Annotated in this window: 47 protein-coding genes, 3 tRNA genes and 1 riboswitch (2 of these 51 cut by a window edge); of the genes, 36 read left to right on the forward strand and 14 right to left on the reverse strand. The window is 50.1% G+C overall.

Annotated features, from left to right (window positions below; translation table 11 throughout):
- A protein-coding gene (gene mutM, locus Q0X97_RS07700; protein WP_302066759.1) for a bifunctional DNA-formamidopyrimidine glycosylase/DNA-(apurinic or apyrimidinic site) lyase crosses the window boundary here: on the reverse strand, window positions 1–821 show its 5' portion. 7 nt of this gene lie to the left of the window's left edge; the window shows 821 of its 828 coding nt (coding positions 1–821); it begins with the start codon at window positions 819–821; the stop codon falls past the left edge of the window.
- A gap of 245 nt (window positions 822–1,066) precedes the next feature.
- Here mutM and rpsO point away from each other — a divergent pair, with 245 nt between their 5' ends.
- From rpsO to Q0X97_RS07720, 4 genes are all read left to right on the forward strand, one after another.
- Window positions 1,067–1,336, forward strand: a complete 270-nt coding sequence (rpsO, locus tag Q0X97_RS07705) for a 30S ribosomal protein S15 (protein WP_302066760.1) — start codon at window positions 1,067–1,069, stop codon at window positions 1,334–1,336.
- Window positions 1,337–1,429: 93 nt separating this feature from the next.
- Complete coding sequence (locus Q0X97_RS07710; RefSeq protein ID WP_302066761.1) at window positions 1,430–1,963, forward strand: glutathione peroxidase; 534 nt, start codon at window positions 1,430–1,432, stop codon at window positions 1,961–1,963.
- Window positions 1,964–2,340: 377 nt separating this feature from the next.
- Window positions 2,341–4,956 (forward strand): bifunctional acetaldehyde-CoA/alcohol dehydrogenase, encoded by a 2,616-nt coding sequence (gene adhE / locus Q0X97_RS07715; RefSeq protein ID WP_302066762.1) that lies wholly within the window; start codon window positions 2,341–2,343, stop codon window positions 4,954–4,956.
- 301 nt (window positions 4,957–5,257) lie between these two features.
- The gene (locus Q0X97_RS07720) at window positions 5,258–5,416 is read left to right on the forward strand and encodes a hypothetical protein (RefSeq protein WP_158087726.1); all 159 of its coding nucleotides are present in this window, start codon (window positions 5,258–5,260) and stop codon (window positions 5,414–5,416) included.
- A 59-nt stretch (window positions 5,417–5,475) separates the two neighbouring features.
- Here the strand turns inward: Q0X97_RS07720 and rbsK are convergent, their stop codons facing one another.
- Window positions 5,476–6,378: a ribokinase gene (rbsK, locus tag Q0X97_RS07725; protein ID WP_302066763.1), complete on the reverse strand. Its 903-nt coding sequence runs from the start codon at window positions 6,376–6,378 to the stop codon at window positions 5,476–5,478.
- A 162-nt stretch (window positions 6,379–6,540) separates the two neighbouring features.
- A complete protein-coding gene (locus tag Q0X97_RS07730) occupies window positions 6,541–8,523 on the reverse strand; it encodes a DNA topoisomerase IV subunit B (RefSeq protein ID WP_302066764.1) in 1,983 nt (660 codons plus the stop codon).
- A 758-nt stretch (window positions 8,524–9,281) separates the two neighbouring features.
- On the opposite strand from Q0X97_RS07730, the gene Q0X97_RS07735 reads away from it, so the two are divergent.
- Window positions 9,282–11,627: a C25 family cysteine peptidase gene (locus Q0X97_RS07735; protein WP_302066765.1), complete on the forward strand. Its 2,346-nt coding sequence runs from the start codon at window positions 9,282–9,284 to the stop codon at window positions 11,625–11,627.
- 227 nt (window positions 11,628–11,854) lie between these two features.
- On the opposite strand, the gene Q0X97_RS07740 is transcribed toward Q0X97_RS07735, so the two are convergent.
- The 3 genes from Q0X97_RS07740 to Q0X97_RS07750 form a co-directional block, all read right to left on the reverse strand.
- Window positions 11,855–12,454: a glutathione S-transferase family protein gene (locus Q0X97_RS07740; protein ID WP_302066766.1), complete on the reverse strand. Its 600-nt coding sequence runs from the start codon at window positions 12,452–12,454 to the stop codon at window positions 11,855–11,857.
- 82 nt (window positions 12,455–12,536) lie between these two features.
- Entirely contained in the window at window positions 12,537–13,241 is a 705-nt protein-coding gene (locus Q0X97_RS07745) for a YafY family protein (RefSeq protein WP_302066767.1), read from the reverse strand.
- A 91-nt stretch (window positions 13,242–13,332) separates the two neighbouring features.
- Window positions 13,333–13,869, reverse strand: a complete 537-nt coding sequence (locus Q0X97_RS07750; protein WP_085390199.1) for an RNA pyrophosphohydrolase — start codon at window positions 13,867–13,869, stop codon at window positions 13,333–13,335.
- 307 nt (window positions 13,870–14,176) lie between these two features.
- On the opposite strand from Q0X97_RS07750, the gene Q0X97_RS07755 reads away from it, so the two are divergent.
- Complete coding sequence (locus Q0X97_RS07755; protein WP_302066768.1) at window positions 14,177–15,346, forward strand: polyamine ABC transporter substrate-binding protein; 1,170 nt, start codon at window positions 14,177–14,179, stop codon at window positions 15,344–15,346.
- 181 nt (window positions 15,347–15,527) lie between these two features.
- Here Q0X97_RS07755 and Q0X97_RS07760 read toward each other — a convergent pair whose 3' ends face one another.
- Window positions 15,528–16,133, reverse strand: a complete 606-nt coding sequence (locus Q0X97_RS07760) for a CoA pyrophosphatase (protein WP_302066769.1) — start codon at window positions 16,131–16,133, stop codon at window positions 15,528–15,530.
- Between the two features lie 197 nt (window positions 16,134–16,330).
- On the opposite strand from Q0X97_RS07760, the gene Q0X97_RS07765 reads away from it, so the two are divergent.
- The 6 genes from Q0X97_RS07765 to Q0X97_RS07790 all read left to right on the forward strand — a co-directional run bounded on the left by Q0X97_RS07765 (window position 16,331) and on the right by Q0X97_RS07790 (window position 21,866).
- Window positions 16,331–18,190, forward strand: coding sequence for a tetratricopeptide repeat protein (locus Q0X97_RS07765; RefSeq protein ID WP_302066770.1), 1,860 nt, complete (start codon window positions 16,331–16,333; stop codon window positions 18,188–18,190).
- A gap of 207 nt (window positions 18,191–18,397) precedes the next feature.
- Window positions 18,398–18,985, forward strand: coding sequence for a lipoprotein insertase outer membrane protein LolB (gene lolB, locus Q0X97_RS07770; RefSeq protein ID WP_302066812.1), 588 nt, complete (start codon window positions 18,398–18,400; stop codon window positions 18,983–18,985).
- 12 nt (window positions 18,986–18,997) lie between these two features.
- Window positions 18,998–19,849 (forward strand): 4-(cytidine 5'-diphospho)-2-C-methyl-D-erythritol kinase, encoded by an 852-nt coding sequence (gene ispE / locus Q0X97_RS07775; protein WP_302066771.1) that lies wholly within the window; start codon window positions 18,998–19,000, stop codon window positions 19,847–19,849.
- A 12-nt stretch (window positions 19,850–19,861) separates the two neighbouring features.
- Window positions 19,862–19,937: transfer RNA gene (locus Q0X97_RS07780), tRNA-Gln, on the forward strand.
- Window positions 19,938–20,240: 303 nt separating this feature from the next.
- Window positions 20,241–21,227: a ribose-phosphate pyrophosphokinase gene (locus Q0X97_RS07785; RefSeq protein ID WP_107879702.1), complete on the forward strand. Its 987-nt coding sequence runs from the start codon at window positions 20,241–20,243 to the stop codon at window positions 21,225–21,227.
- A gap of 66 nt (window positions 21,228–21,293) precedes the next feature.
- A complete protein-coding gene (locus Q0X97_RS07790) occupies window positions 21,294–21,866 on the forward strand; it encodes a 50S ribosomal protein L25/general stress protein Ctc (protein ID WP_302066772.1) in 573 nt (190 codons plus the stop codon).
- Between the two features lie 140 nt (window positions 21,867–22,006).
- Here Q0X97_RS07790 and Q0X97_RS07795 read toward each other — a convergent pair whose 3' ends face one another.
- Entirely contained in the window at window positions 22,007–23,311 is a 1,305-nt protein-coding gene (locus Q0X97_RS07795; protein WP_302066773.1) for a replication-associated recombination protein A, read from the reverse strand.
- A gap of 203 nt (window positions 23,312–23,514) precedes the next feature.
- Between Q0X97_RS07795 and Q0X97_RS07800 the strand changes: the two genes are divergently transcribed.
- The 7 genes from Q0X97_RS07800 to Q0X97_RS07830 all read left to right on the forward strand — a co-directional run bounded on the left by Q0X97_RS07800 (window position 23,515) and on the right by Q0X97_RS07830 (window position 31,394).
- The gene (locus tag Q0X97_RS07800) at window positions 23,515–23,877 is read left to right on the forward strand and encodes a hypothetical protein (RefSeq protein WP_302066774.1); all 363 of its coding nucleotides are present in this window, start codon (window positions 23,515–23,517) and stop codon (window positions 23,875–23,877) included.
- A 292-nt stretch (window positions 23,878–24,169) separates the two neighbouring features.
- A complete protein-coding gene (gene thrC, locus Q0X97_RS07805) occupies window positions 24,170–25,582 on the forward strand; it encodes a threonine synthase (protein ID WP_302066775.1) in 1,413 nt (470 codons plus the stop codon).
- Between the two features lie 38 nt (window positions 25,583–25,620).
- Window positions 25,621–26,391 (forward strand): hypothetical protein, encoded by a 771-nt coding sequence (locus Q0X97_RS07810; protein WP_302066776.1) that lies wholly within the window; start codon window positions 25,621–25,623, stop codon window positions 26,389–26,391.
- Between the two features lie 200 nt (window positions 26,392–26,591).
- The gene (msbA, locus tag Q0X97_RS07815; protein WP_302066777.1) at window positions 26,592–28,391 is read left to right on the forward strand and encodes a lipid A export permease/ATP-binding protein MsbA; all 1,800 of its coding nucleotides are present in this window, start codon (window positions 26,592–26,594) and stop codon (window positions 28,389–28,391) included.
- 81 nt (window positions 28,392–28,472) lie between these two features.
- Window positions 28,473–29,249 (forward strand): ferredoxin--NADP reductase, encoded by a 777-nt coding sequence (locus tag Q0X97_RS07820; RefSeq protein WP_302066778.1) that lies wholly within the window; start codon window positions 28,473–28,475, stop codon window positions 29,247–29,249.
- Between the two features lie 86 nt (window positions 29,250–29,335).
- Window positions 29,336–30,103: a TatD family hydrolase gene (locus Q0X97_RS07825; RefSeq protein ID WP_302066779.1), complete on the forward strand. Its 768-nt coding sequence runs from the start codon at window positions 29,336–29,338 to the stop codon at window positions 30,101–30,103.
- Window positions 30,104–30,233: 130 nt separating this feature from the next.
- A complete protein-coding gene (locus Q0X97_RS07830; protein WP_302066780.1) occupies window positions 30,234–31,394 on the forward strand; it encodes an FAD-dependent monooxygenase in 1,161 nt (386 codons plus the stop codon).
- A gap of 110 nt (window positions 31,395–31,504) precedes the next feature.
- Here the strand turns inward: Q0X97_RS07830 and Q0X97_RS07835 are convergent, their stop codons facing one another.
- A complete protein-coding gene (locus tag Q0X97_RS07835) occupies window positions 31,505–32,731 on the reverse strand; it encodes a D-alanyl-D-alanine carboxypeptidase family protein (protein WP_302066781.1) in 1,227 nt (408 codons plus the stop codon).
- Between the two features lie 450 nt (window positions 32,732–33,181).
- Between Q0X97_RS07835 and ilvA the strand changes: the two genes are divergently transcribed.
- Window positions 33,182–34,705 carry a threonine ammonia-lyase, biosynthetic gene (ilvA, locus tag Q0X97_RS07840; protein WP_302066813.1) on the forward strand — a complete coding sequence of 508 codons (1,524 nt, stop codon included), beginning with the start codon at window positions 33,182–33,184 and terminating at the stop codon, window positions 34,703–34,705.
- Between the two features lie 73 nt (window positions 34,706–34,778).
- On the opposite strand, the gene tgt is transcribed toward ilvA, so the two are convergent.
- Window positions 34,779–35,891, reverse strand: a complete 1,113-nt coding sequence (gene tgt, locus Q0X97_RS07845) for a tRNA guanosine(34) transglycosylase Tgt (RefSeq protein WP_302066782.1) — start codon at window positions 35,889–35,891, stop codon at window positions 34,779–34,781.
- 126 nt (window positions 35,892–36,017) lie between these two features.
- Between tgt and Q0X97_RS07850 the strand changes: the two genes are divergently transcribed.
- The 11 genes from Q0X97_RS07850 to prfA all read left to right on the forward strand — a co-directional run bounded on the left by Q0X97_RS07850 (window position 36,018) and on the right by prfA (window position 45,186).
- Window positions 36,018–36,094 (forward strand) — tRNA-Val (locus Q0X97_RS07850).
- A 74-nt stretch (window positions 36,095–36,168) separates the two neighbouring features.
- Complete coding sequence (gene thrS / locus Q0X97_RS07855; protein ID WP_302066783.1) at window positions 36,169–38,082, forward strand: threonine--tRNA ligase; 1,914 nt, start codon at window positions 36,169–36,171, stop codon at window positions 38,080–38,082.
- A gap of 14 nt (window positions 38,083–38,096) precedes the next feature.
- A complete protein-coding gene (gene infC / locus Q0X97_RS07860) occupies window positions 38,097–38,621 on the forward strand; it encodes a translation initiation factor IF-3 (RefSeq protein WP_085390216.1) in 525 nt (174 codons plus the stop codon).
- Window positions 38,622–38,768: 147 nt separating this feature from the next.
- Entirely contained in the window at window positions 38,769–38,966 is a 198-nt protein-coding gene (gene rpmI / locus Q0X97_RS07865) for a 50S ribosomal protein L35 (protein ID WP_004284178.1), read from the forward strand.
- Window positions 38,967–38,977: 11 nt separating this feature from the next.
- Window positions 38,978–39,334, forward strand: a complete 357-nt coding sequence (gene rplT / locus Q0X97_RS07870) for a 50S ribosomal protein L20 (RefSeq protein ID WP_085390217.1) — start codon at window positions 38,978–38,980, stop codon at window positions 39,332–39,334.
- Between the two features lie 357 nt (window positions 39,335–39,691).
- Entirely contained in the window at window positions 39,692–40,678 is a 987-nt protein-coding gene (pheS, locus tag Q0X97_RS07875; RefSeq protein ID WP_302066784.1) for a phenylalanine--tRNA ligase subunit alpha, read from the forward strand.
- Between the two features lie 115 nt (window positions 40,679–40,793).
- Window positions 40,794–43,157: a phenylalanine--tRNA ligase subunit beta gene (gene pheT, locus Q0X97_RS07880; protein WP_302066785.1), complete on the forward strand. Its 2,364-nt coding sequence runs from the start codon at window positions 40,794–40,796 to the stop codon at window positions 43,155–43,157.
- Window positions 43,158–43,231: 74 nt separating this feature from the next.
- Window positions 43,232–43,534 carry an integration host factor subunit alpha gene (locus Q0X97_RS07885; protein ID WP_054598949.1) on the forward strand — a complete coding sequence of 101 codons (303 nt, stop codon included), beginning with the start codon at window positions 43,232–43,234 and terminating at the stop codon, window positions 43,532–43,534.
- A complete protein-coding gene (locus Q0X97_RS07890) occupies window positions 43,518–43,850 on the forward strand; it encodes a hypothetical protein (protein ID WP_085390219.1) in 333 nt (110 codons plus the stop codon). The genes Q0X97_RS07885 and Q0X97_RS07890 overlap by 17 nt, the downstream gene beginning before the upstream one ends.
- A 35-nt stretch (window positions 43,851–43,885) precedes the next feature.
- A tRNA-Pro gene (locus Q0X97_RS07895) sits at window positions 43,886–43,962 on the forward strand.
- Between the two features lie 147 nt (window positions 43,963–44,109).
- On the forward strand, window positions 44,110–45,186 hold the full coding sequence (prfA, locus tag Q0X97_RS07900) for a peptide chain release factor 1 (protein WP_302066786.1): 1,077 nt from the start codon (window positions 44,110–44,112) through the stop codon (window positions 45,184–45,186).
- Window positions 45,187–45,278: 92 nt separating this feature from the next.
- On the opposite strand, the gene thiC is transcribed toward prfA, so the two are convergent.
- From thiC to Q0X97_RS07915, 3 genes are all read right to left on the reverse strand, one after another.
- Window positions 45,279–47,153, reverse strand: coding sequence for a phosphomethylpyrimidine synthase ThiC (gene thiC, locus Q0X97_RS07905; RefSeq protein WP_302067702.1), 1,875 nt, complete (start codon window positions 47,151–47,153; stop codon window positions 45,279–45,281).
- Window positions 47,154–47,242: 89 nt separating this feature from the next.
- Window positions 47,243–47,341, reverse strand: a riboswitch (TPP riboswitch).
- A gap of 73 nt (window positions 47,342–47,414) precedes the next feature.
- Window positions 47,415–48,668 carry a glutamyl-tRNA reductase gene (gene hemA, locus Q0X97_RS07910; RefSeq protein WP_302066788.1) on the reverse strand — a complete coding sequence of 418 codons (1,254 nt, stop codon included), beginning with the start codon at window positions 48,666–48,668 and terminating at the stop codon, window positions 47,415–47,417.
- A 178-nt stretch (window positions 48,669–48,846) separates the two neighbouring features.
- The gene (locus Q0X97_RS07915) at window positions 48,847–49,884 is read right to left on the reverse strand and encodes a sensor histidine kinase (protein ID WP_302066789.1); all 1,038 of its coding nucleotides are present in this window, start codon (window positions 49,882–49,884) and stop codon (window positions 48,847–48,849) included.
- Window positions 49,885–49,938: 54 nt separating this feature from the next.
- On the opposite strand from Q0X97_RS07915, the gene argH reads away from it, so the two are divergent.
- Window positions 49,939–51,318 (forward strand): argininosuccinate lyase, encoded by a 1,380-nt coding sequence (gene argH, locus Q0X97_RS07920; RefSeq protein ID WP_302066790.1) that lies wholly within the window; start codon window positions 49,939–49,941, stop codon window positions 51,316–51,318.
- Window positions 51,319–51,626: 308 nt separating this feature from the next.
- Window positions 51,627–52,145 carry a DUF2478 domain-containing protein gene (locus Q0X97_RS07925; RefSeq protein WP_302066791.1) on the forward strand — a complete coding sequence of 173 codons (519 nt, stop codon included), beginning with the start codon at window positions 51,627–51,629 and terminating at the stop codon, window positions 52,143–52,145.
- Window positions 52,146–52,228: 83 nt separating this feature from the next.
- On the opposite strand, the gene serC is transcribed toward Q0X97_RS07925, so the two are convergent.
- Window positions 52,229–53,335: a phosphoserine transaminase gene (gene serC, locus Q0X97_RS07930; protein WP_302066792.1), complete on the reverse strand. Its 1,107-nt coding sequence runs from the start codon at window positions 53,333–53,335 to the stop codon at window positions 52,229–52,231.
- A gap of 501 nt (window positions 53,336–53,836) precedes the next feature.
- Here serC and rimP point away from each other — a divergent pair.
- The 3 genes in view from rimP to infB are tightly spaced (at most 38 nt apart) and all read left to right on the forward strand, a layout consistent with a single transcriptional unit that may run on beyond the window.
- Entirely contained in the window at window positions 53,837–54,268 is a 432-nt protein-coding gene (gene rimP / locus Q0X97_RS07935) for a ribosome maturation factor RimP (RefSeq protein WP_302066793.1), read from the forward strand.
- Window positions 54,269–54,306: 38 nt separating this feature from the next.
- Window positions 54,307–55,803 (forward strand): transcription termination factor NusA, encoded by a 1,497-nt coding sequence (gene nusA, locus Q0X97_RS07940; protein ID WP_302066794.1) that lies wholly within the window; start codon window positions 54,307–54,309, stop codon window positions 55,801–55,803.
- 12 nt (window positions 55,804–55,815) lie between these two features.
- Window positions 55,816–57,671 carry the 5' portion of a translation initiation factor IF-2 gene (infB, locus tag Q0X97_RS07945; protein WP_302066795.1) on the forward strand. Its footprint extends 955 nt past the window's final position, so only the first 1,856 of its 2,811 coding nucleotides appear in the window; its start codon is at window positions 55,816–55,818; the stop codon falls past the right edge of the window.

Genomic DNA, 57,671 nt, shown 5'->3' on the forward strand with positions numbered 1-57,671 from the left:
TGGCAGTGGCTGCAATAGAATGTGCCGCGCTGCCCAAGGGTTTCTTTCTGAATCGGTTTGCCGCATTGTATGCACGGTTCGTTGTGTCGGCCGTATACGGTGTATTCCTGCTGGAAATAACCGCTTTGGCCGTTGCTGTCGACAAAGTCGCGCAGGGTGCTGCCGCCGGTGGCAATGGCGCGGTTTAAGACGGCCTGTATCGTTTCCACCAACTTTACGCATTCTTGCTTGGTGATTTTGTTGGCGGGGCGTTTGGGGGAAATGCCGGCTTTGAACAGGCTTTCGTTAGCGTAAATATTGCCGATGCCGACCACCACGGCATTGTCCATCAAAGCGAGTTTGACGGCACGTTTCTGCGTGTGCAGTTTCGAGTATAGATAAGCCGCATCGAATTGCGATTCGAACGGCTCCGGACCGAGAGCGGCAAGCAGCGGGTGGTGTTCGGCCGCTCCGGCAAACCATAAAACCATCCCGAAGCGGCGCGGATCGTGATAGCGCAGCACGGTGCCGTTATCAAAAACAATATCGACGTGGTCGTGTTTGCCGATTTCGTCAATGGCGGGGTTGCCGGCGGTAAGGATACGCAGGCTGCCCGACATTCCCAAGTGGATCAGCAGCACGCCTGTGTCGAAACGGATCAGCAGGTATTTGGCGCGGCGGGAGCAGCTCAAAACCTTTTGTTTGTGGAGTATTCCGTTTAAATCGGGCGTAACGGGAAAGCGCAGTTTGGGTTGGCGCACAACCGCACGGTTGACGGTTTGGCCGCTGATGTGCGGGCTGATGCCGCGCAGTACGGTTTCGACTTCAGGTAGTTCGGGCATGACATTCTCGCAGACAGAAAATAAAAATATGGCGGGTAAATTATGGTTTCAGACGGCCCGGTCAGGCTAGGGAAACAGTTTACAACAACTGTTTGCCGGTTTCCGATAAAACCGTGCAAACTTCGATAAGCTGTGGCATAATTCGGCACTCGTTGTAAAACGAATTCAGGAGTTTGCGCGGGTTACGGCTCGGCAAACTTGTCCGAACCGCAAGGTTCATTTTATTTATTTGGAGTTTATGCATTATGGCATTGACCGTAGAACAAAAAGCACAAATTGTTAAAGATTTCCAACGCAAAGAAGGCGATACCGGTTCTTCTGAAGTGCAAGTTGCTTTGTTGACTTTCCGTATCAACGACCTGACCCCCCACTTCAAAGTAAACCCTAAAGACCACCACAGCCGTCGCGGTTTGCTGAAAATGGTAAGCCAACGCCGCCGCCTGCTGGGTTACTTGCGCCGCACCAAACCGGATACTTACCGCGAGTTGATTACCCGTTTGGGCTTGCGTAAATAATCTGATCATCTTAAACGCCGTTCGCCGAGAGCGGCGTTTTTCTTTGGCATGAGGCCGTCTGAAAAAATACGGTAAGCAGTAACAGGAAAGAAGATGAACCTTTACGATTTCAACGTGAAAGATGCACAAGGTGGTGTTACGGCGTTGTCGGACTATCGGGGCAAAGTGCTGCTGATTGTGAATACGGCCACCCGCTGCGGGCTGACACCGCAATATGAGGCTTTGCAGCAACTTTACGGCCGCTATTCGGAGCGGGGATTGGAAATTCTCGATTTCCCGTGCAACCAGTTTCGGAATCAGGCACCGGAAAGCGGCGGGGAAATTGTGCAAATATGCCGGACCAAGTTCGGCACGCAGTTTAAGACTTTCGACAAAATAGAAGTAAACGGGGCAAACGCCCATCCGCTTTATGTCTATTTGAAGTCGCAACAGCCGAACGACCGAAGCGGACACAAGATAAAGGATTGGCTGTTGAAGCTGGCGGCTGCCGGTATGGGGCATGAGGATGCCGATATCAAATGGAATTTCACAAAATTCTTGGTAAATCGCGAGGGTGCGGTAGTGGGGCGGTTTGCTCCCACCGTAACACCGTTGGAGATTGAAAAAGAAATTCTGGCTTTGTTATAAGCATTTTGCGGAAGCATCAGGCCGTCTGAAAAGATTATTTGGGTGTTCCCTATCTTTTCAGACGGCCTGATGTTTTTATAGATTTGTAATTTTTTTACCAGATATGTACGGATATGAAGGAGAAGTAGGTATGTTGAAATTAAATAACCGGTTAGGCGGCAATGAGGAAAACCGACGGTTTTATATTTTTATGTTTTTGATTAACACATTGTCTTTTCAAAGTTTATAGATTAATTTGCAGGCGGGTAAATGTTGTCGAAAACAGTTTGGCGAAGCAAGGCTTTATGATTTAGGTCAATATGTTTTGTAGTAATATTACTTATACTGTCAGGTAAGTAAGATTTTTTTATTTTGTACCCACTATCAGGAGACACCACATGAACGCATCTGCCGATACCGCCGTAAGCCCAGCAGTGGCCGAGGTAAACAGCTTGGTTGAAAGAGGTTTGGTTGCGCTGGAGGCTTTCCGTCAGTTAAATCAAGAACAAATCGATTATATCGTTGCCAAAGCGTCGATTGCGGCGCTGGCCAAACACGGTGAGCTTGCCATGCATGCGGTGGAAGAAACCGGCCGCGGAATATTTGAAGACAAAGCCACTAAAAACCTGTTTGCCTGCGAAAACGTAGTGCGCCGCCTGCGCGATCTCAAAACCGTGGGCGTGGTTAGTGAAAACGATGTAACCGGCATTACCGAAATCGCCGATCCGGTGGGTGTGGTGTGCGGTATCGTGCCGACCACCAATCCTACTTCCACCACTATTTTCAAGGCCTTGATTGCGTTGAAAACCCGTAATCCGGTCGTATTCTCTTTCCACCCTTCCGCCCAACAATGTTCAGCACATGCGGCGCAAATCGTGCGTGATGCGGCTGTGGCGGCGGGTGCGCCTGAAAACTGTATCCAATGGATTGAAAAACCGTCGATGGAAGGCACCAGCGCCTTGATGAAGCACCCCGGCATCGCCACCATTTTGGCCACCGGCGGCAATGCGATGGTGGAAGCTGCTTATTCGTGCGGCAAGCCTGCGCTCGGTGTGGGAGCGGGCAACGTGCCGGCTTATGTGGAAAAATCCGCCGATATCAAGCAGGCGGCGCACGATATCGTGATGTCGAAAGCGTTTGATAACGGTATGATTTGTGCCAGCGAACAGGCGGTAATCGCCGATAAGGAAATTTACGACGAGCTGGTTGCCGAGATGAAGTCTTACGGCGTTTATGTTGTCAACAAAAAAGAAAAAGCGCTGTTGGAAGACTTTATTTTCGGTGTGAAAGCCGACAGTAAAAATTGCAGCTTGGCCAAATTGAACTCCGCCGTGGTGGGCAAATCCGCTGCATGGATTGCTGAGCAAGCCGGTTTCAGCGTGCCTGAAAAAACCAATATCCTGATGGCGGAATGCCGCGAAGTGGGCCCTAAAGAACCGCTCACCCGCGAAAAACTTTCTCCCGTGCTGGCTCTTTTGAAAGCAACCAGTACCGAAGAAGGCTTGAAACTTTCCGAGCAAATGGTGGAATTCGACGGTTTGGGCCACTCTGCCGCCATTCACACGGCCGACAGGGATTTGGTTAAAGAATTCGGCGCGCGTGTGAAAGCCATCCGCGTTATTTGGAATTCTCCTTCGACTTTCGGCGGCATCGGCGACGTGTACAACGCTTTCCTGCCTTCTTTGACGCTCGGTTGCGGCTCTTACGGCAAAAACTCGGTCGGCAACAACGTCAGCGCCGTCAATCTGTTGAACATCAAAAAAATAGGCCGTCGGAGAAACAACATGCAATGGTTTAAAGTGCCCGCCAAAATTTATTTTGAACGCGACTCCATCCAATATCTGCAAGATATGAAAGAGTGCGAAAAAGTGATGATCGTTACCGACCGCTCTATGGTGGATTTGGGCTTTGTCGATAAAGTAACCCATCAATTGCACTTGCGTAAAAACAAAGTAACCGTACAGTTGTTTACCGATGTCGAGCCCGATCCCAGCGTGCAAACCGTATACAAAGGCACCGATCTGATGCGCAGCTTCCAGCCCGATACCATTATCGCACTGGGCGGCGGTTCGGCTATGGACGCGGCCAAAGCCATGTGGCTGTTTTACGAGCAGCCCCAAGTCGAATTTGAAGATTTGGTGCAAAAATTCATGGACATCCGCAAACGTGCCTTCCGCTTCCCCGAATTGGGCCGTAAAGCCAAATTCATCGGTATTCCGACAACTTCGGGCACCGGTTCGGAAGTTACTCCGTTTACCGTAATCAGCGACGGCGACAAAAAATACCCGATTGCCGACTACTCGCTCACTCCGACCATTGCGATCGTAGACCCCGCATTTACCATGACCGTGCCCGCGCACGTTACCGCCGACACTGGTTTGGACGTATTGACCCACGCCGTAGAAGCCTATGTTTCCGTGTTGGCCAACGACTTTACCGACGGTTTGGCATTGCAGGCCATCAAGCTGGTGTTCGAATTCTTGGAGCGTTCGTACAAATACGGTGCCAAAGACCCCGAAGCCCGCGAGCGCATGCACAATGCCTCGACCATTGCGGGTATGGCTTTTGCCAACGCGTTCTTGGGGATGAACCACTCGCTGGCGCACAAAGTCGGCGGCAAATTCCACACGCCGCACGGTCGTACCAACGCGATTCTGATGCCGCACGTGATCCGTTACAACGGTACGCGTCCGCAAAAAACCGCCACTTGGCCGAAATACAACCACTACAAAGCCGACGTGAAATACCAAGAAATCGCCCGTACCCTCGGCTTGCCTTGCAGCACTCCGGCCGAAGGCGTGGAATCTTTCGCTAAAGCCTGCGACGAGTTGGCACGCAAAGTGGGCATCAATATGTCGTTTAAAGAACAAGGTATTGATGAGAAAGCCTTTATGGCTGCCCGCAAAGAGTTGGCGATGATGGCTTACGAAGACCAATGCTCTCCGGCCAACCCGCGCCTGCCGATGGTGGCCGATATGGAAGAAATCTTGACTAAGGCTTATTACGGGGAATAAGCCGCACCGGGTAAGTTGTTGGGAGGAGAAGAGGCCGTCTGAAAATATTTTCAGACGGCTTTTTTTTTGTGTGTCGGAGATAGGGTGGGATTCCCGTAACCGATACGAGGGAGTCGATATTGCAGGGAATGCCAATGCACGCTGCTGCGGCTGCGTTGCCGTATGCCGGTATCGGATACGTGCCGCAAATACGGAACCTTCGGTAAAAGTAACGGTCGTTACCGGATGGATCTGTGTTCGGGTGGCTTCGGTTTTTCAATGCCTGAACCGTTCTGCTTTTATTTTTCAAAAAGGATGCTTAATGAAAAAAGGATACTATCTCAAACTTTCCATCGCTTTCTTGGTGCTTTCGGTGGTGAATTTTCTGTTGTCTCCCAAGCAGGATGGCATTCCCTTTATCAGCATTTTCTTCATTATCGCGGCGGTAGTGGCTTTCTTTATCCACCGCAAAAAAGGCTGATTGGCAAAAGGCCGTCTGAAAAGTTTCAGACGGCCTTCTTAACAATGGCAAAGGCAGGATTATTCCTGTTGCGCCAAAAACGCTTCCAATTCCGCCAAAGTGGGCATGCCGCCTTGTGCACCGGCTTTGGTTACCGACAAGGCTGCGGCGGCGCAGGCTTTGCGCACGGCGGTTGCCATTCCTTCATGGATGAAGACGGCAAATGCACCGTTAAAGGTATCGCCTGCACCGGTGGTGTCGACGGGGGTAACTTTAAAGCTCGGTTGTCTGTGCAACGTGCCGTTATCGTCGTTGTAGACCACGCCTTCGCTGCCGCGCGTCATCAGCACGGGGCGGCCCGCCTGTCGGATTAAGGTTTCGACCGGCGTGTCTTCCGGCAGCCCCAAGCTGATGGCGAGTTCGTAGGCGTTGGGAGTGAGCAGCGTAACCAATTCGAGCAGTCCGGCGGGCAGTTTTTGGGCGGGGGCGGGGTTGAGCACGAACGGCTTGCCGTGTTTGCGGGCGAGCTTGGCGGCGGTAATCACGCACTCCATCGGAATTTCAAGCTGGCTCAAAACTACATCGGATTCGGCAATGCGGGCTTCGCAGGCTTCGATGTCGGCAGGCGTGATGCCGAAGTTCGCGCCGGAAACCACGATGATGTGGTTGTCGCCCTCGGCCACGGTAATGTTGGCCATGCCGGTGGGCAGGTGGGGCAGGGTTTTGACGTGTGCGGTATCAACGCCTTCCTGCTTGAGATGGGCGAGCAGTTCGCTGCCGAAGCCGTCGTTGCCGACTGCGCCTATCATGCACACGTCCGCCCCCAAACGCGCGGCGGCCACGGCTTGGTTGGCCCCTTTGCCGCCCATGAAGCGGTTGAACGACGTGCCCAAAAGCGTTTCGCCCTGTTTGGGGAAGCGGGGCGAGCCGGTAACCAAGTCCATGTTGATGCTGCCGACGACGGTGATTTTTGTAGGATTCATATTGCTTCCTCGATTGGTTGGGGCCGTCTGAAAAGTTATCTGTTGCTGCGGCAGCGTCGTGCTTTTGCTGCCGTATGTTTCAGACGGCCTTTGATAAAGGTTGGCAGGTAAAAGCCGTAATACGTTTCAGACGGCCTCTTGTACCAACAAGGCCGTCTGAAATCAAATGTCTACTTCCGCCGTATCGCCCTCGGCTTCCATCCACGCGCGGCGGCTGGCGGCTTCGCCTTTGCCCATCAATTTGACAAAGATGCTGTGGGTTTGTTCGTGCGCTGTTTCGGGAATCTGCACCTGTAACAGGCGGCGGGTGTCGGGGTGCATGGTGGTGTCTTTGAGCTGGTCGGGATTCATCTCGCCCAAGCCTTTGAAGCGGCTGATGGAATAGGCGGTTTCTTTCACATCTTCTTTTTGCAGTCGCTCTAGAATGCCGTCCAACTCGCCCTGATCGAGTGCGTAGAATTTGCGCGCGGGTTTGCTTTTGCCTTGCGCGTTGACGTCCACGCGGAACAGCGGCGGCTGGGCAACATAAATATGGCCGTCTGAAACCAGTTTGGGGAAGTGGCGGTAAAACAAGGTGAGCAGCAGCACTTGGATGTGTGAGCCGTCTACATCGGCATCGGAGAGGATGGCAATTTTGCCGTAACGCAGGCCGCTTAAATCGGGGGTGTCGTTCGCGCCGTGCGGGTCAACGCCGATGGCGACGGCGATGTCGTGGATTTCGGCATTGCCGAACAGTTGGTCTTGATGCACTTCAAAGCTGTTCAACACTTTGCCGCGCAAGGGCAAAATGGCTTGGGTGGCTTTGTCGCGCGCGAGTTTGGCCGAACCGCCTGCCGAATCGCCCTCCACTAAGAAGAGTTCGTTTTCGCGGATGTCTTCGCTTTCGCAATCGGTGAGCTTGCCGGGCAGCACGGCCACGCCGCTGCCTTTTTTCTTTTCGATTTTCTTCACCGAACGCATCCGCGCCTGCGCCTGTTTGATGGCGAGTTCGGCGATTTTTTTACCGGCTTCGACGTTTTGATTGAGCCACAATTCCAGCGGGTCGCCCGACACGGCGGCCACGAGTTTGAGCGCGTCGCGGTTAGTAAGTTTGTCTTTGGTTTGGCCTTGGAATTGCGGGTCGAGCACGCGGGCGGACAATACGAATGCCACGCGGCTGAACACGTCGTCGCTCTGCACTTTCACGCCGCGCGGCAGCAGGTTGTGGTGGTTGATGAAGTTGTTCACCGCTTGGAACACCGCCTGCCGCAAGCCTGCTTCGTGCGTGCCGCCGAGCGGGGTGGGAATCAGGTTCACATAGCTTTCGCTGTTGCACGAACCTTCTTCCAGCCAAGTGAGCGCAAACGCCGCACCTTCGCCCGTGCTGAAATCGCTGTCGTGGCCGTCTGAAATATAGTTTTCCGAAGCGAACACCGGCACGGCTTCCTGCGCCTCGCTGATTAAGTCGAGCAGATAGCTTTTGAGGCCGTTGGGGTAATGCCATGTCTGCACGTGCGGCTCGGGCTGGCCTTTGACGGGGCGGGTGAGCGACACGGTAACGCCCGGCAGCAGCACGGCTTTGGCGCGCAACAGGCGCTCAAGCTCGGCGATGCTGTATTGCGGGCTTTCAAAATATTTGCCGTCCGGCCACACGCGCACTTCGGTGCCGCTGTCTTTCACCGCGCATTTGCCGACTTCGGCCAGCGGCTCCACCACCGCACCGCCCGCAAACACGATGCGGTGGATTTTGCCTTCGCGCTTCACGGTAACTTCGAGGCGTTTGGAAAGCGCGTTGGTTACCGACACGCCCACCCCGTGCAGGCCGCCTGAAAAGGCATACGCGCTGCCGCCGTCTTTCTTGTTGAACTTACCGCCCGCATGAAGCTGCGTGAACACCAGCTCCACCACCGGCAAACCTTCCACCGGATGCAGCCCCACCGGAATGCCGCGCCCGTTGTCGCGCACGGAAAGCGAGCCGTCTTCATGGATTTCGACTTTGATTGCATCGGCAAAACCGCCGAGTGCTTCGTCGGCGGCGTTGTCGATCACTTCTTGGCAGATGTGGGTGGGGCTGTCGGTGCGGGTGTACATGCCCGGCCGTTCTTTTACCGGCTCCAAGCCTTTGAGGACGGTGATACTGGATTCGCTGTATTGGGGTGTGGTCATGAGGGTTACGCAGTCAAATGTTTAAGCGGTTTCAGACGGCCTCTTGCGGCAGGCCGTCTGAAAAATAAGAAAATCTTGCAGTCGGGCGGGATTTTAACATGATTTAAACGGGGTTTCAGACGGCCTTAGCAAGCAAATATCCAAACTATTCGGCATCAATACACATCAGGCCGTCTGAAAATCAAAAACACTTTCAGACGGCCTGAAAGCATTTAGTTCCATTCCCATTTCAAGGCAAAAAAACTCTTCAAAAGTTCTGAATAGATGACCATTTTTGAGAACGCCCGCCCAGCCCTGACTTATATAAAAATTGTCTTATATCAACTTTTGTACTCAATTTTCAGATCAAGGAGAAAAACAAAATCAATCCTTATTGACACAGGCCGATCAAGATTGTAATGTAAATATATCTCATAAGTTATTATTTATAAAGTATTATTTATGATTATAACATTTAATAAATACATCATTTATGAGATGCTGCCCACAGTAACTCATACGTTTGTGCCATAAGGTTTTAAACCTTAAACAAGCACAACAGCTGTAGGGCACGGTGCCGGTTTGTATGTTTTGTTGTAACTGTTGTATGGAAAGCCAATGTCTTGTGCATTTCGGCGGCAAGTGCTTACAACTGTATCGATGTTTGATGCTTGGCTTTACGGAGTCGCCCCATTTTAAATAGTAAGGTTGCCTCCTAAAACAAGTGAGCTTTGCCGACAAAACTAAATCTACCCCACTGTATGAAAAGGAGAGTAAACATGAGCGAGAAAAAATGGCTTAGCTTTCAGAGTACCTCTGAAGTCAATGAACCGCCTAAAATCGAAGTTAACAAAGCAGTCACATCCTCTGCCGCTCCTAGAGCACGCAGTCTGCATGATGTAGAGCAACATAAGGCTGTAACGGTTCGATATACCATTTCAGGCGCATGGGAAGGTACGGTCGCAGACTTTAAGCGGTTGGAGATACCCGAAACTACATTCATAGACGTAGAGGGAGCCCCCTCCGTACCCAAAGACGGTATCTTCGTGGCTGTACCTATGGATGCCGAGGATGTGCAAGTCCGCGTTGTTGAAAAGTCCACAACCACCATCGATCGCGAGCTTGAAATTGCCCCCGCTCCCAAACAGTTTATTGAAACAGAGTTTAAGGAAGTGTATGAACCTGATCCGTCTATATACGGGTCGGACGAGCCTTATCCCGGACGCGATTTCGACTTTTTGGGCTTAAAGACTGTTGCCGGTGTAAAAGTCGCCCATATCCTTGTTTACTTGGGGCAATACCGGCCTATATCTAAAAGCATGGAAGTCGTTCAGTCCATCGTTCTTGAAGTTTCTTACCATACGCCGCACGATACCGACAGCATTTCTGGCAAAAAGCGTAGCGCCCGCAAACTTGGTCGCAAACCGCGTGAAATGCCCGAAACCGATCTCATTTTAGGTTTAGATCTGCTGGACGACCAAGCCGATTATTCATCAATCATTGAAGATTTTGAAGGGCTGGATCGAGAATTTATTGAAAAACTGGAAGCCGAAGCAGAGTTGCCGCCAGATGAACTTGATAAAGCTTCATACCCGGAAGCAACGGAAGACGAAGTTTTGATTACGTCGGCTCCAGTAGAACGCAGTCTAACCGCAAGGAGGCCGACAGCTTTTCCTCGCCCCAAACTGAAGATAGCCGGGCTCATCGCTGAGTATGTGATTATTACAACCCGGGCTCTTGAAAATGCAGTCGAACCATTGCGGAGAGCAAAAACAGGATGGCCATATTACGTCAAAGTTGCGCTGACTGAAGATATTCAGAAAGAGTTTCCACACTCCGGTTCGGATTTAAAAGAATCAATCAAAGCATTTATTACATGGGCAACCAACAACTGGTGGATTCCTCCCCGCTTTGTCGTCTTGGCGGGTGATACAGATATTATCCCTATGCACACTTATATAAGTCGGACGGAGCCTACAGAGACTTACACCTCTGATCATTATTACACTGATATTTCCGATGATCTTGTACCTGAATTGGCACTCTCGCGTATTCCTACTTCTGATCCTGCTATCCTTAAACAAGTCTGTAGACACCTCACCGGATACGCAAATCGCCGTAGGGGAGATTGGGGCGGCTGGCAGAATCGGGTGATGTTGTGTTCTCACGAAGATTCTGTATACAGAGACAACTGCGACGAAATCTACGATCGAATCCATCATCGCTACAATACTATCAAGCGATATGCCACAGACACTTCTAGGCAAGATGTGATCAATACGATGAACAACGGAGTTGTGATGGCACTTTATCGTGGGCACGGCAGCGAAACGGCGTGGCTTTCCAGCAACGGGCTCCGCTGTGAAGATGTTGAGCAGCTTTCCAACGGATGTTTTCCTCCTTTCGTGCTGAACGTATGTTGCTGGAACGGTGCGGTGGACTTCAATCATCTCGAAACCATTACGGAGACATTTATCCGCAGGCGTAAAGCAATTAGCGTCTTAGCAGCTTCCCGCCCTTCGTACACCTATGCTAATAATAATTTCGCCAGATATTTATTAGATGCAGTGATGAAAGGCAATTGCATAACCCCGGCTGCCATTGTTCGCTATGCCAAAACTATGATGATACGAAACCACCCTGATTCTACCACTCATATAGACAACATGCTGATGTACAACCTTTTCGGCGAGCTTACCGCTCATGTAGCCAGCAATGCCGAATGGTTGAGGGGTCGTTGGGAATTCCTCTACGACAAATGGAAAGGCACCCTGAAAGTAGACAGAATTTGGAACTACCGTGTAGAAACCTCCCCTTCTGGTCAACAGGCACCTGTTTGGAGTATTTCTGGTCAGTATGTTAATAGAAACCACAGCTACTCCTTCGAGGGAACTCTGGGAGGATTCTCTCCTGCCCAACCGGGTGTAAGTTCCGTGCGAAGCGATCACAAATTCGAATTCCGGATTAAGTTCTCATCTTCCTACTACAAGCGGTTTGTGGGATACGTTGATACTTGCAAACTGACCCGCATTTCGGGATCAGGCTGGGAGTTTAGTTATCCATTCGGATGGACTGCTCAAAGGAAAAAAAGGAGAAAGAAAAAAGGAAAACGCAAAGCAGCTTGAATCCTTTGACTGCCGCAAGTGAGAAATCACGATAATAAAGTAAACCGCCCTGAATAATTAGATATATTTGAATCATTCAAACGGCGGCGAGAAACTGAGTTCTGCATGACGCAGGGCTCAGTTTTTTTACTCACAACCATGCGGCTTAGATATCGCAAAATTTTTTACCAAAAACTGGCCTTTTTTCAGACGGCCTCACGCTGTTATGACAAACACTGTTTTACCAATCAACCATTCCATTCCGCAGCACGCACCGCCGCGGGTCGTTGGGCATGGCGGTTGATATAGCTTGTGAACACGGGATCGGCGGGCAGCGCGCCGGTGTGGTTGACCGTCCAATCCAGCAAACCGGTGTAGTAAAGGTCGAGTGCGGTAAAGTGGTTGCTGACCATATATTCGCGGCCGTCGAGGTGTTGGCGCAAAGTGTTTATGGCGGTGTTTAAGTCGCCGTAGCCGATGGCGCGGCGGATGTTTTCGTCGCTTTCCAAACCGCGCATTTTGTCCACGCCGGCATATTCGAGATGAACGGCAAACAAGAGCCAGCGGTAATATTGCCCGCGGTCTTCACTGCCGGCGGCGGGAATCAGATTTTTTTCGGGAAACTGCTCGGCAAGGTAGGTAACGATGGCGGCCGATTCGGTCAGCACTTGGCCGCGGTGTTTTAAGGCAGGCACTTTGCCCATCGGATTGACGGCGAGATAGTCGGGGGATTTGACGCTGTCGTAAGACAACACCACGGTATCGTAATCGGCGCCGCATTCTTCAAGCATCCACAAAACCATGCCGCCGCGTGATTGGGGTACGGTGTAGAGGGTAAAGTCTTTCATGTCGTTCTCCAAGTATCGGGAAAGGTAGGAAGATTTTACGGGCGGCGCGTGTCAGTTTTTGTCAGCAGGGTTTCAGACGGCCTCAAAAATCGAACGGGTGCAGGTCGATGCCTTCCCTGCGCCGCCACTCGTCCAACAAAAGCATGCGCGGGGTGGGATAAATGTCGCCGATCACGGCTTTGCCGATGCGGTCGGAGCGGAAATGGCGGAAATCCTGCCGCAGTTCGCACCAAGCTGACACCAGCCGCGCGTCGTCGAAATAACCGATGGAAAACGGCCACACGGTGCGGCGGCTCGGGCGGTTTTTGGCATCGGTGTAGTCGAATTCGAGTTTGCGGTTGCTGCGGATAGCGGCGCGAATGGTGTTGAGAACATGCTGCTCGTGTTCGCCGTATTCCGTATGATCGCGAACGGGGAACAAGGCTTGGCTGTCCAACAAATCCGCCATGTTTTCCGGCAGCACGGCCTGCACTTTCGCCAACACCGATTTGGCATCTTGCGCCAATGCGTTGTCGGTATAAGCCAGCACCCAACGCATGCCTAGCACGAGGGCTTCGATTTCGTTGGCGTTGAACGAAAGCGGCGGCAGCAGAAAATCTTTGTGGAGAATAAAACCGACACCCGCCTCGCCGCGTATATCCGCGCCCTGACGGCACAGGGTTTCGATGTCGCGGTACACGGTGCGCACGCTCACGGAAAGCGTTTCCGCCAGTGTGTCGGCGGTAACGGGGAGGCGGTGGTTGCGCAGCAGTTGCAACAGGTTGAGCAGGCGTTCGGAGCGGGTCATGGCAGAGCGTTATGTTTGTGGCAGGTTTTAATCAATGAGGCCGTCTGAAAATAAAAAACGCTTTCAGACGGCCTGAAAGCGTTCGGAGGGATTATTTGAGTTCCAGTTGGCGGCGGGTAAATTCTTCCAGCGTTTCCAAACCGCGCAAAAAGCGGGAAAGCTCGCTCAATGCGCCTTCGTACACGCCGCGTTTGAAATCAATCACTTCGTCTATCGGTGCCCAATATTGATGCCAACGCCAGCCGTCGAATTCGGGGTGGCTGGTCGCACGCAGATGCACATCGCTTTCGCGGCCCACCAAGCGCAGCAGATACCAGATTTGCTTCTGCCCGCGGTACGAACCGCGCCATTCCCGCCGCACCCAATGGGTAGGCACGTCGTAACGCAGCCAATCACGCGTGCGGCCGAGAATTTTGACGTGGTGCGGCAGCAGGCCGACTTCTTCCAGAAGCTCCCGATACATGGCGGTTTCGGGGCTTTCGCCCGGCTTGATGCCGCCTTGCGGAAACTGCCAAGAATGCTCGCGCACGCGCTTGCCCCAAAATACTTCGTTGCGGTCGTTGGTTAAGATAATACCGACATTGGGGCGATATCCTTCTCTATCCAGCATTTCGTGTCGCCCTTGCATAAAATTCAATCGTGGGATTTTCCCATAAATGCAGGCGGTTTGACAAATTTGCAGGCCGTCTGAAGCCTTTTTTTCCACGCTTGGCGGGGCCATCTGAAAAAATTTGTTGTTTATGATGAAAAACCTATCGGAATTTGTGTTAAAAAATGTTTGTTTTTACTTGGTAAAGTATTGCATCTCAAAGGATTTTGCCGTTTAATTCGCCCTGTCGCCAAATGCTTGGTGCTTGCTGCATGCAGCTTCATTGCCGCTGCATGATTGGTATTTTTTTGTACTCGTTCCGGTACGTTTTTTGAAGGATAAGAAGATGAAAAAAACTTGGTTGGTTTCTGCTGTGGCAGGCCTGTTTTTAGTGGCGTGCGGCGGTTCGGGAAACACCGATACGCAAAAAACTGCGGAAAACACGGAGGCAAGCAGCGGGCAGCAACAAACGGCGGCTGCTCCGGCAACGGGTAATCTGAATATTTACAACTGGTCGGATTATGTTGATCCGGCAACCGTGAGCGAGTTTGAAAAAACCAATAAAATCAAGGTTCGATACGATTATTACGACAGCAACGAAACGCTGGAAGCCAAAGTGCTTACCGGTAAATCGGGCTACGATTTGGTTGCTCCTTCGATTGCCAACGTCGGCCGTCAGATTAAAGCGGGCGCTTATCAGGAAATCGATAAAAGCATGATTGCCAACTACGGCAATATCGATCCCGATCTGTTGAAAATGATGGAGCAGGTTGATCCGGGCAACAAATATGCCGTGCCGTATTTCTGGGGTATTAATACGTTGGCCATCAATAAAGACCAAGTGGCCAAAGCCTTGGGCTCGGACCAACTGCCCGAAAACGAATGGGATTTGGTGTTTAATCCCGAATATACCGCCAAATTGAAATCATGCGGCATCAGCTTCCTCGACAGCCCCACCGAGCAAATTCCGTTGGCGTTGAACTACATCGGCAAAGATCCCAACAGCGAAACCGCCGATGATTTGAAAGCGGCTGTGGACATGATGAAAAAAGTCCGTTCCGATGTAAAACGTTTCAGCTCTTCGGGTTATATCGACGATATGGCGGCGGGTAATCTTTGCGTGGCGGTCGGTTACGGCGGCGATTTGAATATTGCCAAAAACCGCGCTAAAGATTCCAAAAACGGTGTGGACATAGAAGTGCTTACTCCGAAAAGCGGCGTAGGCATCTGGATCGACTCGTTTATGATTCCGAAAGGCGCGCAAAATGTTGCCAATGCGCACCGATACATCAGCTACACGCTTGATCCGCAAGTGGCAGCGAAAAACGGCAATTTCGTTACTTACGCGCCTGCCAGCAAGCCCGCCCGCGATTTGATGGAGCAGCAGTATGCCGGCGACAACTCGATTTTCCCGAGCGACGAAGTGAAGGCTAAAAGTTTTGTGGTTCTGCCGAAATCGCCCAATGCAGTGAAATTGAGCGTACGTTTATGGCAGGGTTTGAAAGCAGGCCAATAAGCATCAGCGAACCGACAGGCCGTCTGAAAAGGCGGCTTGGCATAAAAAGCACCGTAGTGATATGGTGCTTTTTTGTTTCAGACGGCCTCTGTTTTGTTTTTATGGCAAACAGGCCGTCTGAAAAGTATCGGGAAACTTTTTCAGACGGCCTGTTTGATGCGCCGCATTATCCAATATGTTTTCAAGGGGAAAAGCGCAGATGCTGTTCGTAGCGTTCGGCCAAATCATACAAAATCGTGGCCGTCAGCCCCCAGATGTCGTAGTGCAGATAGGGCAGGGCGGGCGTGTTCAGGATTTGGCCGTTGTAATGGAATTCCCGGCTTTGGTAATTGTTTTTATCGAGGGCGAAGGAGAGCGGCACGTAGAAAATTTCGGCCACTTCGTCGGTATTGGCTTGCGTGGGCGGGTTGTCCGCACTAAGGGCGGGCACGGGAAAAACGGCGTAACCCGAAGGCGTGTAATAGGGTTCGAAAGGCGGGAAAGTTTGCCATTGTGCCGAGGCGATGCCGGTTTCTTCGGCCGTTTCCCGCAGGGCGGTACAGATAGGGTTGTTGTCTTGCGGGTCGCACCGTCCGCCCGCCAACGCAATTTGCCCCGTGTGGTGGCGCAGGGTGTCGGAACGGCGCGTCAGTAAGATTTCCCATCGGCAGGAGCGGCAAACCACGGCCAGCAGCACGGCCGCCCGAAGCGGTCGGGCGGCGGCAAACAGACGGTTGCGGTTGCTGCCCATGGCGGCGGGGTAGCGTGCGGCTTCCTGAAAGAAGCGGCTGAGTTCGTCGTAGTTCATGATGTGTCGGCCCGGTGCGGAATAAGTTTTCAGACGGCCTCGTTTTATCGGGTGTTGTGTTACATTTACGCCCTTGCCGATATGACTAATGCAAATAATCAACAAAGCGGCGGGCTTGTGATAAAGTATCGCACATTCGGTTACAGGCCGTCTGAAAAGTTTGCGGCCGTAACTTTTGAAGATTCGAGGAAATGTTTATGTTTTTTGGTAAAACCCGTATCCATGCCGCAGTTTGGGCGGTAATGATGCTGTTTGCCGGCAATAGTTATGCCGCCAATGAAGCACCTAAGCAGATGCCGCAAAAAGTGCGTGCCGCTACGGTAAAAAAGAGTTTTTATTCTTTGGAAGAGCATGAGCAGGAATATGCGCGCCGGACAAAGATTGTCGAGCGCGCAAACGAACTGTTTACACTGCTGAGCGGGGAAATGGCTTTGCAGAAAGGCGAAGCAGGATCGGCATTGGCAACTTATGTGATTATGCTGAACCGTACCAAAAAACCCGAAATTGCCGAGCGTGCGATGGAAATGGCCATTTCCCTGCATGCTTACGAACAGGCCGAACAGATTTATCAAATTTGGCGGGAAATCGAACCTGTGCCGGGCAATGCCCAAAAACGCATGGGGTGGGCGCTCGATTTGGTGCTGGGTAACACCGAAAAAACCGCAGACGGCCTGCAAGACGTGCTCAAAACCGCCGATGATGTCCACGCCCGCCGGGTGTTCCTGCTATTGGCGCAGATGAGCATTCTGCATGCCGATCTTGCTGGAAAAGCAGGCAAGGCGGTGCACCGTGCCGCTAAAAAATATCCCGAAATGCCGGAAGCGGCGATTGCCGATTTGATTTTCAGCGCCCAAAACGGTAAAGACAGAAATGCCGTTGCCGCTTTGCAGAAATTGTCGAAACTGGATGCCGAAATCCTGCCGCCTACCGAGGCTACATTACGTTTGGTGGCGCAACGCAACCCGCAGATTTTGAGCCGTTTCTTTACCGAAACCGATACCAGCAACCTTTCTCCCGTATGGCAGGAGATGGAAATCAGCAGTCTGATTGCAGACAACCAGCCCGATAAAGCATATGCGCGTTTGCAAGCCTTGCTGAATCAGAATCCGAATGCCGATTTGTATATTCAGGCGGCCATTTTGTCAGTAACGCGCGAGGAAAACCTTTCGGTAACCGGCAACTATCTCGACAAAGCCTATCGTACCGGCACCAGCGAGCAAAAGAGCAGGGCGGCGGTTATCGGTGCCATGCGCTATGCCGATGCCAAACAGTACAAACAAGCTAAAGTATGGGCGGATAAAATCGTCTCTCCCGACTATGTGTTCGACAAAGCGGTATTGCGCGCCTCTATTGAAGCCGAAACCGGCAACGGCCGCACGGCACTTGCAGAAGCCCGCCGTGCCCAACGCCTGCCCGAACAGCAGGGCCGCTTCTTCAACAGCAGCGATTTGCAGCGGGTTTACCTGTTTGCTTTGGCCAAACACAGCAATCCCCAAGAAGCCTTGGCCGAATTGAACGCGCTGGCCGCCAAAGCCCGCAGACAGCCCGACGGTGCGGAGCGGTTGCCTGATATTCTTTACCAACGCGGCATGGTGTATGTCGATCAGTTGAAACAGCCCGAAAAAGCCATAGCCGATTTCCGCCATTATCTGCGTTTGAACCCGAACAGCGCCGCAGGTATGAATGCGCTCGGTTACACATTGCTTACCTTGCCGCAGTCCGATAAAGAAGAAGCATTCAGGCTGATTCAGGCGGCCTATCAGCAAGAGCCGGAATCCGCAGCCATCAATGACAGCATAGGCTGGGCATATTATCTGAAAGGCGATGCCCAAGCCGCACTGCCTTATCTGCAATATGCGTTCGAGCAGTATCCCGATCCTGAAGTGGCCGCACATTTGGGCGAAGTGTGGTGGGCGCTTGGCGAGCGGGAAAAGGCTAAAAACGTATGGAAGGAAGGTTTGAAGAAAGAAGGCGATAAAGCCGCCTTGAAACGCACCTTGCAACGTTTGGGCGTGAAACTGCCTGCTCCGGCCAAGAAAGCGAAAAAGAAGAAGTAAAGCTTAACTTGTCAGGCCGTCTGAACAGCTTCTACCGTTTTCAGACGGCCTTCTCCAAAATTACGGCTTATTCGGATGCCGCCGAACTTATCCCCCTTCCGACAGGTCAAGTTTGAATGTACCGACAAAAACAGGCCGTCTGAAACCGGCTTGAAAGCCTTTCAGACGGCCTTTCCTTATCATTCAAATCCACATACAGGTAACAGCATGAAACTCGATGTTTCTAAAATTTCATTGTGTGTCGCCGTATTGCTCGCAGCTTGTGCACAACCGCACATGCCGCCGCAAGAAAGCTGGCGCGCACAAACCGATATCGCCGACTTCGCCGCAGACGGCCGTTTGGCAGTAAAAGTTAACGAAAAAGGCTCTTATGCCAATTTTGACTGGACTTACCAGAATCAAGTGCAAACCATCAACGTAAACACCCCTCTGGGCAATACCCTCGGCCAACTTTGTCAGGACAGCCGCGGTGTGCTGGCCGTCGACAGCAAAGGCAAAGTCTATCAAGCCGGTACCGCGCAAGAGCTAAGCGAACGTTTACTCGGCTACTCGCTTCCCGTGCAATACCTGCATGTGTGGGCAAACGGCCAGTGGGTCAAAAACGCCCCTTACCAACTTCTTTCAGACGGCCGCCTGCAACAATTCGAGTGGACGATTTCACGTACCCTGAAGTCAGACGGATCGCCCCGCACTTTACTATTGGAAAGTTCCAAGCTGACTTTACGGCTGGTATTTGACCAAATGTCTCCCGCAAAAGACGGTAATGCACCCAAACAATGTGCTGCACGCGGATAACGGATAATTGCCATGAGTATCCATATTCCACAGCATGCACAAGCTTTTCTCGCGCCGGCCAAATTGAATTTGGATTTACGGATTACCGGCAGGCGCAGCGACGATTATCACAATCTGGAAAGTATTTTCTGCCTGATCGGTTTGTACGACACTATCTATCTGGCCGTGCGCACCGATGGAAAAATCGTCCTGCATACCCCGCTTGCCGGCGTAGAGCCCGAAAATGATTTGGCCTATCGTGCCGCTGCCGCTTTGCAAGTCCATTCAGACGGCCTGAGCGGTGTAGATATTTGGATGGAAAAACGCATTCCTATGGGCGGAGGATTGGGAGGAGGCAGTTCCGATGCCGCAACCGTATTGCTGGCATTGAACCGTTTATGGCATTGCGGGCTGACAAAACCACAATTAATCGATATCAGCGTGAAACTCGGCGCGGATGTTCCTTTTTTTATCTTCGGAAAAAACGCGTTTGCCAAAGGCATCGGCGAGCAATTGCAAGAAATTTCCGTTCCCCTTCAATGGTATGTTATCGTCAAGCCTCCCGTGCATGTCAGCACGGCAGTGATTTTTTCACACGAACGCTTGACACGGGATTCCGAACCCAGCATAATGCCGACTTTCCAAACGCTGCAACCATTCAGAAATGATATGCAGACAGTCGTTTTTCAGGAATATCCTGAAGTTTTACAGGCTTATCAAATACTTCAGCAATATGGAAATCCTTTAATGACAGGCTCAGGCGCCTGCTTGTTTTTAAGGTTCGACACTGAAGAAGAAGCCGAGTCTGTATACCGGCAAGTTTCAAACATATATGAAACATATTGTGTGGAAGGTTTAAACCGACACCCTTTGTTTGATATATAAGGTTGAAAGTGTTGGGGAGTCGTCAAGCGGTTAAGACACTGGATTTTGATTCCAGCATGCGAAGGTTCGAATCCTTCCTCCCCAGCCAGTTAAAAAGCGTGTAAGTTACCTTGCACGCTTTTTACGTTGTTATTCAAAGCGCCGAAGATTTGTTCCGGTAGTGGCGGATAATCCGATCATTTTACAGTTGCTATGAGTTGCCATGCCGGCTCATATTGTTTATGGTCGGTATCTTGTATAATTACTTGGTTTATCGTCAATAAAGCTGCTTTAAGGCTTTGAATGGCGGAATAGGGCGCGTATAATGGCGGTTCCTTAAAAATGGTCACTGGCGAAAGGAAGCATGATGTTTTCTGAGCGGAACCCTAACATAAACCCAGGTGATGAAGATATGGCTGCATACGACAGTTTGATGGTGTTTACCGGTAACGCCAACCCCGAGTTGGCGCAAAGAGTTGTTAAACACTTGGATATTTCTTTAGGCAATGCTTCTGTAGGCAAATTTTCAGATGGCGAAGTGGCCATTGAACTTTTGGAAAATGTGCGCGGACGCGACGTGTTCATCCTGCAACCGACCTGTGCACCTACCAATGACAATTTGATGGAAGTGTTGACGATGGCCGATGCGTTGAAACGTGCTTCCGCCGGCCGTATTACTGCTGCCATCCCTTATTTCGGTTATGCCCGCCAAGACCGCCGTCCTCGTTCCGTGCGTGTGCCGATTTCAGCCAAACTTGTTGCGAATATGCTGTATTCGGCAGGTATTGACCGCGTATTGACCGTTGATCTGCATGCCGACCAAATTCAAGGTTTCTTTGATATTCCGGTGGACAATATTTACGCGACACCGATTTTGATTAATGACATTCAACGCCAGCGTATTGAAAACCTGACTGTTGTCAGCCCCGATATCGGCGGTGTGGTGCGTGCCCGTGCCGTGGCTAAAATGCTGAATGTGGATTTGGCTATTATTGATAAACGCCGCCCTAAAGCCAATGTAGCCGAAGTAATGAATATTATCGGTGATATTCAAGACCGTACTTGCTTGATCGTCGACGATATGATCGATACGGCGAACACTTTATGTAAAGCTGCTTCCGCTTTGAAAGAGCGCGGTGCATCAAGAGTTTTGGCTTATGCCACTCATCCGGTATTCTCGGGTGAAGCAGTGTCGCGTATTGCTTCTTCGGATATTGACCAAGTTGTGGTTACCGATACGATTCCGTTATCAGATGCCGCACGTCAGTGCGAACGTATCCGTCAGGTTACGATTGCCGGATTGTTGGCCGAAACGGTGCGCCGTATCAGTAACGAAGAATCTGTTTCATATCTTTTCAATGAAGATGTGTTGACAACCGGCAGTGTATTTCTGCCATAACCCTTATCGTTTGAAGCTGGTCGCGGTGGAAAACGATTATTTTGTTTAATTTTGGAGTATTTTAATATGTCATACGAAATTCAAGCTACGCTTCGTGATGCACAGGGCACTGGTGCGAGCCGCCGCCTGCGTCGTGAAGGTAAAACCCCTGCCGTTCTGTACGGTGAAAACCAAGAGCCGGTAGCGATTGCCGTAGACCACAAAACCGTGTACTACGCACTGGAAAAAGAATCTTTCCATACTGCGTTGATTAAATTGACTTTGGACGGCAAAACCCAAGAAGTTATCGTGCGTGATTTCCAAATGCACCCGTTCCGTCAAGAAGTTCAACATATCGATTTCCAAGTTGTTGATGCTACCAAACCTTTGAAAATCCGTGTTCCTTTACATATCATTAATGCGGAAACTTCTCAAGCGGTTAAATTACAAGGCGGTCGTGTTTCTTTGTTGAACACTACTGTTGAAGTGGTCGCTCTGCCTAAAGATATCCCTGCTGCTTTGGAATTGGATTGCGCTTCCGTTGTGGCCGGTGATATTCTGCACTTGTCAGACATCAAATTCCCTGAAGGCGTGCAAAGTGTTGCTCTGAAACGTAATGCAAACTTGGCTGTTGCTACCGTAACCGGTAAAAAACGCTAATGAGCTAAAAGTAAAAAAATCCCACTGTAAATACAGTGGGATTTTTTTTACTTAGTATCGTTGTTTTCAAACGGCCTAATCTTTCAGACGGCCTAATCAATGAGTTGAAAAAGATCGATTTGCGGCAGTTATTTCAACATTCACTTGTTTGAATCTTCATCCAGTTTTTTCAGCCAAGCCAGTTTTTCACTGATTTTAATTTCCAATCCCCGCGGTGCAGGTTGGTAAAAATCAGGTTCAGGCAAACCGTCGGGCATATAAGTTTCTCCTGCGGCATAGGCGTTAGGTTCATCATGGGCATAACGGTATTCGCGCCCGTATCCTAATTCTTTCATGAGCTTGGTCGGAGCATTGCGTAAATGCACGGGTACTTCATCGCTGGCATTTTTTTTCACAAATTCACGCATTTGGTTATAGGCTTTGTACCCCGCGTTGGATTTTGCAGCCGCAGCCAGATACAACACGGCTTGCGCAAGGGCAAGTTCGCCTTCGGGGGAACCTAAGCGTTCATAAGTAGCGGCGGCCTCGTTGGCGATTTGCATGGCACGCGGGTCGGCTAAACCGATGTCTTCCCAAGCCATGCGCACAATGCGGCGGGCAAGATAGCGCGGGTCGGCTCCTCCGTCGAGCATGCGGCAAAACCAGTATAGCGAAGCATTGGGATGGGAGCCGCGCACGGATTTGTGTAGTGCGGAAATTTGATTGTAGAAACTTTCGCCGCCTTTATCGAAACGACGGATTTGCGTGCCGAGGCTGTCGGCAAGGAATTCCGAGCTGAGTTCGGTAATATTTTGTGTTTGGGCTGCGCGTAAGAGTTGTTCCAATAAGTTGAGCAGACGGCGGGCATCGCCATCGGCCGTATTAATCAGTAATTCACGGGCATCTTTGCTGATACTCATGTCGGCGTATTCGGGTAGGGCAAAGACTTTATCGGTGAGCTGTTGCAAATCGGCAGGGCTTAAAGATTGCAGCACATATACTTGGGCACGGCTGAGCAGGGCGGGGTTAACTTCAAATGACGGGTTTTCCGTAGTGGCTCCGATAAAGATAAGCAGGCCGCTCTCGACATGCGGTAAGAAAGCGTCTTGTTGGGCCTTGTTGAAGCGGTGTACTTCGTCGACAAATAGAATCGTCGATTGCCCTTGTTGCAAAGCGATTTCTGCTTTTTCAATGGCTTCGCGGATGTCTTTCACACCGGAAAATACAGCGGATACAGGCAGAAACTGGGCATGAAAACTTTGTGCCAGAATCCGTGCCAGAGTGGTTTTGCCGACACCGGGCGGCCCCCACAGCAACATGGAATGGGGTTTGCCGCCTTCAACGGCGACCCTGAGCGGCTTGCCTGCACCGATAAGGTGTTGTTGCCCGATCACTTCGTCCAAGGTATGCGGGCGTAAGCGTTCTGCGAGCGGCGCGTCGGGCTGACGGGAAAATAAATCCGGCATGATGATTCTTTCTTTTCAGACGGCCTGATTATATAGCAAGGCGATTAAGCCATTATACCGAGTCGAAAGGCTTAAAACGATCTGCTTGTTTTGCAGTATATTGTTTTTCCTAAAATTAAACTGCTGCGGTACAATATCCGCCAATATATATGGATGCCGCCGGTGCGGCAATTATTTTATATGTTGCAGAAAATAAAGGATAAATGATGAAAAAAATCATGCTGACGGCAGCCGTTTTGTTAACGGGGGCCTGTGCGACGGACGGCACTTTTTCAGGCAGCGGTATGGGTATGGCGGATTCGTTGGTTAGAACCGCCATAGACAATCAATGCAGGGTGGAACTGAACAACCGCAATGAATGGCGTATGGCCGCATTGGTAATGACGGCAAAGCAGCAGCGCGAATGGGAAGATAAAATCTGCGGTTGCGCCAGTGAAGAGGCTTTAAACCAGATGACTGCCGCCGAAATCATGCAAGTGGTCAGCCTTGCGACGCGTAATCAAGCCATTGCTTCGATAACGGCTAAAACGGTAACGGCCTGTGTGAAGCGGGTGTTCCGCCGATAACTTTTCAGATGGCCTGTTATGGAAGAGGCCGTCTGAAAAAAATCAACGACAATAAGGTCGAATACATACTAAAACCATTCACTCCCGATAAGGAGTGAGATAGAACGGCGCGTGTGTGCCCGACATAAATGAGTGTTATGGGTATTAAATGAAAACTTATTCGCTTCAAGACGTGCCGTTATTTTGTTTACGGTTTACAATATCCGCTATTTGAAATCTGCCCCTTCTGATTTTTTCAGACGGCCTTAAAACACAAAAACATATTTTTCAATCATTTAAATAGAGAAAAAACATGAAATACATCAGCACCCGCGGCGAAACTGCGTATAAACCGTTTAGTGAAGTTTTACTGATGGGGCTGGCACCCGATGGTGGGTTGATGCTGCCGGAAACCTATCCGCAAATCGATGCGGTTACTTTGGAAAAGTGGCGTGGTTTGAGTTATTCGGAATTGGCTTTTGAAATCATGAGCTTGTTCGTAACCGATATCCCTGCCGACGATTTACGCGGCATTCTCGACCGCACTTACACCGCCGAAGTATTTAACGGTGCGGAAATCACTCCCGTGCGCACACTTTCAGACGGCCTTAAGATTCAAGCGCTTTCAAACGGCCCGACCCTTGCGTTTAAAGACATGGCCATGCAGTTTTTGGGCAATGCTTTCGAATATGTGTTGGCAAAAGAAGGCAAAACGCTGAATATTCTCGGTGCCACCAGTGGCGACACCGGTTCGGCGGCCGAATACGCCTTGCGCGGCAAAAAGGGCATTAACGTTTTCATGTTGTCTCCCGAAGGCAAAATGAGCGATTTCCAACGCGCGCAAATGTTCAGCCTTCAAGATGAAAACATTCACAATATTGCAGTGGAAGGCATGTTTGATGATTGCCAAGACATTGTAAAAGCCGTTCAAAATGATGCCGAATTTAAAGCCGAATACCAAATCGGCACCGTAAACTCGATTAACTGGGGCCGTATTGTGGCTCAAGTGGTGTATTACTTCGCCGGTTATTTCAAAGCTACGCAAAGTAATGAGCAAAAAGTAAGTTTCTGCGTGCCGAGCGGCAATTTCGGTAACGTGTGTGCAGGCCATATCGCCCGCATGATGGGCTTGCCGATCGGCCGTTTGATTGTGGCAACCAATGAAAATGACGTACTTGATGAGTTTTTTAAAACTGGCCGTTACCTGCCGCGCACGGCCGAACACACTATGGTAACGTCCAGCCCTTCGATGGATATTTCCAAAGCCTCTAATTTCGAGCGCTTTATCTTCGATTTAACCGATAGGGATGCTGCCCGAGTGCGTGCTTTGTGGACGCAAGTAGGTGCGGGAGAAGGTTTCGATTTAAGTGCGCAGCTTGATAAAATCCGCCATCAATACGGCTTTGTATCCGGCAAGAGCACACACCAAGATCGTCTGCAAACCATTGCCGGAGTATATAAAACTGATAGCGAGTTGATTGACCCGCATACTGCCGACGGCATCAAAGTGGCGCGTGAAGTGCGTGAAGCGGGCGAAATCGTCGTATGCTTGGAAACGGCGTTGGCCGCGAAGTTTGAAAATACCATCCGCGGGGCTGTGGGAGAGGTAGCCGTGCCGCGCCCCGCTGCGTTGGCAGGCTTGGAAAAATTACCGCAGCGCGTTCAGGTGGTACCGAATGATGCCGATGCGGTGAAAGCCATCATCAGCAAAGTTTGTAAAAAATAAAGAATTGCTGTGGTAACGGAAAAAAGAATTTAGATACGATGACGGATTATACGGCACAGTTAAAAACACTTGCGGCAAGTCAAAATGATGCTGTTGCGCGCCATGTATTGCCCGACGGTAAAGCCGTGTGGATACGCAAAGCCGGCAGGCATAATGCGGCATGGCGTTATCGGCTGCTCGGTGTAGTAGTAAAAGTTTTGCATTTGGGAGTGCTTGCACCTGTTCCCAGCTTGGGCGGAACGACCGCTATTGCTACCGAGGTGGCGCGGTTGCGTGAATTATCGGCGGCCGGAGTATGTGTGCCGGAGCTTTTGGCGCAACAGGAAAACGCTTTGATGATGAGTGAGCTGGACGGGCAAACGCTGTTGGAGCATATTACTCGGGAAGCAGAACAAAAAAAGTTGGACAGCTGGTTGGCCGGAGTACACGCCATTGCGGAAGTACATCGTAAAAAACAGTTTCTTAGCCAAGCGTTTGCACGCAATATCATGTCGGACGGGGAGCGAATCGGCTTTATTGATTTTGAAGACAATCCGTTTACCGTACTCACTTTAGAGCAGTGCCAAAGTCGCGATTGGTTGTGTTATCTGCATTCCACGGTGCTGGTGCTTCAGCGGAACGGTTTATTGCCCGAAGCGGTGAAATTGTTGAAAGAATGTCTGCAACAGCAGCCACAAAACATCCAAAACTTGGTAAAACAGACAATCCGCCCCATATTGTGGATGCGGGTTTTACAGCACCGCCGCTGGGGGCGTGATACTTTGCAGTTGTCTGCTTTGGCCGGATTATTTTATTTATTTGATTTATAAATAATATATGAACAGTTAGGTATATAATGCAGAAGGCCGTCTGAAATGGTTTTCAGACGGCCTTCTGAAGTTTTGACAGTTTGTTGCCGTTATTTCATCGGTTGCACAGCTATAACAAATATTGTGATGAGAAAAGTTTTTGTTTAGAATCGTGCGCTTGCTCTAAACCGAATTTATTGATTACTCGCGAATTTTATATTATGCATATATCGAAAAAGCAGTCGAGTTGGGAATTATACAAACGACTGTTTGGCTATTTAAAAAGCTATTGGAAAGTTTTTTCCGTCGCCATTGTATCCATGCTGCTGGTGGCAGTTACCATGCCTGCATTCGGTTATCTTCTTAAGCCTTTGATTAACGAAGGCTTTGTCGATAAAAACATGCAAAAAATGACTTGGATGCCGCTGGCGATTGTCGGTTTGTTTTTGGTGCGCGGTATTTTCAACTTCATCAATGAATACTGTACCACCTACCTTTCCAGCCATCTGGTGCAGCGTATGCGTGGCGAAATGTTTGTCAAGCTGATGCGCCTGCCGTCAAATTATTTTAGCAGTAACAGCAGCGGCCGCATTATGTCCCGCGTGCTCAATGATGCGGGTCAGATTACCGATGCCGGTTTCAATGTGATTACCGTATTGGCGAAAGACGGTGTCAGCGTCATTGGTTTGCTCGGTTTATTGTTTTATTTGGATTGGAAGCTGACGCTGATTACATTCGCTATTTTGCCGGTGGTTGCTTTCAGCGTGCGCCTTGTCAGCCGCCGTTTGCGTAATTTATCTCTGTATAATCAAAAGTTTCTCGGTCAAATGATGCAGGTGCTCAATGAGAGCATCGATGGTGCGCGTGTGATTAAAGTTTACGGAGGCCAAAAATACGAAACCAACCGTTTCAACCATGTTTCCGATAATGTCCGTCGCAATAACGTCAAACAATCTGCGGCCAGCTCTATCGGCACCAGTTTTACGCAATTGATGGCAGCGGTTGCATTGGCCATAATTATTTATACTGCCGCTTCGCAAGCGCATTCGTCTGATTTCAGCGCAGGCGATTTCATGGCCTTTCTTTCCAGCATGATCATGATGTTTGATCCCATCAAGCGCATGACTGGTATTATGCAATCGTTGCAGCGCGGTTTGGCGGCGGCGGAAAGCGTGTTCGGCTTTTTGGATGAAGCCGAAGAAACCGACGGTGGCGTACAGACTTTGAATAACCGCCCCGGCGATATCGAATTTCGCCAAGTGGTTCACCGTTATCCCGAAGCCGAGCGGAACAGTTTGAATGGTGTCAATCTGATTGTTCCGCAAGGGCAGGTGGTTGCTTTGGTGGGGGCTTCAGGTTGCGGCAAAACCACGTTGGCCAATATGTTGCCGCGCTTTTTCAACCCCACCGAAGGTCAAGTGCTGATCGGCGGCACCGATATCCGCGAATACACGCTTGAAAGTTTGCGCGAGCAGATGGCTTTAGTGAGCCAAGATGTCGTGTTGTTCAACGGCAGTGTGGCCAGCAATATCGCTTACGGCCAGATGAATAAAGTCAGCGAAGCCGATATTGTTCAGGCGGCAAAAGCGGCGAATGCATGGGAATTTATCAAGGCCATGCCGCAAGGGTTGCAAACTGAAATCGGTGAGAACGGTTTGAAACTTTCCGGCGGCCAACGCCAGCGTTTGGCGATCGCCCGCGCCCTTCTGAAAAACGCCCCGATTTTGATTTTGGATGAAGCAACCAGCGCGTTAGATAATGAATCAGAACGTCTCGTGCAGGCTGCGTTGGAGAATCTGATGGTAAACCGTACTACCATCGTGATTGCGCACCGTCTCTCTACCATTGAAAAAGCCGACAATATCGTGGTAATGCACGAAGGGCGCGTAGTAGAGCAGGGCACGCATACCGAATTGTTGGCGAAGGGCGGGCGTTATGCCGATTTGCACAGCCTGCAATTCGATGAAACTTCGGAAGACTTGTCGGAAAAAAGCGACGGCCCGATCGCTGCGGTTATTTAATTTTTCAGACGGCCTTTTATCATTAATTAAAACGTTATTCAGAATCTGTTTTTCAAAATCATATAAATTAGGAAATCGACAATGGCAGCATTCAATACCCAGACCGTATTGTCCGTTCATCACTGGACAGACGCTTATTTCACCTTTACCTGCACCCGCGACGAAAGCCTGCGCTTTGAAAACGGCCAGTTTGTGATGGTGGGCCTGATGGTGGACGGTAAGCCGCTGATGCGTGCATACAGCGTGGCCAGTGCCAACTGGGAAGAACATCTCGAATTTTTCAGTATCAAAGTACAAGACGGCCCGTTGACCAGCCGCTTGCAACATTTGAAAGTGGGCGACGAGGTGCTGATCAGCAAAAAGCCTACCGGCACATTGATTTGCGGAGATTTGAACCCCGGCAAAAATCTGTATCTGCTTTCTACCGGCACCGGCATCGCACCTTTTCTGAGCATTACCAAAGACCCGGACGTATATGAGCAATTTGAAAAAATCATCTTGGTTCACGGGGTACGCTACAAGAAAGACTTAGCTTATTACGACCGTTTCACCAAAGAATTACCCGAGCACGAATACTTGGGTGAAATGGTAAAAGAAAAACTGATTTATTACCCCGTGGTTTCTCGTGAAGAATACCCGCACCAAGGCCATATTACCGATTTGATGCGCAGCGGTAAGATGTTTAAAGACATCGGTTTGCCGATGATGAATCCCGAGCACGACCGGGCAATGCTGTGCGGCAGCCCCGCCATGTTGAAAGATGTCAGCGCGGTATTGAATGAATTTGGTTTGGTGGTGTCGCCGAAAATGGGGCAACGCGGCGATTATTTGATCGAACGCGCTTTTGTTGACCAATAAAGGATTGTTGCCGTATATAAAGGCCGTCTGAAAAATGATTTTCAGACGGCCGCTGTTTGTTGAGAGCATCTTTAGGTTGAGCCGGTATGAAATTCACCGATACCCATTGCCATCTTGCCGACCCGTTATTCCGGGATAATCTGCCCGATATTATTACCGAAGCAGAGGCTTCGGGCATATGCCGGTTTATCGTGCCTTCCACGCACGCCGCCGATTTTGCCGACGTGGCGGCATTAAACGGTTTGCCGCAAGTGCATATTGCTTTCGGTATTCATCCGTGGTTTACAGAGTCGGCTGTCGATGCCGATTTAAACCGGCTGGAAAATTTTTTACAGCAATATCCGCAAGCATGGGTGGGTGAAATCGGTTTGGATTTTTACGATAAAAACCAAACATTGGCGGCGCGTGAATACCAGATACTATGGCTTACGCAGCAGCTTAAATTGGCACAGCAATACTGCCGCCCCGTTATTCTGCATAACCTAAAGGCCACCGCAGCATTGGTGGCAGTTGTGAAAGCCACCTGTTTTACACAGGGCGGGATCGCCCATGCATTTTCCGGCAGTTTGGAAGAAGCCCGTTCGCTTACGGCGTGCGGCTTCAAAATCGGTATCGGTTCACTGTTGTTGAACCCCACTGCCAAAAAAGCCCGCCAAGCTGCCCGCGAGCTGCCTTTAAGTGAAATTGTTTTGGAAACAGATAGTCCGTTTATGCTGGCAAACAGCGTGAACGTTCCGGCAAATGTACGCAAAATCGCCGAAATCGTTGCGGAACTGCGCGGAGTGCCTGTCGAAACCGTTGCGGAAGCAACGGAGCGGAATGTTGAGGCATTGTTGGGAAAGTGTGAATCTTAAATTTCAGTTTTGTATGAATTGAAAGAATCTTTAGAGGCCGTCTGAAAACCGTCTTTCAGACGGCCTTTGTTCAACCTGCTTTCCAAATCCGTTAGAATACCGGTAATTCTAACGATTCAGGCTGAACATCATGCAAACCATTCCCGTGCATACCCGGATTGCCGTTATCGGTGCAGGCCCTGTCGGAGTGCTGGCCGCTTTGCAACTGCATCGACAGGGAAAGCAGGTATTGTTGATAGAAGCACGCGCCAAAGGTGTCGAAATTAAAGACAAACGCACGCTGGCTTTATCGTTCAACAGCGTGCAAGCCTTCCAAGCGGCAGGCGTGGATTTGCCCGAAAACGAAACCACCCGTATTAAAAACGTGCATATTTCCCAGCAAGATCATTTCGGGCGTACTCTGCTGCGTGCGGAGGATATGAATGCGGCCGAATTGGGGCGCACTGTGGATTATGCGGTGATTATGCGCCAATGCGAAGCTGCGCTTGAGAAGCAAAACCTGCCTGTGCTGTGGCAAACCCAAGTACGGCACGTGCGTACGCTTTCGCATTTTGCCGAATTGGATGTGATGTATAACGGGCAATCGCACAGTATCACGGCGGATTGGATTATTCTGGCGGAAGGCGGACACCTTGCCGAGCAGCTTCCCGGTCTGCACCGACACAGCTACGACTACCGGCAGTCGGCATTGGTTACGACGCTTGAATTCGACCGGCCGACCGACGGCACGGCTTACGAACGCTTTGCCGATAACGGCCCGTTTGCATTGCTGCCTTATCATGACGCTTACCGGTTGGTTTGGACGCGTACGCCCGAAGATGCTTTGGCCTTGAAAGATATGGCATTTACTGATTTTGCACGGGAGTTCGAGCAGGCTTTCGGCAATCGTTTGGGCCGTCTGAAAAAACGCGGAGAAGCAGCCGTTTTCCCTTTGCAGCTCAAACAGTTGAATCGTGTGTATAGCGGGCGGGTAATCTGTATCGGCAACGCCGCACAAACCATGCATCCTGTTGCCGCCCAAGGTTTGAATTTAGGCGTGCGCGACGCATTGGCATTGGCGCGGGTGTTTGCTGCGCCGCATAGTTTGAAAAACAGCAAACTGGCGCAGCAATATGCGGCAGCCCGCCGTTTGGATGCGCATGCTATTGTCGGCTTTACCCACAGTTTGGTAACGTTGTTCGACCATCCCGATGCCTTGTTGAAATTCGGACGTGGCGGCGTGATGGCGTTGTTGGACGGTATTCCCGCTGCACGTAAAAAATTCACCGAGCAGTTGATCTTCGGTATTTGATGAAACGAATGTGAAAAGGCCGTCTGAAAACTTTTCAGACGGCCTTTGGCTATCTATAAAGCCTTCAGTAAGAACGATTGCCGAAGAGCTTGTTTGATTAAGATTCCTGCCTATTCGTCGGCAAACAAGCTCTTAAACCACAATACAATGCTGTCGTAAGTGCGGCCGAACCAGCCGGCTTCTTCCACCGAATTGAGGGCAACCACATTTTTTTCCGCCAATACTTTGCCACCGTTCATGATTCTGAGCGTGCCCAGCACTTGGCCTTTTTCAATCGGCGCAAGCACAGGTTGCATGGTTTCCAGTATCGGTTTAATGTTTTTGCCTTCACCGTGCGGAATGGTTACATAAGCCGCATCCAAAAAGCCGACGTTCACGGCATTGGAGCTGCCCTTATACACTTTTACCTGTGAAATGGTTTGGTTGGCATCATACAGTTTCGGAGTGTCGTAAGACTGTAATGCCCAGTTCAGCAGTTTGCTGCTTTCAGAGGCACGTGCTTCGGTGCTTTCGGTACCGACCACTACGGAAATTACGCGGCGGCCGTTGCGTTTGCTGGAAGCAATCAGATTGTAGCCGGCACTGCTGGTGTGGCCGGTTTTCAGGCCGTCTACGCTGGGGTCGCGGTAGAGCAGCAAATTGCGGTTGGGTTGTTCAATATTGTTGTATTTAAACGATTTAATTGAATAGATGGGGTAATACTTGGGAAAGTCGCGGATGATGGCTCCGGCAAGGATGGCCAAGTCGTTCACACTGGTGAGATGACCTTCGCCGGGCAAGCCGGTGCTGTTTAGGAAATGGGTTTGGGTCATGCCGAGGCGTTTGGCTTCGGTGTTCATCATCGTGGCAAAACCTTCTTCGCTGCCGCCGATGGCTTCGGCCAGAGTGATGGCGGCATCATTGCCCGATTGAACGATCAAGCCTTTAATCAGGTCGCTGACACTGGCCGGTTTTGCGGGGTCGAGAAACATGCGTGAACCTTCGGCTTTCCAGCCTTTTCGCGAAACGGTAAGCATTTGGTCGGGCTTCAGGGTGCCGTTATCCAAGGCTTTGAATGTCAGATAAGCGGTCATTAATTTCGTTAACGAAGCAGGTTCGACTTGGGTATCCAAACCTTTTTGCGCCAACACTTGGCCGCTTTGCAAATCTTTGATTAAAAATGCGGTGGCGGCGATTTCCGGCACGGGAGCGGCAGGCATAGCGGCTGCGGTGGTTGCAGGTATCGCAGCCGGTGCAGACGCGGCTTGCGGCGCGGCAGGTGCGGTTTGTTCCGGTGCGGCAATGGCGTTGCCAAGCATTAAGGAGGCCACAGTCAGGCCGAGTAAGGTTTTCTTCATGTTTTGAACTTTTTGCTTTTCAGGTCATAAAAACACAAGCCGTCTGTTTCAGGCGGCCTGTTCGTTATCGGATAGTGTGCAGAATGAATCTGAAGCCGTTTGGGATGCTCTGAAATAAGGAGCATTCTTTCAAATGCGTTGGAATACTGCATGTGTTGCAAAACCCCTAACGTTGAACGATCCCGTCTCTCCAATTAGGAATAACAGACAGGTTGCAATAGGGTAACGTTTTGCTTGGCGAGCAAACATTATACCTATTAATACTTTCATTTGTTAAGATTTTTCTTGATTTCAGACGGCCTGCGGGGTATGGTTTGGGCTTTGTTGCATTTGTCTTTAAACAAAGAGCATAAACCGGTTTAAACGGCAGCCGTTGTGCGAGATAGGGCGGCCGGATTCAGCCGCATCGTAAAGTGTTGTTTTATCCTTTTGATTAGAAAAATATTCATGATGAACACTCCTTCTTATTCCGATTACCTGATCCGCATTCTGACTTCTTCTGTGTACGACGTGGCGGTTGAAACGCCGCTGGAACCCGCCCGCGGTTTATCGCGCCGTGCCAACAATAATATTTTGCTCAAGCGTGAAGATTTGCAGCCTGTGTTTTCATTCAAAATACGCGGGGCATACAACAAAATGGCCAAATTGCCCCGAGAGGCGCTTGCCCGCGGCATTATTGCGGCCAGTGCGGGAAACCATGCTCAAGGTGTTGCGATGTCTGCCCAGAAACTGGGTTGCCGCGCCGTGATTGTGATGCCCGAAACCACGCCGCAGATTAAAGTGGATGCCGTCAGAAACCGCGGCGGCGAAGTGGTGCTGAAAGGCGTTTCGTTCAACGATGCTTACGACCATGCCGTTAAATTGGCCGAAGAGCAAAAGCTCACCTATATCGCCCCGTTTGACGATCCGGATGTGATTGCCGGCCAAGGCACCATCGGTATGGAAATCCTGCGCCAGAAACCCAACGAAATAGATGCTATTTTTGTGCCCATCGGCGGCGGCGGGCTGGCAGCCGGAGTAGCGGCATTTATCAAACAAGTCCGCCCGGAAATCAAAATCATCGGTGTGCAGACTAACGATTCCTGCTGTATGAAAATTTCTATCGCCCAAGGCGAGCGTGTGGAGCTGAAAGATGTCGGCCTGTTTTCAGACGGCACCGCAGTAAAGCTGGTGGGCGAGGAAACTTTCCGTATCTGCCGTGATTTGCTTGACGACATCATTACCGTGCATACCGATGCCATTTGCGGGGCGATTAAAGATATTTTTGACGACACCCGCAGCATTATGGAGCCCGCCGGTGCATTGGCTTTGGCAGGTTTGAAAGCCTATATCGCACGCAACCGGGCCGAAGGAGAAACTTTGGTGGCAGTAACCAGCGGAGCCAATATGAACTTTCACCGCTTGCGCCATGTGTCGGAACGTAGCGAGCTTGGGGAAGGCCATGAAGGTATTTTTGCCGTGTCGATTCCTGAAAAACCCGGTAGCTTTCTGAAGTTCATCAATGTGTTGGGGAACCGCAATATCACGGAATTCAACTACCGTTACGGCGACGATGAGATTGCACATATTTTCGTCGGTGTTCAGACGGCCGGCACGCAGGACTTGGCCAAAATCAGTGCGGAACTTACTGCCGCAGGATTACCGAATACCGATTTGACTGATGATGAAATTGCCAAAATCCATATCCGCTACATGGTTGGCGGCCGTACGCACAAAGTGGAGAGCGAGCGGGTTGTCAGCTTCGAGTTTCCGGAGCGTCCCGGGGCTTTGGCGCGATTCTTAAGCCATATGCGCACAGGGTGGAATATTACTTTGTTCCACTACCGTAACCATGGTGCGGATTACGGCAGGGTGTTGGTCGGTGTGGATGTGCCGCCGCAGGATAATCAGGCATTTGAAGATTTTCTGGATAATTTGGGCTATGTCTATGAAGACGAAACCCATAATGCCGCATATAAGCTGTTTTTGAGTTGAGAAAGTAAGTTTGGCAAAGGCCGTCTGAAACTTTTCAGACGGCCTTGTTTGATTTGACGGTTTAAGCGGTAAGTTAAACACCGCGTGCACGGTTTTCGTGAAATCGGGCTTGCCAGTCCGCAAATTTTCCCTGCTCGATGGCTTCGCGCATTTCGGCCATTAAAGTTTGATAATAGTGCAAATTATGGATGGTATTCAGTTGCGCCCCTAAAATTTCGCCGGCACGGTGCAGATGGTGCAGATAAGAGCGGCTGAAATTCCGGCAGGCATAGCAAGTGCAGGTTTCATCTATCGGTCGGGTATCCAGTTTGTGTTTCGCATTTTTGATTTTCAAATCGCCGAAACGGGTAAACAGCCAGCCGTTGCGGGCATTGCGCGTAGGCATCACACAGTCGAACATGTCTACACCGTGTGCCACACCGTATACCAAATCTTCGGGGGTGCCCACACCCATCAAATAATGGGGTTTGTGTTCGGGCAGAATAGGGCCGACGGCACGTAACATGCGGTACATTTCAGGTTTGGGCTCGCCTACGGAAAGCCCGCCGATGGCCAATCCGGGAAAATCGAATTGTTCCAAGCCTTTTAAAGATTCCTCGCGTAAGTCTTCATACATTGCGCCTTGTACAATACCGAAAAGCGCATTGGGGTTGTTTAAATCTTCAAAAGCTTTTTTAGAACGTTCCGCCCAGCGTAAGCTCATTTGCAGCGATTTTTGAGCCTGAGAGTGAGAGGCTTCTCCCGGGGTGCATTCGTCAAGCTGCATCACGATATCGGAGTTCAATACGGTTTGGATTTTCATCGAAATTTCAGGAGAAAGGAACAGCCTGTCGCCGTTAATCGGGCTTTTAAAGGTGCATCCTTCCTCCGTCAGTTTGCGCATGTCCGAAAGGGAGAAAACTTGAAAGCCGCCCGAGTCGGTAAGAATCGGTTTGTCCCAACCGATAAAATGATGGAGACCGCCGAATTGTTCGATTACTTCCAAGCCGGGGCGCAGCCACAAATGATAAGTGTTGCCTAAAATAATCTGCGCTTTGATATCGTGCAGATTTTGGGGAGTCATGGCTTTGACTGATCCGTAAGTGCCGACGGGCATGAAAACCGGCGTTTCTATTTTGCCGTGATTCAATTCCAAGGTGCCGCGCCGGGCATGCCCGTCTTTTTTATGCAAAGTAAATTTCAACATGGTTGTTGCAAAGTAGATTCAAAACAGGCGCAATTATAGCGGAATTCTTTCCAGGTCGTCTGAAAAGAACAGGCCGCAGCTTGCCAACGGCTTTTGCAATCAGATACAATTTATAACTTATTTTGCAGGCACGTAGCTCAGTTGGTTAGAGCACCACCTTGACATGGTGGGGGTCGTTGGTTCGAATCCGATCGTGCCTACCATCTTTTATTTGAAAACAACAAAAACGAAAGGTTTGTTTTTGTTGTTTGTTGCATTTATCGGTTTGGAGTCGTACATGCTTAATATTACCTTGCCCGACGGTTCGATCCGTCAGTTTGAAGCCCCGGTTTCCGTTTACGACGTAGCGGCTTCTATCGGCACGGGTCTGGCAAAAGCCACGGTTGCCGGCAAGGTAAACGGGAAGTTGGTGGATGCTTGCGATCTGATTAAAGAAGATGCGCAAGTACAGATCATTACGCCCAAAGATCCCGAAGGCGTGGAAATTATCCGCCACTCTTGTGCGCATTTGATAGGCCATGCCGTCAAGCAGCTTTATCCTGAAGCCAAAATGGTTATAGGTCCCGTTATTGAAGATGGCTTTTACTATGATATAGCGACGGATAAGCCTTTTACGCCGGAGGACGTTGCTAAAATCGAAGCACGCATGAAAGAGTTGATCGCCCAAGACTATAATGTGATTAAGGTAATGACTCCCCGTGCAGAAACCGTCGATACGTTTAAAGAGCGCGGCGAAGAATACAAATTACGCCTGATTGAAGATATGCCCGAAGTAGAAGCCATGGGTTTGTATCATCATCAAGAATACGTCGACATGTGCCGTGGTCCGCACGTGCCCAATACCCGTTTTCTGAAAAACTTTAAATTAACGAAGTTGGCCGGAGCTTACTGGCGCGGTGACAGCAATAACGAAATGTTGCAGCGTATTTATGGCACGGCTTGGGCGACGAAAGATGATTTAAAAGCCTATATCACTCGTATGGAGGAAGCCGAAAAGCGCGACCATCGGAAGTTGGGTAAGCAGCTTGATCTGTTCCACCTTCAAGATGAGGCTCCCGGCATGGTGTTTTGGCACCCCAAAGGTTGGGCTTTGTGGCAAACCATTGAGCAGCACATGCGCAAGGAGCTGAATGCAGCGGGTTATAAAGAAGTTAAAACGCCGCAGATTATGGATAAAACCTTTTGGGAGCGTTCGGGCCACTGGCAAAACTATAAAGACAATATGTTTACCACTCAGTCGGAAAAACGTGAATATGCCGTTAAGCCGATGAATTGTCCGGGGCATGTGCAGATTTTCAATCATGGGCTGCGCTCTTATCGCGATTTGCCGATGCGCTTGGCAGAGTTTGGTTCTTGCCATCGCAATGAACCTAGTGGCGCATTGCATGGTCTGATGCGTGTTCGCGGATTTGTGCAAGACGATGCGCATATTTTCTGTACGGAAGATCAAATCGTTGCAGAATCACGTGCCTTCAATGAACTTTTAATGCGTATTTACAAGCAATTCGGGTTCAATGACGTATCGGTTAAATTGTCATTGCGTCCGGAGCAACGCGCAGGTTCGGATGAGGTTTGGGATAGGGCCGAAAGCGGTTTGCGTGAAGCATTGACTGCTTGTGGTGTCGAATGGGAAGAATTGCCCGGTGAAGGAGCGTTCTATGGCCCTAAAATTGAATATCACATTAAAGATGCCATCGGTCGTTCTTGGCAATGCGGAACCTTACAGTTGGATTTCGTCTTGCCTGAGCGGTTGGATGCGGAATACGTTACTGAAAACAACGATCGTGCCCGCCCTGTGATGCTGCATCGTGCAATTTTAGGTTCGTTAGAGCGGTTCATTGGCATTCTGATTGAAAACCATGCAGGTTCTTTCCCGCTTTGGCTGGCTCCGGTTCAGTTGGTAATTATGAATATTACCGAACATCAGGCTGAGTACTGTCGTGAAGTGGCTGAAAAATTGAAAGAAGAAGGCTTCCGGATTGAATTAGACTTACGTAACGAAAAAATCGGTTACAAAATCCGCGACAACAGCCAGTACCGTTTCCCTTACCAAATCGTTGTTGGTGAGAAAGAAAAGCAAGAAAACAAAGTGGCCGTGCGCCGCAAAGCAGAAGACTTAGGCTCGTTGGATTTGGGTGATTTCATTGCACATCTCAAGCAGGAAATCGCTATGGCCTTAGTTAATCATTAATTTTTAAAAGGAGTATTGTCATCGCTCAAGAACGCGAAGCACGAATCAATGGTGAAATAACAGCCAAAGAAGTGCGATTAATCAGTGGTTCAGGCGAACAGCTTGGTGTTGTGTCTGTCCGTGAAGCTTTGGCTATGGCCGAAGAGCAGGACGTGGATTTGGTGGAGATTTCACCCACTGCCAAGCCGCCTGTGTGTAAACTCATGGATTTTGGTAAATATAAATACCAACAAGCGAAAAAACGCGACGAGGCTAAAAAGAAGCAGAAATTGGTGCAGATTAAGGAAATTAAATTCCGTCCGGGCACCGATGAGGGTGATTACAACATCAAAATGCGCAATATCAACCGCTTTTTGGAAGATGGCGACAAAGTAAAAGTAACTTTGCGTTTCCGTGGACGCGAAATGGCCCATCAGCAATTGGGTGCTCAGTTACTGGAGCGGGTGAAAGAAGATTTGGCCGAAGTTGGCACTGTTGAGCAATTTCCTAAAATGGAAGGCCGCCAAATGGTTATGATGATTGCGCCTAAAAAGAAATAAAGTTATAATTTTCAACTTGCCTTGATTTGCCGTGCAGGGCAAGTTTAACTCGGCGGCAAAAACCGTGATATAGGGGCCTCAAGTGTTTTGGCTTAATGGTTCGAAATCCCCTTATATCTTATCTAATAAATGATATGGAGTATTCCCATGCCTAAAATGAAAACCAAGTCGGGCGCTAAAAAACGCTTTAAAGTACTGGGTAACGGCGGTGTGAAACGCGCTCATGCGTTTAAGCGTCACATCCTGACCAAAAAAACCACCAAAAACAAACGTCAATTGCGCGGTACCTCAATGGTAAATGAACGCGATTTGGCTTCTGTTGCTAAAATGTTGCCCTACGCTTAAGGAGTTAGAATATGCCACGCGTAAAACGCGGTGTAACCGCACGTGCCCGTCACAAAAAAGTATTAGCGTTAGCCAAAGGCTATCGTGGTCGTCGTAAAAATGTCTACCGTGTTGCTAAGCAAGCGGTAATGAAGGCTGGTCAATATGCTTACCGTGATCGCCGTCAGCGCAAACGTCAATTCCGTCAACTGTGGATCGTGCGCATCAACGCAGGTGCTCGTGAAAATGGTTTGTCTTACAGCAAATTCATGAACGGTTTGAAACGTGCTGCTATTGAAATCGACCGTAAAGTATTGGCTGACTTGGCAGTATTTGATAAAGCTGCTTTCACTCAGCTGGTTGAAAAAGCTAAAGCTGCTTTGGCTTAATACTTTTGAGAATTTAAAAGGAAACTTCGGTTTCCTTTTTTTTATGGCTGTTTATTTCATCGGACATCTAGAACAAGTAATGTAGATTTTTGTTTAGACTGCTGTTTTTTCGGTGCAATTTGCGTTACAATGCTTAGCTTTCGAAGTGAAACGGAAAGCCTTAAGCAGGCTGTCTGAATCTGTTTTCAGACGGCCTTGTTATTTAGTGTCCGTTGTTGGATGCTATATTAAGCCAAAATAAAGCACTAAGAAATGATGGTGCTGGCATCAATTACAGTAGGATAGTGGCGGCAACAGATTGATAAATGGTTTTGCTTTGCCATAACTTGAACAACTGATAAAACGAATCAAAACATCATGGAAAATGTAAACCGTATTGTTGCAGAAGGTATCGCCGCTATAGAGGCAGCGGCGGATTTCAATGTGCTGGAACAAGTAAAAGCCCGTTATTTGGGTAAAACCGGTGAGTTGACCGGCCTTCTGAAAACTTTAGGCCAAATGTCTCCGGAAGAGCGTAAAACCATCGGTGCGCATATCAATGAATGTAAAAACCAGTTTCAGACGGCCTACAACCAAAAGCGTGATGCTTTGAACGAGGCTAAATTGCAGGCACAGCTGGCAGCAGAATCGTTGGATGTTACGCTGCCCGGGCGCAGTCAAAGCAACGGAGGGTTGCATCCAGTTACCTTGACCTTGCAACGTGTGGTCGAGCTGTTTCACGGTATGGGTTTTGAAGTGGCGGATGGCCCGGAAATCGAAGATGATTTCCATAATTTCCAAACGCTTAATATTCCTCAAAATCATCCTGCCCGTGCAATGCAAGATACTTTTTACGTCGAAAATGGTGATGTGTTGCGTACCCACACTTCCCCAATTCAAATCCGTTACATGCTGGATAAAAAGGAACCTCCTATCCGCATCATTGCTCCCGGCCGTGTGTACCGCGTCGATTCGGATGCTACACATTCGCCGATGTTCCATCAGGCCGAAGGTTTGTGGGTGGAAGAGGGTGTAACCTTTGCCGATTTGAAGGCTGTTTTTACTGATTTTATTCGTCGCTTTTTTGAACGCGATGATTTGCAAGTGCGTTTCCGTCCTTCCTTCTTCCCCTTTACCGAGCCTTCCGCCGAAATCGATATCATGGGCGAGCGCGGTTGGTTGGAAGTTGGCGGGTGCGGCATGGTGCATCCTAACGTATTGAAAAATGTAAATATCGACTCCGAAAAATATACCGGTTTTGCTTTTGGTATCGGATTGGATCGTTTTGCCATGTTGCGTTACGGTGTAAACGATTTGCGCTTGTTTTTTGATAATGATCTGAATTTCTTAAAACAATTTAAATAAGATTGTTTTTCCATTATTTTCAGACGGCCTTACAGATGAGGCCGTCTGAAAAACAGTCTACAAATATGAGCCGTTTCAGACGGCACTGTATAAGCATTTATTTAAAGAGACGATCATGCAATTTTCTTATCATTGGTTAAAAACACAGGCTCAGACTGAGTTGTCTGCCGAGGACATGGCTCATACCTTGACCATGGCCGGTTTGGAAGTGGAAGAAGCTGAAACTGCTGCACCAGCTTTCAATGGTGTGGCAATTGCTGAAGTGAAAGCAGTAGAAAAACATCCTGATGCCGACCGGCTGAACGTAACCCAAGTCGATGCCGGCACAGGCGAGCTGATTCAGATTGTCTGCGGTGCGCCGAATGTGAAACCCGGCATCAAAGTACCGTGTGCTTTGCCGGGAGCGGTGTTGCCGGGTAATTTTAAAATCAAGCCTACCAAAATGCGCGGACAAACTTCTAACGGTATGTTGTGTTCTTCCAAAGAATTGGGCTTGCCTGAAGACGGTGTGGACGGTTTATTGATTTTGCCTGCGGATGCTCCGGTTGGGCAAAATATCCGTGATTATTTGGATTTTGACGATACCGTTTTTACGCTGAAAATCACGCCCAATAGAGCCGATTGCCTCAGCATCAAAGGATTGGCCCGCGAAGTGGCGGCATTGACGCAATGCAATAATGTGCCGGTTGCTATTCAGACGGCCTCAATAAACAGCGACAGAATCCAGCCTGTACGTATTGATGCACCGGAGGATTGTGGCCGTTTTATCAGTCGTGTGATTGAAAATGTGAACGCTAAGGCAATTACGCCGGATTGGATGAAACAACGTCTGGTACGTAGCGGCATTCGTTCTGTTTCGGCATTGGTAGATATCGGCAATTATGTGATGCTGGAGCTGGGTCAGCCCATGCATGTTTTTGATGCCGACAAATTGAACGGCAGCATTATTGTCCGCCGTGCACAAAACGGTGAAACATTGGCATGCCTGAATGAAAAAAACGTTGTTTTGGCTGACAATACGTTGGTTATCGCCGATGAAAAAGGTGTATTGAGCATGGCCGGTTTGATGGGGGGCGAGGCAAGCGCGGTTTCGGACGATACGAAGAATATTATTTTGGAATCAGCTTATTTTGCACCTGAAATCATTGCCGGCAAATCACGTCAATACGGTTTCGGTTCGGATTCTTCTTTCCGCTTCGAGCGGGGAGTGGATTGGCAACTCCAAGCCGATGCCATTGAGCGTGCCACACAATTGATAGTAGATATTTGCGGCGGTTCGGTTGGTGTGATGACTGAAGCCGTGGGTACGTTGCCTGTAAGGAAAAAAGTGCAGGTCCGTCTGAATCGGGTAGAAAAAGTATTGGGCGTGAAAGTGGCTGCCGAGCAAGTGCAGACTATTTTGCAGCATTTGGGTTTGAACCCTGTCGCTATTGCGGAAGGTTTTGAAGTAACCGCACCGAGTTTCCGTTTCGATATCGAAATTGAAGCCGATTTGATTGAAGAAATCGCCCGTGTTTACGGCTACGAAAATGTTCCCGATGATTACACTTCAGGCCGTCTGAAAATGATGGCGCTGCCCGAAACCCGCCGTCCGCGGTTTGACGTTTACCGCCAACTGGCTGCACGCGGCTATCAGGAAGTGGTGAGCTACGCTTTCGTTAATGAACAGTGGGAGCAGGATTTCGCTGCCAACGGTAATCCTATCCGCCTGCAAAACCCGTTGGCTGCACAATACAGCGTGATGCGCTCAACACTTATCGGTGGTTTGGTGGAGATCCTGCAAAACAATCTCAACCGCAAACAAAACCGTGTACGCGTGTTTGAAATCGCCCGAGTGTTCAGCAAAGATTCAGACGGCCGTTTTGTACAAAACGAACGCATCGGCGGCTTGGTTTATGGTACTGCCGAACCTGAACAATGGGGGGTAAAAGCACGCCCTGCAGATTTTTATGATGTCAAAGCCGATGTGGAATCGTTGCTGGCAGGTAAAACAGTATCGTTTGTGAAAGCCGAGCATCCTGCCCTGCATCCGGGGCGGACTGCTGAGATTGTTTTAGACGGCAAAGTGATTGGTTTTATAGGGGAACTGCATCCGAAATGGTTGCAGAAATATGACCTGCCGCAGGCTGCGTTGGTGTTCGAGTTGGATATGGCTGCTGTGACGGAGGCGGAAAAAGTGGCATACAAGCCCGTTTCAAAATTCCAGCCTGCCCGTCGCGATTTGGCGTTCGTGATGCCTGAAAACATGACTCATGATGATTTGTTGGCGGTATTGCGTAGCGTCGGCAGCAAATTGATTCAAGAAATCAGCGTTTTTGATGTGTATCGCGGAACAGGGTTGCCGGAAGGTATGAAGAGTATGGCGGTAAAAGTGATTTTACAGGATGCCGAGGCAACTTTAACGGATGAAGTGGTAGAGTCTGTAATGAGCAAGTTGGTGGCTGCCGCTGAAGCTGCAGGAACGCAACTACGTTGTTAAAAAAATATATATTCGCTTGAATTCTAAACGAAAATTGGTAATAATTCGCAGTGTTAAAAAACGAAGGTAATAAAATGACATTAACTAAAGCAGAACTGGCTGACATTTTGGTGGAAAAAGTAAGCAGCGTCACCAAAAACGATGCCAAAGAAATCGTCGAACTCTTTTTTGAAGAAATCCGTGCTACGTTGGCTCGTGGTGAAGAAATCAAAATTTCCGGCTTCGGTAATTTCCAGTTGCGCGATAAACCGCAACGTCCCGGACGCAACCCGAAAACCGGAGAAGAAGTTCCGATTACCGCCCGCCGCGTAGTGACTTTCCATGCTAGCCAAAAACTCAAAGGCATGGTGGAGCATTACTATGACAAACAACGCTAACGCAACCGTATTGCCAGTTATTCCCGCAAAGCGCTATTTCACACTTGATGAAATGTGTGAATTGGTGCAAATCAGTCCTGCCCAGTTTGCTCAGTGGCAGCATGAAAACGGTATGGTTATCGGTTACGGCGGTGATCGCTACACCCGCTTGGATGTAGTGAAACTGCGTAAGTTGAAAGACACTTTTGCGCCGTTTGTGGACGAGTTTAATCATAATGCTTTGGATGCGGACGGAAACCCCGCTATTCAGGCGGATGAGATGCGTGCCGAGCTGCAAAAATTGTTGGCCGGAATCGAAAAAACGCTTGCCAGTTAGATGATGTGATTCTATAATCGCGTCTTTCCTTGAGTCGGAGTGTGGCGCAGTCTGGTAGCGCACTTGCATGGGGTGCAAGGGGTCGAAGGTTCGAATCCTTTCACTCCGACCAAAAGATACTAAAAGTCAGCTACTTGAACTAGCTGGCTTTTTTATTGCATCGGATTTGCAGTTTGTCTGTTACAAAGCCATTAAATAAACCGACATTGGTTTTCAAAAGGGCAGGTTTTTTTAAAACGGCCTTTTTTCGGAAAATATCATGAAACCATCTATTTTAGAAAAATTACAACAACTTGCCGAAAGGCTGGAAGAGGTAACCCATCTGTTGGGTACACCGGAAGTTACCGACGATATGGATAATTACCGCAAGCTCACGCGCGAGCATGCGGAGATTACGCCTATGGTGGAAGTATTCCAAAAATACCGTCAGGCTCAGAGTGATTTGGCGGATGCGGAAGAAATGCTCTCGGATCCGGAGATGAAAGAGTTTGCCGCTGAAGAAATCGAAGCCGCCAATGCGCAGATAGAAACGCTGGAAACCGAATTGCAAAAGTTGTTGCTGCCTAAAGATGAAGATGACGATAAAAACATTTTCATCGAAGTGCGTGCCGGTACCGGCGGAGATGAGGCGGCTTTGTTTGCCGGAGATCTGCTGCGTATGTACAGCCGTTTTGCCGAGCGTAACCGCTGGCAGGTGGAAATTGTGTCTGCCAATGAAAGTGATTTGGGTGGTTATAAAGAAGTGATTGCCCGTATCGTGGGGTTGGGCGCATACAGCAAGCTCAAGTTTGAATCGGGCGGGCATCGCGTACAGCGCGTTCCTGCAACCGAAAGCCAAGGGCGTATCCATACTTCGGCTTGTACGGTTGCCGTGATGCCTGAGGCGGACGAGCTGGAAGAAATCCAGTTGAATCCGGCCGATTTGCGCATCGACACCTTCCGTGCTTCGGGTGCGGGCGGACAGCACATCAATAAAACCGATTCCGCCGTACGGATCACCCACTTGCCGACCGGTATGGTGGTGGAGTGTCAAGACGGGCGTTCGCAACACAGCAATAAAGCTCAGGCAATGAAAGTATTGGCTGCCCGTTTGAATGATGCCCGGAAGCGCGAAGCTCAAGCCAAAGAAGCCGCCGAGCGTAAGAGCTTAATCGGCAGCGGCGACCGCAGTGAGCGTATCCGTACTTATAACTATCCGCAAGGCCGTGTTACCGACCATCGCATCAATCTGACCCTGCATAAACTGGATTTTATTATGGACGGGGACTTGGAAGAATTAACCGGTGCGTTACTGGCCGAACATCAGGCCGAGCAGTTGGCCAGTATGGGCGATTAATCAGGCATCTTGTTGATGGTTGAAGAGGCCGTTTGAAAGAGTGGTTTTCAGACGGCCTGATGAATCAGTATCAGCTTATTTGCTTTGCTTCATTAGCTATAAATCTCAGCACCTTTCTTCATAAACTCAATCGCTTTTTCTTCCATGCCTTTTTGCGCGGCGGCGTAGTCGCGCACTTCCTGCGTGATTTTCATCGAGCAGAATTTGGGGCCGCACATCGAGCAGAAGTGGGCGATTTTTGCGCCTTCCGCCGGCAGGGTTTGGTCGTGGTAGCTTTCGGCGCGTTCGGGGTCGAGGCCGAGGCGGAACTGGTCGCGCCAGCGGAATTCAAAGCGGGCTTTCGATAAGGCGTTGTCGCGCAACTGCGCACCCGGCCAGCCTTTGGCAAGGTCGGCGGTGTGGGCGGCCAGTTTGTAGGTGATGATGCCGGTGCGCACGTCTTCTTTGTCAGGCAGGCCCAAATGTTCTTTCGGGGTTACGTAACACAGCATGGCCGTGCCGTACCAGCCGATATTGGCCGCACCGATGCCCGAAGTGATGTGGTCGTAGCCGGGGGCAATATCGGTAACCAGCGGGCCGAGCGTGTAGAACGGCGCTTCAAAGCAGTGTTGCAGCTCTTCGGTCATGTTTTGTTTTACGCGTTGCAGCGGCACATGGCCGGGGCCTTCGATCATCACTTGCACATCATGTTTCCACGCTTTGGCAGTGAGTTCGCCCAGCGTGTGCAGTTCGCCGAACTGCGCGGCATCGTTGGAATCGGCAATGCAGCCGGGGCGCAGGCCGTCGCCGAGGCTGAACGACACGTCGTAAGCCTTCATAATTTCGCAGATTTCGTCGAAATGGGTGTAGAGGAAGTTTTCCTGATGGTGCGCCAAACACCATTTCGCCATAATCGAACCGCCGCGCGACACGATGCCGGTGATGCGGTCGGCAGTCAGCGGCACATAACGCAGCAGTACGCCCGCATGGATGGTGAAATAATCCACGCCTTGCTCGGCCTGCTCGATTAAGGTGTCGCGGAACAAATCCCACGTCAGGTCTTCGGCCACCCCGCCCACTTTTTCCAATGCCTGATAAATCGGCACGGTGCCGATGGGCACGGGCGCGTTGCGGATAATCCATTCGCGCGTTTCGTGAATATGCGCGCCGGTGGACAAATCCATAATCGTGTCGGCACCCCAGCGCAGCGACCACACCATTTTTTCCACTTCCTCTGTGAGCGAGGAAGTAACGGCGGAGTTGCCCAAGTTGCCGTTGATTTTCACGCGGAAATTGCGGCCGATAATCATCGGTTCCAGCTCGGGGTGGTTGATGTTGGCAGGGATAATCGCGCGGCCGGCGGCGATTTCGCTGCGCACAAACTCGGGCGTGATTTGGTCGGGATGGGTGGGCAGGTTTGCGCCGAACGATTCGCCGGCATGCTGCTTGATGATTTTGGCGTAACGCGGGTCGCGCCAGATTTCTTCCATTTTCATGCGCTCGCGCAAGGCGACAAACTCCATCTCCGGCGTGATGATGCCTTGGCGTGCATAGTGCATTTGGGTTACGTTTTTACCCGCTTTGGCTCGGCGCGGCTGGGTGATTTGGTTGAAACGCAGGTGGGCGGTTTTCGGATCGTGGGCGCGTTCAAGGCCGTATTCGCTCGACAAACCGGGCAGGATTTCCGTGTCGCCGCGTTCGTTTATCCATGCGCCGCGTACATCGGGCAAGCCTTGTTTGAGGTCGATTTTGGCCGACGGGTCGCCGTACACGCCGCTGGTATCGTATACCGGAATCGGCGGGTTCGGCTCGCGGCCTTTGTCGGTTACGGTGTCGTCTTGGGCGATTTCGCGCAGCGGCACGCGGATGTCGTCGCGGCTGCCTTGCAGATAGATTTTGGTGGAGTTCAGATAGGCAAACTGAATGCCTAAATCATGGGAAAGCTGGTCGAGTTGCTTGGCTTCGTTGCCGGTGGTTTTAACAGCCATAAAAATGCTCCTGTTTCTCAAATGGTGAACGAAACAGGAGCGGTGTTCGGATTTCAGACGGCCTGTGTATCTGCTTTGAGGCCGTCTGAAAATATACGCTGAAAACTCCCCACGCAAGTATTACCTTGTTCGGGTATAAAGGGTAACTCTCAGCCGCACAAAAAAGTGCAGCACCCCTGTTTCTTTGGAGGCGATTAAAGCATGGATACGGAATACTGGCAAGCGGGCGATGGGCCGAATGTTGGTTTTCAGACGGCCTGATTATTTCTTATGCTTCAAATGATAGATTTGGGCGACGGCATCAACCAAACCGCTGTCTTGCGATGTGGCTTTGTTGAGCGTGCGTGTGGGCGAATGCAGCAGCTTATTGGTGAGTTGCACGGAAAGACGTTCCAGCACTTCTTCGGGCGGCGTGCCTTTTGCCAGTTGTTTCATTGCGTTTTCAAGCACGTAACGGCGGGCACGTTCTCCTTCATCGCGCAGGGCAAGAATTAAGGGAACGCTTTGGCGGCTTTGTTGCCATTCGATGAATTCGGCCACTTTTTCCTCAACCATCGTTTCGGCTGCTGCGGCGGCTTTCTGGCGGGCTTCTTTGCCGGTTTGGACAATATTCATCATATCGTCTACCGTATAAAGATAAGCGTCGTTCAGCTCGCCCACTTCAGCTTCGATGTCGCGGGGCACGGCAAGGTCAAGCATGAAAACCGGCATATGGTGGCGTTTTTTGAGTGCACGTTCCACCATGCCTTTGCCGACGATGGGCAGTTGGCTGGCGGTAGATGATACGATGACATCGTAGTCGTGGAGAATATCGGGCAATTCGGCCAACAGGCAGGGTTCGGCGTTGACACCGAGTTTTTCGCATAATTCTTGCGCACGCGGCAAAGTGCGGTTGGCAACGGTCATCAGTTTGGGGTTTCGGGCGGCAAAATATGTGGCCACCAGCTCAATCATCTCGCCCGCTCCGATAAACAACACATTTAATTCGTCGATCGAGGGAAAAATCTGTTCGGCCATTTTCACGGAAGCGGCGGCCATGGAAACGGAATTTTCGCCAACCGCCGTACCGGTGCGGATTTCTTTGGCAACGGAGAAGGTTTTCTGAAACAAGGCGTTGAGCCAAGTATCCATGCATCCCTGTTCTTGTGCCACACGCACGGCATCTTTGATTTGGCCGAGAATTTGCGGTTCTCCCAAAACCATCGAATCCAGCCCGCAGGCTACGCGGAAAGCGTGGCGGATGGTGTCGTAGCTGTTGAGCGTATAGAGGTACGGACGGATTTCCGCAACGGGCAGTTTGTGATATTCCGCCAGCCATTCGATAATGCGTTCCGCCTCGCCGACGCAATAAAGCTCGGTACGGTTGCAAGTGGAAAGGATAACGGCTTCTTGGGCGGCTTGGCTGGTTTTGAGCGCACTTACGGCATCGGGCAGCCCTGCTGCGGCAAACGCAAGTTTTTCGCGTATGCTCAGCGGCGCGGTTTGATGGTTGAGTCCGACAGCGGTAAGTTGCATTGTGATGGGTGGGTGAAATGTGCGTAAGAAGTCCGCTATTATAGCTCAAATGGCGATTGAAAAAACAGTTTGGGTCGATAGATATAATCTCTTGCAAACGGCCCAAACCGGTATTTTTCCGATATGAAAAGGCCGTCTGAAAGAAAAGGGTTTTCAGACGGCCTTCGAGGTGCGGCGGTCAACCGAACAGTTTTTTCAGATCGGAAGATTTTTTGCGGTATGGCAGGCGGATGTCGACACGGAAAATACCGTCGAACTGGCGGCTTTTGATTTGTGCGTCATTGTCGTACATCAGAGACAACCGTTCGCGCAAGTTGCGCAAGGCCATGGAGTTGCCTTTGTGCGGTTTGGCATTTTCTTCACTTTCGGTCGGCACGTAGGGATTTTCGACGCGGATATAAATCCAGTGTTTCTGGCGGGTGGTCAGCACTGAAATACAGCCGGGGCGGTGGGTGGATTCAATGCCGTGGAAAACCGCATTTTCCAGCAAGGGCTGCAACAGCAGATGGGGGGTTTCCGCATCATCGGGGGCATGGTGCTGCCACATCACCTGAACACGGGTGTGGCCCATACGGATTTGCTCGATGGCGATATATTCTTGCGCCCACTCGATTTCCTGTCCCAGCGTGCTGCTTTGGCTGCCGTCGCGCAATTGTGCGCGGAAGAGGTTGGCCAGATTTTCAAGCAGGGTTTCCGCGTCGTAAGGGCGCAGGCGGATCAAGCTGATGGCGGCATTCAAACTGTTGAATAAAAAATGCGGGCGGATACGGGCGGTTAGTGCACTCAGCCGTGCTTCCGAAAGAGACGGCACAAGGCTGTAACGGCGGGCGGCCTCTATGTACATATAGCTCAATGAAAAAATATTGAACAGGAAAAAATGCTGCCAGAAATTCGGGCGCTCGCCCAACAGCACATAATCGATAAGGGTGAAAAGCAGCAAGTTGCCCAAATGGACAATCAGCACGACATATTTCGATTCGTATAAACGCGGCATCGAGATGCCGAGCAAATAGCCTTTAATCAAAATGGCTAGCAGGGTGGGAGCAACCCAAGCCGCATGTGTATAAAGCTGGTCGAAATAACTTTCGGACGAACCGCTAACCAGCGGGAACAGCAGCAGCGCGATAACGCAGGCGAGCATCAGGCGCGAAATGGTGCCGAAATTCCGCAAATCGGGAACTACGAACCAAGACAGTATTTGGCGTATAATGGTCATCTGCAACAAACTCTCTAAATAGGCAATTATTGTAATAATAGTGGATGAATATATATGAATGACAACAAAACTTGGTCGGGGCGTTTCAATGAACCTGTTTCTGAGCTGGTAAAGAAATATACCGGCTCAATTGATTTCGACAAACGTCTGGCAAAGTGGGATATTCAAGGCTCGTTGGCTCATGCCCAAATGCTGCAACAGGCGGGGGTGTTGAGTGCGGAAGACCTTAATGCCATCAATCGGGGAATGGAAGAGATTATAACAGAAATTAACAATGGCAAGATGCAATGGTCGCTGAATTTGGAAGATGTCCACATGAATATTGAGCGCCGCCTAACCGATAAAATCGGCGATGCCGGCAAGCGGCTGCATACGGGTCGTAGCCGCAACGACCAAGTGGCAACCGACATCCGCTTGTGGTTGCGTGATGAGATTACACAAATTCAGTTGCTTATTCAGAGTTTGCAGAGTTCTTTGCTGGATTTGGCGGAACAGAACGCCGATGTGGTAATGCCCGGTTTTACCCATTTGCAAGTGGCGCAGCCGGTGAGTTTCGGGCATCACATGTTGGCTTATGTGGAAATGCTGGGGCGCGATTACGAGCGCATGGCCGACTGTCGCAAACGTGTCAACCGGATGCCGTTGGGAGCCGCTGCATTGGCGGGAACCACTTATCCGGTTCGCCGTGAAATCACTGCTGAATTGCTGGGCTTCGAGCAAATCTGCCAGAATTCGCTCGATGCGGTATCCGACCGCGATTTTGCGATTGAATTTACCGCGGCTGCCAGCTTGGTAATGGTGCATTTGTCGCGTTTGAGCGAAGAGTTGATATTGTGGATGAGCCCGCGTTTCGGTTTTATTGATATTGCCGACCGTTTTTGCACCGGCTCTTCCATCATGCCGCAGAAGAAAAACCCCGATGTGCCCGAGTTGGTGCGAGGCAAGGCCGGCCGTGTGATCGGGCATCTTACCGGTTTGATTATGTTGATGAAGTCGCAGCCGTTGGCTTATAACAAAGACAATCAGGAAGACAAAGAACCGCTGTTTGATACGGTAGATACCTTGGTCGATACCCTGCGTATTTACGCCGATATGATGCGCGGCGTAACCGTGAAGCCTGAAAATATGCGCGCCGCAGTGATGCAAGGCTTTGCCACGGCTACCGACTTGGCCGATTATTTGGTGAAGAAAGGTATGCCGTTCCGTGACAGCCACGAAGTAGTTGCCCAAGCAGTACGTTATGCGGATGAGCAAGGTGTGGATTTGAGTGAGTTACCGTTGGAAGTGCTGCAAGGTTTTTCCGATTTGATCGAGGCAGACGTTTATGACGTGCTGACTCCCGAAGGCAGTTTGAACGCCCGCAATCATTTGGGCGGTACTTCTCCGCAGCAGGTGCGTTTCCAAGTGCGGCGTTGGCGTGATTTGTTGGCCTGATTTGGTATTCGGAAGATGGTAAGCGCGTTCTTGGGAATGCGCTTTTTGTTTTCAGACGGCCTTATTGTTCTTTAGGCTTATTTCAGACGGCCTGAGCGGACGGGTATAGTAATAAAACCATGAAACTTAACCTTTCCCTCGTCTAGACTCTAAGAAGATGGTTTTGTGAACTGTTCATATGGCAACAAAATCGGTTTGGTTGCGATTTCCGCCGTTTGCAGTTCGTCGCCTCGTGTGAAAGATTCATTCCGTTGCCGTAACGGATAATTGTTTAAATGCGGAATACGATAGCTGTGAGAAATGAACCGATGTATTTAGCCGCCATTGTTCATGATGAAGATTCAAGCACGGCCCAGAAGGTTTTGGATGCCTGTATAGGCCGTCTGAAAGCACAAGGGGTATGCGTGCAGGGGCTGAATAATGCGGTTTATGTTCGGGAAGACGGCTGCACCGATAAATGCGTGATGTCGTTAGATGGGTTGCATACCTATTTGATTTTCCAAGATTTGGGAACCGAGTCGCAATCTTGCCGTCTGAACCCTGCCGTGCTGGCGGAAGCGGCAACGGTTTTGCATGAGGCGCGGTCGAACCGGCCCGATTTGGTTATCATCAACCGTTTTGGCGTGGTTGAGGCACGCGGCGAAGGGTTGGTACAGGAGTTTGCCGATTTGGTTTCAGACGGCCTGCCGGTACTGACTTTGTTGAACCGAAAATATTTGCGGCAATGGCAGGAGTTTACCGGCGGAATGGCTGAAATATTGCCGGCCGAAGAAGCTGCCGTGAACGATTGGCTGCGTCGTATCGGCGTGATTGCCGGCAGATGGTAAGCATTGTGTGAATCGGTAAGATACTTGCCATATAAAACAGGCCGTCTGAAAAGATGTTTTCAGACGGCCTGCATGCATGCAGGTTAACCGTAACGGCGTTGGAATTCCTGCATAAAATCAATCAGGGCTTCAACGCCTTGTAGAGTCATGGCATTGTAAATACTGGCGCGCATGCCGCCCATGGATTTGTAGCCGCGTAAGAGCCGCAGGCCGCGGGTGGTGGATTCTTGGGCAAACAATTCGTCCAATTCTTTGTTGCCGGTGTGGAAAATAACGTTCATTTTAGAACGTGCACCCGGATGTACATTATTGATATAGAAGCCGCCGCTGTTATCAATCGCTTCATACAGGGTTTTGGCTTTCAACGTGTTAATGGTTTCCATTTGTTCCACGCCGCCTTGTGATTGCAACCAGCGGAAAACCAAGCCGGAAATATAAATCGGGTAAGTGGCCGGAGTGTTGTACATGCCTTGCCTTTCAATGTGCGATTTATAATTCCACACATCGGGAATACGGTCTGAACAGCGCTCAAGCAAGTCTTCGCGGATAATCACGATGGTCGCACCGGAGGGGCCGATGTTTTTCTGCGCTCCGGCATAGATAACGCCGAAATCGCTCACATTGATGCGGCGGGACAAAATCTCGCTCGACATATCGCATACCAGCGGCGGCATGTCGTCTCCGAGTTTAGGTACTTCGCGGTATTGCAGGCCGTGCACGGTTTCATTGATAACAAAATGTACGAAAGCCGAATCTTTGCCGATATCCCAAGAATTAACCGGCGGCAGATTGGTGTAATTGAACAGAGCGCCGCCATCGGCTGCCAAATGAATTTCCGCGTCGGAAAGTTTGCCCATTTGCGAGTGGGCAATGGCCGACCAGTTGCCCGTGATCACAGAATCCACCCGTTTGAAGCCGTTAGCCAGATTCATTACCACCATGTTAAATTGAGAGCTGGCTCCGCCTTGTAAAAACAATACTTTATAGTTGTCAGGAATATTCATTAACTGCCGTAAATCCTGTTCGGCATGGTAAAGGATACTCATAAATACATCGGAACGGTGGCTCATCGTCATCACGGAGAAACCGGTACCGTTGTAATCAAACATTTCACTTTGGGCGGTGCGTAATACGGACTCGGGGAGAATGGCAGGGCCGGCTGAAAAATTATAAATCGGAGTAGGAAGCATAAGATGGTAACCTCAGAGGTAAAGTAATTTGGCCGAACAACGCCCGCTGCCCGGAATATACATAAATTAATGACGGATTCTAGTCTTCCGATTGCCTTTCCGCAAGCCGGCCAGTCATATTTTTCAAACAATTTGGCAAAATCCCGTTTAGTGAATAATTGAATATTGATATATAATTTTTCTATTTTTAAATATATAAACACTAGAATATATATTTAATTTAGTGGAATTACCTATTTTATTTAAACAAGACTATTTGTTTGCCCTTTATGCATTGTGAAATGAGAGTAAGCATGGCGGCGTGCGTGAAAACATAATTTGTTTAATAATAAATGTTTTCAGACGGCCTTGATTGCTATCGGGTTGCCGACCGGAAGCCGGCCGTCTGAAAATGACGTTAAATTGGCACTTTTCTTTTACAGATAAAAAAGTTATAATAAGAAAATTTTTCGGATTTCAGGAAAAATGGCCACGGGGCCATTTTTTTGTTTTTGGAGCAATATGGACATTCAAAATATTCTCGACAAAACCCTGCCGGGGTTGGGATATGAACTGGTTGATTTCGAATTGACCGCTCAAGGCGATTTGCGCGTATTTATCGACAAAGAAGGCGGTATCACAGTAGAAGACTGTGCAACCGTGAGCAATCACCTGAGCCGTTTGTTTTTGGTGGAAGACATTGATTACAAACGTTTGGAAATTTCCAGTCCGGGTTTGGACCGCCCGTTGAAAAAAGCCGCCGACTTCGTACGTTTTGCAGGGCAGCAGGCCAAAATCAAAACCCGCTTGCCGATTGAAGGACAGAAAAACTTTATTGGCCGCATTGAAGGATGTGAAAACGATGTCGTGCGTATTTCGTTTGACGGCAAAACCGCCGACATCGAAATCAGCAATATAGATAAAGCGCGCCTGCGCCCAGAATTTAATTTTTAAAAATACAAAATATTAATATTTAACGGAGAATTTAAATAATGAGTCGCGAAATGTTACAGTTGGCCGAAGCCTTGGCCAGTGAGAAAAACGTAGACCCCGAAGTGGTTTTCAGTGCGCTTGAATTTGCACTCAGTACCGCTGCCAAGAAAAAAGCCAACCGCGAACATATGGATGTGCGCGTGGAAATCGACCGCCATACCGGTGAATACAGCACATTCCGCCGTTGGTTGATTGTGGCCGACGAAGACTATACCTATCCGGACGTAGAAAAAACCATCGAAGAAATCCAAGAAGAAATTCCGGGTACTGCCATTCAAATCGGCGAATATTATGAAGAGCCGATGGAAAACGAAGGTTTCGGCCGCCAAGCCGCCCAAACTGCCAAACAGATTATTCTGCAACGCATTCGAGATGCGGAGCGCGAGCAAATTTTGGAAGAATTTTTGGCTCGTAAAGAAGATATCGTGATGGGTACGGTAAAGCGCGTCGAGCGTCACGGTGCCATCATCGAAATCGGTAAGCTGGATGCTTTGCTGCCGCGCGACCAAATGATTCCACGCGAAAATTTCCGCAACGGCGACCGCGTGCGCGCTCTGTTTTTGCGGGTAGACGAAATCGGTGCGTCAGGCCGCAAGCAAGTGATTTTGAGCCGTACTTCGCGTGATTTTCTGGTGAAACTGTTTGCCATGGAAGTGCCTGAAATCGAAGACGGTTTGTTGGAAATTAAAGAAGCCGCCCGCGACCCCGGCCACCGTGCCAAAATCGCCGTTAAAGCAAATGACCAACGTATCGACCCGCAAGGCACCTGTATCGGCGTGCGCGGTTCCCGTGTGAATGCGGTAACCAACGAGCTTTCTGGCGAGCGCATCGACGTTGTGTTGTGGTCTCCCGAAACCGCCCAGTTTGTGATTAACGCATTATCACCCGCCGAAGTAACCCGCATCCTGATTGACGAAGACAAGCATGCGGTAGATGTCGTGGTTGCCGAAGACCAATTGGCGCTGGCCATCGGTCGCGGCGGACAAAACGTGCGCTTGGCGGCTGACTTGACCGGTTGGCAGTTGAACATTATGACGGTTGCCGAAGCCGAAGAACGCAACGCTGCCGAAGATGCGGCCATCCGCAATCTGTTTGTCGAGCATCTGAATGTGGACGAAGAAACCGCCGACATTCTTTTACAAGAAGGTTTTGCCACTTTGGAAGAAGTAGCCTATGTGCCTGCTGCCGAATTGCTGGAAATTGAAGGTTTTGACGAAAACACCGTAGAAACCCTGCGTAACCGTGCGCGCGACGCGATTCTGACGTTGGCTATTGCATCTGAAGAAAAACTGGAAGATGTAGAAGAAGATATGCGTAATCTCGACGGTATCGATCAAGACATGTTGCGTGATCTGGCTCAGGCCGGCATTACCACGCGCGACGATCTGGCTGAACTGGCGGTAGACGAATTGATTGAAATTACCGGAGTAAGCGAGGAAGAAGCCAAGAAAGTGATTTTGGCAGCCCGCGAACATTGGTTTACCGAAGAAAACTAAGGGGGTAATAGTATGAGTAACAATACAGTAGAACAATTTGCCGCCGAACTTAAAAAGCCCGTCGACGATTTATTGAAACAATTAAAAAATGCCGGTGTAAACAAAAACAGCGGCAGCGACAGCATTACTTCTGACGATAAACAGCTGTTGCTGGCTTATTTGAAAAAAGTACACGGAAGCGAAAGCAGCACGATTAGTATCAGCCGTAAAAAAGCCGAAGTCAGCACTGTTGGCGGCGTACAGGTGGAAACCCGCCGCCGCAGCCGAAAAGTGATTGTGCCTTCTGCCGACGAATTGGCTGCCGAGGCTAAAGCCAAGGCCGCCGCCGAGCAGGAACAGGAAGAAGCGCGTAAAGCAGCCGAAGCCGCTGCACAGGCGGAGCGCGAAGCGGCCGCCAAAGCAGATGCCGAACGTGCGGCTGCTGAGAAAGCCAAAGCCGAAGAAGAAGCGGCCAAACTAAAAGCGGCTCAGGTACGCATCGAGCAGGCTGCCGAAGAAAAAGCAGTTGAAAAGAAAGCCGCCGAAGAAAAAGCCCGAGAAGCTGTTCAGACGGCCAAAGCAGAGAAGCCGGCCAAGCAAGGCAAACACAAAGAGCCGAAAAAACAAGCCGCTCCTGCGGTTATCCGGCCGGTAGTAAGCGCGGAAGAACAAGCCCAGCGCGATGAAGAAGCCCGCCGCGCCGCTGCCATGCGTGCGCACCAAGAAGCTTTGTTGAAAGAGAAGCAAGAGCGTCAGGCCCGCCGTGAGGCCATGAAACTTCAGGCGCAACAGGAAGCGAAAGCGGCCAAAGAAGGCAAAACGGCCGAGCAACGTTCCGCAAAGCCGAGCGAAAAAGCACCTTTGGCCTCTACTGCCGGCAAAGCCGGTGCACCTGCACCTGCGCGAGCTAAGAAAGAAGACCGCCACAACCGCGATGAGATGGAAAGCCGTCCGCGCGGTGGCAAAGATAAAGGTAAAGGCCGCAATCAGAATGCCAATCAGGAAGAGCGCGTGCGCGGCGGCAAAAAAGGCAAAAAACTCAAGCTGGAGCCGAACCAACATGCTTTCCAAGCACCGACCGAGCCGGTGGTACATGAAGTGTTGGTGCCTGAAACCATTACCGTGGCCGATTTGGCGCACAAAATGGCCGTTAAAGGCGTAGAAGTGGTTAAGGCGCTGATGAAAATGGGCATGATGGTTACCATCAACCAATCCATCGACCAAGATACCGCATTGATTGTGGTTGAAGAATTAGGCCACATCGGTAAGCCTGCCGCAGCCGACGATCCCGAAGCCTTCTTGAGCGATGATGCCGAAACCGCCGCAACGGCAGAGCAATTCCCGCGTCCGCCGGTTGTTACCGTAATGGGTCACGTTGACCACGGTAAAACCTCGTTGCTCGACTACATCCGTCGCGCCAAAGTGGTGCAAGGCGAAGCGGGCGGCATTACCCAGCACATCGGCGCTTATCACGTGGAAACCCCGCGCGGTGTGATTACCTTCTTGGATACTCCGGGGCACGAAGCGTTTACCGCCATGCGTGCCCGCGGTGCCAAAGCCACCGACATTGTGATTCTGGTGGTGGCCGCTGATGACGGCGTGATGCCGCAAACCATCGAAGCCATTGCCCATGCGAAAGCGGCGGGCGTGCCGATTGTGGTGGCAGTAAACAAAATCGATAAAGAGGCAGCCAACCCCGAGCGTATCCGCCAAGAGTTGACGGCGCATGAAGTTGTGCCGGACGAGTGGGGCGGCGATGTGCAGTTTGTCAATGTATCGGCCAAACAAGGTTTGAATATTGATGCGCTGCTGGAAGCCGTGCTGCTGGAAGCTGAAGTGTTGGAACTGACTGCTCCGGTTGATACGCCTGCCAAAGGTATCATCGTTGA

Source organism: Neisseria sp. MVDL19-042950 (assembly GCF_030504625.1).
Lineage (GTDB): Bacteria > Pseudomonadota > Gammaproteobacteria > Burkholderiales > Neisseriaceae > Neisseria.

Coding starts and splice junctions, on each gene's coding strand:
- rpsO (WP_302066760.1), top strand. CDS start 1,067: ATGGCATTGACCGTAGAACAAAAAGCACAAATTGTTAAAGATTTCCAA.
- Q0X97_RS07710 (WP_302066761.1), top strand. CDS start 1,430: ATGAACCTTTACGATTTCAACGTGAAAGATGCACAAGGTGGTGTTACG.
- adhE (WP_302066762.1), top strand. CDS start 2,341: ATGAACGCATCTGCCGATACCGCCGTAAGCCCAGCAGTGGCCGAGGTA.
- Q0X97_RS07720 (WP_158087726.1), top strand. CDS start 5,258: ATGAAAAAAGGATACTATCTCAAACTTTCCATCGCTTTCTTGGTGCTT.
- rbsK (WP_302066763.1), bottom strand. CDS start 6,378: ATGAATCCTACAAAAATCACCGTCGTCGGCAGCATCAACATGGACTTG.
- Q0X97_RS07730 (WP_302066764.1), bottom strand. CDS start 8,523: ATGACCACACCCCAATACAGCGAATCCAGTATCACCGTCCTCAAAGGC.
- Q0X97_RS07735 (WP_302066765.1), top strand. CDS start 9,282: ATGAGCGAGAAAAAATGGCTTAGCTTTCAGAGTACCTCTGAAGTCAAT.
- Q0X97_RS07740 (WP_302066766.1), bottom strand. CDS start 12,454: ATGAAAGACTTTACCCTCTACACCGTACCCCAATCACGCGGCGGCATG.
- Q0X97_RS07745 (WP_302066767.1), bottom strand. CDS start 13,241: ATGACCCGCTCCGAACGCCTGCTCAACCTGTTGCAACTGCTGCGCAAC.
- Q0X97_RS07750 (WP_085390199.1), bottom strand. CDS start 13,869: ATGCAAGGGCGACACGAAATGCTGGATAGAGAAGGATATCGCCCCAAT.
- Q0X97_RS07755 (WP_302066768.1), top strand. CDS start 14,177: ATGAAAAAAACTTGGTTGGTTTCTGCTGTGGCAGGCCTGTTTTTAGTG.
- Q0X97_RS07760 (WP_302066769.1), bottom strand. CDS start 16,133: ATGAACTACGACGAACTCAGCCGCTTCTTTCAGGAAGCCGCACGCTAC.
- Q0X97_RS07765 (WP_302066770.1), top strand. CDS start 16,331: ATGTTTTTTGGTAAAACCCGTATCCATGCCGCAGTTTGGGCGGTAATG.
- lolB (WP_302066812.1), top strand. CDS start 18,398: ATGAAACTCGATGTTTCTAAAATTTCATTGTGTGTCGCCGTATTGCTC.
- ispE (WP_302066771.1), top strand. CDS start 18,998: ATGAGTATCCATATTCCACAGCATGCACAAGCTTTTCTCGCGCCGGCC.
- Q0X97_RS07785 (WP_107879702.1), top strand. CDS start 20,241: ATGGCTGCATACGACAGTTTGATGGTGTTTACCGGTAACGCCAACCCC.
- Q0X97_RS07790 (WP_302066772.1), top strand. CDS start 21,294: ATGTCATACGAAATTCAAGCTACGCTTCGTGATGCACAGGGCACTGGT.
- Q0X97_RS07795 (WP_302066773.1), bottom strand. CDS start 23,311: ATGCCGGATTTATTTTCCCGTCAGCCCGACGCGCCGCTCGCAGAACGC.
- Q0X97_RS07800 (WP_302066774.1), top strand. CDS start 23,515: ATGATGAAAAAAATCATGCTGACGGCAGCCGTTTTGTTAACGGGGGCC.
- thrC (WP_302066775.1), top strand. CDS start 24,170: ATGAAATACATCAGCACCCGCGGCGAAACTGCGTATAAACCGTTTAGT.
- Q0X97_RS07810 (WP_302066776.1), top strand. CDS start 25,621: ATGACGGATTATACGGCACAGTTAAAAACACTTGCGGCAAGTCAAAAT.
- msbA (WP_302066777.1), top strand. CDS start 26,592: ATGCATATATCGAAAAAGCAGTCGAGTTGGGAATTATACAAACGACTG.
- Q0X97_RS07820 (WP_302066778.1), top strand. CDS start 28,473: ATGGCAGCATTCAATACCCAGACCGTATTGTCCGTTCATCACTGGACA.
- Q0X97_RS07825 (WP_302066779.1), top strand. CDS start 29,336: ATGAAATTCACCGATACCCATTGCCATCTTGCCGACCCGTTATTCCGG.
- Q0X97_RS07830 (WP_302066780.1), top strand. CDS start 30,234: ATGCAAACCATTCCCGTGCATACCCGGATTGCCGTTATCGGTGCAGGC.
- Q0X97_RS07835 (WP_302066781.1), bottom strand. CDS start 32,731: ATGAAGAAAACCTTACTCGGCCTGACTGTGGCCTCCTTAATGCTTGGC.
- ilvA (WP_302066813.1), top strand. CDS start 33,182: ATGAACACTCCTTCTTATTCCGATTACCTGATCCGCATTCTGACTTCT.
- tgt (WP_302066782.1), bottom strand. CDS start 35,891: ATGTTGAAATTTACTTTGCATAAAAAAGACGGGCATGCCCGGCGCGGC.
- thrS (WP_302066783.1), top strand. CDS start 36,169: ATGCTTAATATTACCTTGCCCGACGGTTCGATCCGTCAGTTTGAAGCC.
- rpmI (WP_004284178.1), top strand. CDS start 38,769: ATGCCTAAAATGAAAACCAAGTCGGGCGCTAAAAAACGCTTTAAAGTA.
- rplT (WP_085390217.1), top strand. CDS start 38,978: ATGCCACGCGTAAAACGCGGTGTAACCGCACGTGCCCGTCACAAAAAA.
- pheS (WP_302066784.1), top strand. CDS start 39,692: ATGGAAAATGTAAACCGTATTGTTGCAGAAGGTATCGCCGCTATAGAG.
- pheT (WP_302066785.1), top strand. CDS start 40,794: ATGCAATTTTCTTATCATTGGTTAAAAACACAGGCTCAGACTGAGTTG.
- Q0X97_RS07885 (WP_054598949.1), top strand. CDS start 43,232: ATGACATTAACTAAAGCAGAACTGGCTGACATTTTGGTGGAAAAAGTA.
- Q0X97_RS07890 (WP_085390219.1), top strand. CDS start 43,518: ATGACAAACAACGCTAACGCAACCGTATTGCCAGTTATTCCCGCAAAG.
- prfA (WP_302066786.1), top strand. CDS start 44,110: ATGAAACCATCTATTTTAGAAAAATTACAACAACTTGCCGAAAGGCTG.
- thiC (WP_302067702.1), bottom strand. CDS start 47,153: ATGGCTGTTAAAACCACCGGCAACGAAGCCAAGCAACTCGACCAGCTT.
- hemA (WP_302066788.1), bottom strand. CDS start 48,668: ATGCAACTTACCGCTGTCGGACTCAACCATCAAACCGCGCCGCTGAGC.
- Q0X97_RS07915 (WP_302066789.1), bottom strand. CDS start 49,884: ATGACCATTATACGCCAAATACTGTCTTGGTTCGTAGTTCCCGATTTG.
- argH (WP_302066790.1), top strand. CDS start 49,939: ATGAATGACAACAAAACTTGGTCGGGGCGTTTCAATGAACCTGTTTCT.
- Q0X97_RS07925 (WP_302066791.1), top strand. CDS start 51,627: ATGTATTTAGCCGCCATTGTTCATGATGAAGATTCAAGCACGGCCCAG.
- serC (WP_302066792.1), bottom strand. CDS start 53,335: ATGCTTCCTACTCCGATTTATAATTTTTCAGCCGGCCCTGCCATTCTC.
- rimP (WP_302066793.1), top strand. CDS start 53,837: ATGGACATTCAAAATATTCTCGACAAAACCCTGCCGGGGTTGGGATAT.
- nusA (WP_302066794.1), top strand. CDS start 54,307: ATGAGTCGCGAAATGTTACAGTTGGCCGAAGCCTTGGCCAGTGAGAAA.